General features: G+C 71.4%; 47 protein-coding genes, 1 tRNA gene and 1 pseudogene (1 of these 49 only partly in view). 25 read left to right on the forward strand and 24 right to left on the reverse strand.

The features are described from left to right. Positions 1–156: 156 nt before the first annotated feature. Together pfkB and ABD355_RS22175 are read right to left on the reverse strand one after the other, a co-directional pair. On the reverse strand, positions 157–1,104 hold the full coding sequence (pfkB, locus tag ABD355_RS22170; RefSeq protein ID WP_344402267.1) for a 1-phosphofructokinase: 948 nt from the start codon (positions 1,102–1,104) through the stop codon (positions 157–159). A gap of 39 nt (positions 1,105–1,143) precedes the next feature. Next, positions 1,144–1,905 (reverse strand): DeoR/GlpR family DNA-binding transcription regulator, encoded by a 762-nt coding sequence (locus tag ABD355_RS22175; RefSeq protein ID WP_344402269.1) that lies wholly within the window; start codon positions 1,903–1,905, stop codon positions 1,144–1,146. Positions 1,906–2,154: 249 nt separating this feature from the next. Between ABD355_RS22175 and ABD355_RS22180 the strand changes: the two genes are divergently transcribed. The 4 genes from ABD355_RS22180 to fxsT all read left to right on the forward strand — a co-directional run bounded on the left by ABD355_RS22180 (position 2,155) and on the right by fxsT (position 9,512). Then, a complete protein-coding gene (locus ABD355_RS22180) occupies positions 2,155–3,000 on the forward strand; it encodes a toll/interleukin-1 receptor domain-containing protein (RefSeq protein WP_344402270.1) in 846 nt (281 codons plus the stop codon). Next, on the forward strand, positions 2,997–4,544 hold the full coding sequence (locus ABD355_RS22185; protein ID WP_344402271.1) for a VMAP-C domain-containing protein: 1,548 nt from the start codon (positions 2,997–2,999) through the stop codon (positions 4,542–4,544). Before ABD355_RS22180 ends, ABD355_RS22185 begins: the two co-directional genes overlap by 4 nt. 50 nt (positions 4,545–4,594) lie before the next feature. After that, complete coding sequence (locus ABD355_RS22190) at positions 4,595–5,506, forward strand: MoxR family ATPase (RefSeq protein WP_344402272.1); 912 nt, start codon at positions 4,595–4,597, stop codon at positions 5,504–5,506. Positions 5,507–5,666: 160 nt separating this feature from the next. Next, on the forward strand, positions 5,667–9,512 hold the full coding sequence (fxsT, locus tag ABD355_RS22195) for an FxSxx-COOH system tetratricopeptide repeat protein (RefSeq protein WP_344402273.1): 3,846 nt from the start codon (positions 5,667–5,669) through the stop codon (positions 9,510–9,512). A gap of 88 nt (positions 9,513–9,600) precedes the next feature. Here fxsT and ABD355_RS22200 read toward each other — a convergent pair whose 3' ends face one another. Both ABD355_RS22200 and ABD355_RS22205 read right to left on the reverse strand, forming a co-directional pair. Then, positions 9,601–11,415, reverse strand: a complete 1,815-nt coding sequence (locus ABD355_RS22200; protein WP_344402274.1) for an HEXXH motif domain-containing protein — start codon at positions 11,413–11,415, stop codon at positions 9,601–9,603. Positions 11,416–11,831: 416 nt separating this feature from the next. Beyond that, positions 11,832–13,376 (reverse strand): MFS transporter, encoded by a 1,545-nt coding sequence (locus tag ABD355_RS22205; RefSeq protein ID WP_344402276.1) that lies wholly within the window; start codon positions 13,374–13,376, stop codon positions 11,832–11,834. Between the two features lie 61 nt (positions 13,377–13,437). Between ABD355_RS22205 and ABD355_RS22210 the strand changes: the two genes are divergently transcribed. Continuing rightward, positions 13,438–14,415 carry a helix-turn-helix transcriptional regulator gene (locus tag ABD355_RS22210; protein WP_344402277.1) on the forward strand — a complete coding sequence of 326 codons (978 nt, stop codon included), beginning with the start codon at positions 13,438–13,440 and terminating at the stop codon, positions 14,413–14,415. A gap of 465 nt (positions 14,416–14,880) precedes the next feature. Here the strand turns inward: ABD355_RS22210 and ABD355_RS22215 are convergent, their stop codons facing one another. Beyond that, a complete protein-coding gene (locus ABD355_RS22215; protein ID WP_344402279.1) occupies positions 14,881–15,879 on the reverse strand; it encodes a sigma-70 family RNA polymerase sigma factor in 999 nt (332 codons plus the stop codon). Between the two features lie 198 nt (positions 15,880–16,077). On the opposite strand from ABD355_RS22215, the gene ABD355_RS22220 reads away from it, so the two are divergent. Beyond that, positions 16,078–16,593: a GNAT family N-acetyltransferase gene (locus ABD355_RS22220; RefSeq protein WP_344402280.1), complete on the forward strand. Its 516-nt coding sequence runs from the start codon at positions 16,078–16,080 to the stop codon at positions 16,591–16,593. A 21-nt stretch (positions 16,594–16,614) separates the two neighbouring features. Here the strand turns inward: ABD355_RS22220 and ABD355_RS22225 are convergent, their stop codons facing one another. After that, the gene (locus ABD355_RS22225; RefSeq protein ID WP_344402282.1) at positions 16,615–17,406 is read right to left on the reverse strand and encodes a dioxygenase family protein; all 792 of its coding nucleotides are present in this window, start codon (positions 17,404–17,406) and stop codon (positions 16,615–16,617) included. Positions 17,407–17,503: 97 nt separating this feature from the next. On the opposite strand from ABD355_RS22225, the gene ABD355_RS22230 reads away from it, so the two are divergent. Continuing rightward, on the forward strand, positions 17,504–18,043 hold the full coding sequence (locus ABD355_RS22230) for a MarR family winged helix-turn-helix transcriptional regulator (RefSeq protein ID WP_344402283.1): 540 nt from the start codon (positions 17,504–17,506) through the stop codon (positions 18,041–18,043). A gap of 121 nt (positions 18,044–18,164) precedes the next feature. Here the strand turns inward: ABD355_RS22230 and ABD355_RS22235 are convergent, their stop codons facing one another. Together ABD355_RS22235 and ABD355_RS22240 are read right to left on the reverse strand one after the other, a co-directional pair. After that, complete coding sequence (locus ABD355_RS22235; protein ID WP_344402285.1) at positions 18,165–19,706, reverse strand: MFS transporter; 1,542 nt, start codon at positions 19,704–19,706, stop codon at positions 18,165–18,167. 121 nt (positions 19,707–19,827) lie between these two features. Next, complete coding sequence (locus ABD355_RS22240) at positions 19,828–20,490, reverse strand: TetR/AcrR family transcriptional regulator (RefSeq protein WP_344402287.1); 663 nt, start codon at positions 20,488–20,490, stop codon at positions 19,828–19,830. Positions 20,491–20,802: 312 nt separating this feature from the next. Between ABD355_RS22240 and ABD355_RS22245 the strand changes: the two genes are divergently transcribed. The 7 genes from ABD355_RS22245 (at position 20,803) to ABD355_RS22275 (ending at position 27,067) form a co-directional block, all read left to right on the forward strand. Then, positions 20,803–22,089: a M6 family metalloprotease domain-containing protein gene (locus tag ABD355_RS22245; protein WP_344402288.1), complete on the forward strand. Its 1,287-nt coding sequence runs from the start codon at positions 20,803–20,805 to the stop codon at positions 22,087–22,089. 69 nt (positions 22,090–22,158) lie between these two features. Next, a complete protein-coding gene (locus ABD355_RS22250; protein WP_344402289.1) occupies positions 22,159–23,874 on the forward strand; it encodes an IclR family transcriptional regulator domain-containing protein in 1,716 nt (571 codons plus the stop codon). A gap of 63 nt (positions 23,875–23,937) precedes the next feature. After that, positions 23,938–24,010 (forward strand) — tRNA-Arg (locus ABD355_RS22255). Between the two features lie 87 nt (positions 24,011–24,097). Then, positions 24,098–24,445 (forward strand): hypothetical protein, encoded by a 348-nt coding sequence (locus tag ABD355_RS22260; RefSeq protein ID WP_344402290.1) that lies wholly within the window; start codon positions 24,098–24,100, stop codon positions 24,443–24,445. A gap of 105 nt (positions 24,446–24,550) precedes the next feature. Next, complete coding sequence (locus ABD355_RS22265; RefSeq protein ID WP_344402291.1) at positions 24,551–24,829, forward strand: polyprenyl synthetase; 279 nt, start codon at positions 24,551–24,553, stop codon at positions 24,827–24,829. Continuing rightward, positions 24,819–25,874 (forward strand): polyprenyl synthetase family protein, encoded by a 1,056-nt coding sequence (locus tag ABD355_RS22270; RefSeq protein WP_344402292.1) that lies wholly within the window; start codon positions 24,819–24,821, stop codon positions 25,872–25,874. Before ABD355_RS22265 ends, ABD355_RS22270 begins: the two co-directional genes overlap by 11 nt. A 32-nt stretch (positions 25,875–25,906) precedes the next feature. Continuing rightward, a complete protein-coding gene (locus ABD355_RS22275) occupies positions 25,907–27,067 on the forward strand; it encodes an oxygenase MpaB family protein (protein WP_344402342.1) in 1,161 nt (386 codons plus the stop codon). 229 nt (positions 27,068–27,296) lie between these two features. Here the strand turns inward: ABD355_RS22275 and ABD355_RS22280 are convergent, their stop codons facing one another. The 7 genes from ABD355_RS22280 to ABD355_RS22310 form a co-directional block, all read right to left on the reverse strand. Next, entirely contained in the window at positions 27,297–27,542 is a 246-nt protein-coding gene (locus ABD355_RS22280; RefSeq protein ID WP_344402293.1) for a ferredoxin, read from the reverse strand. Between the two features lie 5 nt (positions 27,543–27,547). After that, positions 27,548–28,903: an NADH-ubiquinone oxidoreductase-F iron-sulfur binding region domain-containing protein gene (locus ABD355_RS22285; RefSeq protein WP_344402294.1), complete on the reverse strand. Its 1,356-nt coding sequence runs from the start codon at positions 28,901–28,903 to the stop codon at positions 27,548–27,550. Continuing rightward, on the reverse strand, positions 28,900–29,640 hold the full coding sequence (locus ABD355_RS22290; RefSeq protein ID WP_344402295.1) for a ferric reductase-like transmembrane domain-containing protein: 741 nt from the start codon (positions 29,638–29,640) through the stop codon (positions 28,900–28,902). The genes ABD355_RS22285 and ABD355_RS22290 overlap by 4 nt, the downstream gene beginning before the upstream one ends. After that, on the reverse strand, positions 29,637–30,584 hold the full coding sequence (locus ABD355_RS22295) for an FAD:protein FMN transferase (protein ID WP_344402296.1): 948 nt from the start codon (positions 30,582–30,584) through the stop codon (positions 29,637–29,639). Before ABD355_RS22295 ends, ABD355_RS22290 begins: the two co-directional genes overlap by 4 nt. After that, the gene (locus ABD355_RS22300; protein WP_344402297.1) at positions 30,581–31,003 is read right to left on the reverse strand and encodes a hypothetical protein; all 423 of its coding nucleotides are present in this window, start codon (positions 31,001–31,003) and stop codon (positions 30,581–30,583) included. Before ABD355_RS22300 ends, ABD355_RS22295 begins: the two co-directional genes overlap by 4 nt. A 192-nt stretch (positions 31,004–31,195) precedes the next feature. Beyond that, complete coding sequence (locus ABD355_RS22305) at positions 31,196–32,593, reverse strand: sensor histidine kinase (RefSeq protein ID WP_344402298.1); 1,398 nt, start codon at positions 32,591–32,593, stop codon at positions 31,196–31,198. Between the two features lie 6 nt (positions 32,594–32,599). Further along, positions 32,600–33,295 (reverse strand): response regulator transcription factor, encoded by a 696-nt coding sequence (locus ABD355_RS22310; protein WP_344402299.1) that lies wholly within the window; start codon positions 33,293–33,295, stop codon positions 32,600–32,602. Between the two features lie 210 nt (positions 33,296–33,505). Between ABD355_RS22310 and ABD355_RS22315 the strand changes: the two genes are divergently transcribed. Then, positions 33,506–33,769, forward strand: coding sequence for a hypothetical protein (locus ABD355_RS22315; protein WP_344402300.1), 264 nt, complete (start codon positions 33,506–33,508; stop codon positions 33,767–33,769). Between the two features lie 233 nt (positions 33,770–34,002). On the opposite strand, the gene ABD355_RS22320 is transcribed toward ABD355_RS22315, so the two are convergent. After that, positions 34,003–34,539 (reverse strand): hypothetical protein, encoded by a 537-nt coding sequence (locus ABD355_RS22320; protein ID WP_344402302.1) that lies wholly within the window; start codon positions 34,537–34,539, stop codon positions 34,003–34,005. Positions 34,540–34,780: 241 nt separating this feature from the next. Here ABD355_RS22320 and ABD355_RS22325 point away from each other — a divergent pair, with 241 nt between their 5' ends. Next, entirely contained in the window at positions 34,781–35,305 is a 525-nt protein-coding gene (locus tag ABD355_RS22325) for an EF-hand domain-containing protein (RefSeq protein ID WP_344402304.1), read from the forward strand. Positions 35,306–35,367: 62 nt separating this feature from the next. Here ABD355_RS22325 and ABD355_RS22330 read toward each other — a convergent pair whose 3' ends face one another. The 3 genes from ABD355_RS22330 to ABD355_RS22340 all read right to left on the reverse strand — a co-directional run bounded on the left by ABD355_RS22330 (position 35,368) and on the right by ABD355_RS22340 (position 38,054). Next, the gene (locus ABD355_RS22330) at positions 35,368–36,231 is read right to left on the reverse strand and encodes a polysaccharide deacetylase family protein (protein ID WP_344402306.1); all 864 of its coding nucleotides are present in this window, start codon (positions 36,229–36,231) and stop codon (positions 35,368–35,370) included. A gap of 150 nt (positions 36,232–36,381) precedes the next feature. After that, positions 36,382–37,167: a hypothetical protein gene (locus ABD355_RS22335; RefSeq protein WP_344402307.1), complete on the reverse strand. Its 786-nt coding sequence runs from the start codon at positions 37,165–37,167 to the stop codon at positions 36,382–36,384. Between the two features lie 62 nt (positions 37,168–37,229). Continuing rightward, positions 37,230–38,054 carry a hypothetical protein gene (locus tag ABD355_RS22340; RefSeq protein WP_344402308.1) on the reverse strand — a complete coding sequence of 275 codons (825 nt, stop codon included), beginning with the start codon at positions 38,052–38,054 and terminating at the stop codon, positions 37,230–37,232. Between the two features lie 179 nt (positions 38,055–38,233). Between ABD355_RS22340 and ABD355_RS22345 the strand changes: the two genes are divergently transcribed. Beyond that, positions 38,234–39,640 carry an FtsW/RodA/SpoVE family cell cycle protein gene (locus ABD355_RS22345; RefSeq protein WP_344402309.1) on the forward strand — a complete coding sequence of 469 codons (1,407 nt, stop codon included), beginning with the start codon at positions 38,234–38,236 and terminating at the stop codon, positions 39,638–39,640. Between the two features lie 272 nt (positions 39,641–39,912). Here the strand turns inward: ABD355_RS22345 and ABD355_RS22350 are convergent, their stop codons facing one another. Then, positions 39,913–41,427: a ricin-type beta-trefoil lectin domain protein gene (locus tag ABD355_RS22350; protein WP_344402310.1), complete on the reverse strand. Its 1,515-nt coding sequence runs from the start codon at positions 41,425–41,427 to the stop codon at positions 39,913–39,915. 805 nt (positions 41,428–42,232) lie between these two features. On the opposite strand from ABD355_RS22350, the gene ABD355_RS22355 reads away from it, so the two are divergent. Further along, the gene (locus ABD355_RS22355; RefSeq protein WP_344402311.1) at positions 42,233–42,454 is read left to right on the forward strand and encodes a hypothetical protein; all 222 of its coding nucleotides are present in this window, start codon (positions 42,233–42,235) and stop codon (positions 42,452–42,454) included. A 340-nt stretch (positions 42,455–42,794) separates the two neighbouring features. Here ABD355_RS22355 and ABD355_RS22360 read toward each other — a convergent pair whose 3' ends face one another. Then, on the reverse strand, positions 42,795–43,106 hold the full coding sequence (locus ABD355_RS22360) for a hypothetical protein (protein WP_344402312.1): 312 nt from the start codon (positions 43,104–43,106) through the stop codon (positions 42,795–42,797). Positions 43,107–43,423: 317 nt separating this feature from the next. On the opposite strand from ABD355_RS22360, the pseudogene ABD355_RS22365 reads away from it, so the two are divergent. Both ABD355_RS22365 and ABD355_RS22370 read left to right on the forward strand, forming a co-directional pair. Next, positions 43,424–44,265, forward strand: a pseudogene (locus tag ABD355_RS22365) (LysR family transcriptional regulator). Between the two features lie 135 nt (positions 44,266–44,400). Then, positions 44,401–47,352 (forward strand): SpoIIE family protein phosphatase, encoded by a 2,952-nt coding sequence (locus ABD355_RS22370; protein ID WP_344402313.1) that lies wholly within the window; start codon positions 44,401–44,403, stop codon positions 47,350–47,352. 27 nt (positions 47,353–47,379) lie between these two features. Here ABD355_RS22370 and ABD355_RS22375 read toward each other — a convergent pair whose 3' ends face one another. Then, complete coding sequence (locus ABD355_RS22375; RefSeq protein ID WP_344402314.1) at positions 47,380–47,673, reverse strand: putative quinol monooxygenase; 294 nt, start codon at positions 47,671–47,673, stop codon at positions 47,380–47,382. A gap of 44 nt (positions 47,674–47,717) precedes the next feature. Then, positions 47,718–48,662, reverse strand: a complete 945-nt coding sequence (locus ABD355_RS22380) for a carbohydrate kinase family protein (RefSeq protein ID WP_344402315.1) — start codon at positions 48,660–48,662, stop codon at positions 47,718–47,720. A gap of 194 nt (positions 48,663–48,856) precedes the next feature. On the opposite strand from ABD355_RS22380, the gene ABD355_RS22385 reads away from it, so the two are divergent. From ABD355_RS22385 to ABD355_RS22400, 4 genes are all read left to right on the forward strand, one after another. Next, the gene (locus tag ABD355_RS22385) at positions 48,857–49,873 is read left to right on the forward strand and encodes a sugar ABC transporter substrate-binding protein (RefSeq protein ID WP_344402316.1); all 1,017 of its coding nucleotides are present in this window, start codon (positions 48,857–48,859) and stop codon (positions 49,871–49,873) included. 155 nt (positions 49,874–50,028) lie between these two features. After that, entirely contained in the window at positions 50,029–51,042 is a 1,014-nt protein-coding gene (locus ABD355_RS22390; RefSeq protein ID WP_344402317.1) for an ABC transporter permease, read from the forward strand. After that, positions 51,039–51,875, forward strand: coding sequence for an ATP-binding cassette domain-containing protein (locus tag ABD355_RS22395; protein WP_344402318.1), 837 nt, complete (start codon positions 51,039–51,041; stop codon positions 51,873–51,875). Before ABD355_RS22390 ends, ABD355_RS22395 begins: the two co-directional genes overlap by 4 nt. 75 nt (positions 51,876–51,950) lie before the next feature. Beyond that, positions 51,951–52,982: a LacI family DNA-binding transcriptional regulator gene (locus ABD355_RS22400; protein ID WP_344402319.1), complete on the forward strand. Its 1,032-nt coding sequence runs from the start codon at positions 51,951–51,953 to the stop codon at positions 52,980–52,982. Between the two features lie 112 nt (positions 52,983–53,094). On the opposite strand, the gene ABD355_RS22405 is transcribed toward ABD355_RS22400, so the two are convergent. Next, on the reverse strand, positions 53,095–56,283 hold the full coding sequence (locus ABD355_RS22405) for an amidohydrolase family protein (RefSeq protein ID WP_344402320.1): 3,189 nt from the start codon (positions 56,281–56,283) through the stop codon (positions 53,095–53,097). A 345-nt stretch (positions 56,284–56,628) separates the two neighbouring features. Between ABD355_RS22405 and ABD355_RS22410 the strand changes: the two genes are divergently transcribed. Then, on the forward strand, positions 56,629–57,211 hold the start of the coding sequence (locus tag ABD355_RS22410; RefSeq protein WP_344402321.1) for a TROVE domain-containing protein. It continues 1,097 nt past the right edge of the window; the window shows 583 of its 1,680 coding nt (coding positions 1–583); the start codon lies at positions 56,629–56,631; its stop codon lies beyond the right edge, outside the window.

The raw sequence follows: 57,211 nt of genomic DNA on the forward strand, positions 1-57,211 counted from the left end.
GGGTGGGGTCAGCGGGGGTGGAGGCGGGGCCGGGGATACCCCGCCTCCGGTCGGCCGCGAGGAGTAACGGGGAGCCTCGCCGCCCTTGCGCTCCACCGGCTGTGCCCGGGTGCGGCTCCGCCGCGGGGTCGCGATGCGCCGTCTTTCGCCTGTACGTCATGACACCGGCTCCTCAAGTACACGATCCACCGGCACGTCGGCCGTCACCGTCACCGCCGCCGGATCCAGGTCCCGCGGGGTCGGCATCACGCTGCCCGGCAGCTGGACGGCCGCCGCGCCGTGTGCGACCGCCGAGGCGAGGGCCTCCGGGCCGCTGCCGCCGGCGATCAGGAATCCGGCCAGCGAGGAATCACCGGCACCCACATTGCTGCGTACGACGTCCACGCGCGCGCTGCCGTACCAGACGCCCGAGGCGTCCACGAGCAGCTGTCCGTCGGCGCCCAGGCTCGCGAGGACGGCGCGCGCGCCCATCTCGCGCAGCTCCTCGGCCGCCTTCACCGCGTCGCCCACGGTGAACAGCGGGCGTCCGACGGCCTCCGCGAGCTCCTCGGCGTTGGGCTTCACCACATCGGGCCGCTCGCGCAGCGCCTCGAGCAGGGCGGGCCCGGAGGTGTCCAGGGCGATCCGCGCGCCCCCGGCGTGCACCCGGGCGACGACATCGGCGTACCAGGCCGGCCCGAGCCCCCGCGGCAGGCTCCCGCAGCAGGCGATCCAGTCCGCGTCGGGCGACTGCCGGTGCACGGTGTTCAGGAGCAGCTCCTGCTCCTGGGCGGACAGCTCGGGACCGGGAGCGTTGATCTTCGTGAGCACCCCGTCCGCCTCCGCGAGCGCGATGTTCGAGCGGGTGGCCCCGGCGACCGGGACCGGCGCGACCTCGATGCCCTGCGCGTCGAGCAGCTCGGCGACGAGTGCGCCGGGCGCGCCGCCCAGGGGCAGCACCGCGACCGTGCGCTGCCCGGCGGCCGCGACCGCACGCGAGACGTTCACACCCTTGCCACCCGGGTCCATGCGTTCACCGGTGGCGCGGATGACCTCGCCACGGTCGAGCGAGGGGACCTCGTACGTACGGTCCAGGGACGGGTTCGGGGTGACGGTGAGGATCATGCGCACTCGTTTCTCGACACACAGCACTTCCGTGCCGCTCTACACACACAGCACTTCTGTGCCGCCGCGCTCGATGGCGTTGGCGTCTTCCGGGCTCAGACCGCTGTCGGTGATCAGCAGGTCGACGTCGCTCAGGTCGCCGAAGCGGGCGAAGTGCTCCTGGCCGTGCTTGGACGAGTCGGCGAGCAGCACCACCCGGCGGGCCGCGGCGACCGCCGCGCGCTTGACCGCGGCCTCGGCGAGGTCGGGGGTGGTCAGGCCGTGGTCGGCGGAGAAGCCGTTGGCCGCCACGAACAGCACGTCCGCCCGGATCTCGCTGTAGGCACGCAGCGCCCAGGCGTCCACGGCGGCGCGCGTGCGGTGACGTACGCGCCCCCCGACGAGGTGGAGCTGGATGCCGGGGTGGTCCGCGAGGCGGGCCGCGATCGGCAGGCTGTGCGTGACGACGGTGAGGGACGCCTCCAGGGGCAGCGCGGCGGCGAGCCTCGCCACCGTCGTACCGGCGTCCAGGATCACCGTGCCCTCGCCCGGCAGCTCCGAGAGGGCGGCCTTGGCGATGCGGTCCTTCTCGTCGGTGGAGGTGCCCTCGCGCTCGGCGAGATCGGGCTCGAAGTCGAGCCGCCCGGCCGGTATGGCACCGCCGTGCACCCGCCGGACGAGCCCCGCGCGATCGAGGGCCTTCAGGTCCCGGCGGATCGTCTCCGCCGTCACCTGGAACTCCTCGGCCAGCGACACCACGTCCACCCGGCCGCCGTCACGGGCGAGCCGGAGGATCTCCTGCTGCCGCTCCGGTGCGTACATGTCCGTTCACCTCCGACCTCATGCCCGAACTTGTGGTTTCACTCGGAGGCTACGCCCGGATTTCCGGAAAGTAAACAGGTTCGGGCGCCACTCGGACACAAACGGGCATCCATGGCAGCTACCCGAGATCTACGTCGAGATCCGCGCCGAGTCCGTGCCGAGAAGTGAGCAGCCGACTGCGGAAGCCCTGACGGGCTGTCACCCCGTCCGTATCCTGGACGGTGGGACGCAACTTCTTCGGGGGGTGTTGTGGACACGGAGGACCCCAACCCGCTTGCCCGGGCGGACGGCGGTCGCAACTGGCCCATCAATGTGGTCCAGGCGCTGCTCGCCTCGCCCAAGCTCGCGGACGGTCTGACCCGGGCGCTGTTGTTCGAGCTGGTCGGGGCGGAGCTGGAGCAGCCGCTGGAGGCGGCGGACCGGCCGAGCCTGATGCGCGAGTTCCTGGAGCTGGTGCGGTACTGCGAGGAGCAGCAGGGTGGTCTGATGGCGTTGGCGCACGCGGTGGAGCAGATCGAGGGCCCGGGCTGGACCTCCCATGTGGTGGGCGAGCTGGTGCGGCAGCGGCTGGCCCGGGCGCCGTCGGCCGGGGTGAACGGGGCCGCCGTACCGGCGCACCGGCCGATCGACGACCGCCGGGACTTCTTCGTCTCGTACACCGCCGCGGACCGCAGATGGGCCGTGTGGATCTCGTGGCAGCTGGAGAAGGCGGGCTACAGCGTCCTGGTGCAGGAGTGGGACTTCGTCCCGGGCACCAACTGGCTGTTCGGCATGGACGGGGGCGTGACACAGTGCGAGCGCACCATCGCGGTCCTCTCCCCGGCGTATCTGGACTCCGTCTACGGCCGGCTGGAGTGGCAGGCGGTCCAGAACGGCGACCCGGCCGGTCTGCTGCGCAATCTCGTGCCGGTGATGGTCGACCGGTGTGCTCCGCGGGGCCTGCTGGCCTCGGTCGTGTACATCGATCTGTCCTCGCCGGAGCTGGGCGTCGAGTCGGCCCAGGAGCTGCTGCTGGCGGGCGTCGGCGGTGCGCGCACCGGCCGCTCCAAACCCACCGTGGCACCCCCGTTCCCCCGCTCGGAGGGGCCGCGTTGACGGAGGCGGGCGGCGAGGACCGCACCGCCTCCCGGATACGCCACCGGATCGGCGCGAAGACGGTGCGCACGCTGATCGACATGCGTGCGCTGGGCACTGCCGAGGGGCGCGCCGAGCTGGTCGCCGCGGTGGGCCGGGAGACCGGGCGTCCGCTCGTGACGCGGGACGAGGACACCGTGGCCGAGCAGTTCCTGGACGTGTTCCGGCGCTGCTCCGCGGCCCCGGACGGGCTGTCGGTGCTGGCGGGCGTGCTGCACGGCATGGATCCGTACTGTCCGCAGGTGTTCGCCGTACAGCGGCTCGCCGACGAGTGGACCGCGGTGGGCTCACTGGAGGGGCTGGCGGTCCTCGGGTCCTGGCGGTATCTCGCCGAGGCGCTGACCCCGCTGCAGCCGCTGCCGTACCCGTACAAGATGCGGTCCGCCCTGGTCTGGCTCGCCACCGGTAAGCGGCTGAGCGAGCCGCCGCCGCACGCCGAGAACCCGTGGCACGACTTCCTCTACCTCGCCGGGCAGAACACCGCGCCCGGTGAGCTGCCCCCGTGGATGCTCCACCTGGACGTGTGCGCCCCGTACATGAGCCGGGAGCTCAGCGAGGAGGTGATGGCCCGCAACCGGCACTGGTCGCTGGGCCTTGGCCTGTCCGAGCTGCTGGACGAGGAGCGCAACCGGGCGCGCGGGGCGTCGGTGTCCGGGGTGGCCCGGCAGCTGAGGCGGTATCTGGCCATCCGTATCGAGACGGACCCGCTGAACAACACCCAGTACAACGTGTTCCCCTCGCACATGTCGGACGGGCCGGGCCGCGGCTGGGTGCAGGGGCAGCCGCGGCACCAGGTGCCGGTGGAACAGCTGGAGGACGTGGTCGGCTCGATCGTCCGGCAGACCGAGCGGCACCGGCGGGCGGGGCCCGCCGGTGCGGCCGAACCGGCGCCGCTCTTCCTGGAGTTCGTGCTGCCGTTCGAACTGCTGAACCTGCCGGTGGAGTGGTGGCCGCACGACTGGGACTGGGCCTCGCAGATGACGTCGGCGAGCGAGTTCTCGGTGGTCATCCGCAGCCTGGACCGCCTGCAGACCCGGGAGTGGCACGAGTTCTGGAACACCCGCTGGCAGCAGCTCGGCGCGGACGAGCCGCCCTCACGCTCGGTCTGCTACGCGGCCGACACCCGGGCCCGGTCCCATGCGCCGCACGCCCTGGAGCAGCGTCTGGGCGAGGACGAGCACCTGGTCGCCCTGGTGCTGAGCGAACCGCCGCTGACCGGCACCGGGCACGGCAGCGAGGAGCTGCACACCGCCCTGCGCATGGGGCTGCCGGTGGTGATCTGGAACCGGGCCGACCGGGCCACGTCGGGGCTGCGGGAGGTCCTGGACGAGTTGCTCCGCGGCGGCCTGAAGCGGTTCCCGGCCAGAGTCGACGCCTATCGCCGCGAGGCCGCGGGCCACGACGGCGAGGCCGCCGCCACCGGCCGCAACGGCCACATCGGCCGCCATCTGACGGTCCTGTGGGACGACGCCGAACGCAACCCGATGGATCCGGACCCGGCCTGATCGCGGGCGGGGGCACGTGCACAGCCGTACGACCGGAGAGGACACCGCTGATGTCGCCGACCGCCGAGCCCTGGGGCGTCTACCGAGGAACCGGCCTGCCCGGCTCCTCGGCCACAGGCCCCTGGCCGGAGCCGCCACCCTGGCGCCGGTTCCACAACGGCCCCTGCCTGCCCGCGCCGCCCGAGGACCCGTACGCCTCGTCCGTGCTCGGCGACGGAACGAAGCCGCTGCCGGCCGCCCCGGGTGAGGCCGAGCGGGTCAACGCGGCGCTGGCGCTGTGCCGTCCCCTGCTGGTGACCGGCGAGCCCGGCACCGGCAGGTCGGCACTCGCGTACCGGATCAGCCGGGAACTGGATCTCGGCCGCGTGCTGCGCTGGCGCATCACCAGCGTGTCCACGCTCCGGGAGGGCCTCTACGACGGGGCCGGCCGGCTCGGCCCGCTGGGCACCGCCTTCCTGCCGTACCGCAGACCACGGGTGCTGCTCCTCGACCGGCTGGACCGGGCGGAGATCGCGCTGCCGGAGGACCTGTGCACGGTGCTCGACGCGGGCGGGTTCACGGTGCCCGGGGCTCCCGCGCACGTGGCGACCGACGACGACGCTCAGGCCGCGGTGGCGCTGCGCGGCGGCGCCGTACAGTGTCACGCCTTCCCCCTCGTGGTGATCACCACCGGCGGCGACCGCGACGTATCGCCTGCGCTGGCCGAACAGTGCGTGCCGTTGACGCTGGCGCGGCCGGACCGGGCGGCACTGCAGGCCATCGCGGCCGCGCGCTTCCCGCAGGGCCTCGCCGAGGACGTCCTGACCGCCTTCCTGGACCGGGCCGAGGCGGCCCGGGGGGCGGTGGTGGGGCGGCTTCTCGATGCGCTGCATCTGGCTTCGCAGGGTGCGGTGGCCGCCCTCGCGGAGGGCCGCAGTTGGCAGGAGGCGCTGGACGCGGTGTGGGCTTGGACGGAAGCATGAGCGAGCCGCTAGTTGCGCCGGTTTGCGGCTCCGCCGCGGGGGCTCGGTATGCCGTCTGTCTGCGGCGCCGTCGTGGCTTGTCGCGCCCCGCGGCGGAGCCGCTGATCGACACAGCCCCGCGCCCCTTTGGGGCGCTGCCGGCAACGGAGGTCTGCGAACCATGACCCCACCCCCCACCTGGCCCCCGCTGCCCCCCGAGCTGCCCGACGCACTCCTCCGCACCGGCACAGCTCTACCGCGGCCTGCCGGGCGCCCGGCAGGAGCCCGCTGGGAGGTGGCCGTGATAGCCGACTCCGGGCCCACCATGGGGATCTGGGAGCCGACGGTGCGGGAGTTCATCCGTGCGCTGCACCGTACCGGGTGCTTCGGGCGGATCACCGTGCACCGGCTCCCGTACGGGGGTGGAAGGGCTCCGGCCTCGCTGCCGCAGCAGGGTGCGGCGGGGCGGTTGACTCTGCTGCTCACCGATGGTGCGGGAGCGCACTGGCGTGACCACGGGGTGGAGCCCCTGCTGCGGCGCTGGGCGCAGGCCGGGCCGGTCTGTCTGATCCATCTCCTGCCGCATCCGGTGTGGCCGGTGACGGGTCTGCGGGGCTGGCAGGTGCAGCTGCGCTCCCCCGCCCCGGGAGCGCCCAACAACCGGCTGCGCTGGCGGGCCCGCGGTCTGGGCCCCGACCCGTACGACCTGCCGCAGGCGCCGGGGCGGCCCGACGTACCGGTCCCCGTCCTCGAGCTGTCCGCCCGCTGGCTGGACGCCTGGTCGAGCCTGCTGGGCGGGGCACCGCCGCGCTGGCTGCCGCTCACCGTGACCTTCCCCCGCGCGCATGTGCCCGCCCCTCCCGAGCCGGACCCGCTGCAGCAGGACGCCCCGGCGCTGGTGGCCCGGCTGCGGTCGGCCGCGCCCCAGCAGGTGTTCACGCTGGCCACCATGCTCGCCGCGATCCCCCTCACCGACCCGCTGGTCCGGCAGGTGCAGGACGCGCTGCTGCCCGGCAGCTCGCTCACGGACTTCGCGCTGCTGCTCGCGCAGGGGATCGTCCGCCCGGCCGACCGCGCGTTCCCGGCCTACGAGTTCGCGCCCGGCGTACGCGAGGAGCTGCTGGCCGCCGGACGCCGTACCGACCTGGTCCGGGTTGCCGAACTGGTGGGGGATCGCCGGGGACCGGGCGGGGAACACTTGTGGCGACTGCCCCGGCTGCTGCGCGGCGAGTCCGTGTCCCAAGTCCCTTCCGTGGACGCGGAGTCCGGTCCGTGGCTGCTGGCGGAAAGCGCCGTGCTCCACGCCCTGTCCGGGCCGTTCCTGAAACCGGCCGGAGAGGTGGACGAGGCGGTCGCGGGCCTCCGGGAGGAGCCTGCGCCGCACTCGTCCCGCACCAGCACCACCGCACCGTTCACACCCAGCGACCCCGTCGCCCGCACCCCGGGCGACGCCGACCACCCGACGCATCAGGGGAACAGGAGGCCGGTGATGCCAGAGCAGGCCCCGGCGCACACGGCGGGTACCGAGCGCACCCGGAACACCCCCACGGTCTGGGGGAACATCCCGCCGCGCAACCCGAACTTCACCGGCCGCAAGGACCTCCTGGAGGCCCTCCACCAGCGGCTGCTGCAGGAGAAGACCACGGCCGTCCTGCCGCACGCCCTGCACGGCATGGGAGGCGTCGGCAAGAGTCTGCTGGCGGTGGAGTACCTGTATCGCCGGATGTCCGAGTACGACGTGGTGTGGTGGATCTCCGCCGAGCGCACCGCGCAGATCTCCCTGTCCCTGGTCGAACTCGCCCCGCGCCTCGGCATCACCGCAGGCAGCGACGCCTCCTCGACGGTCGCGGCCGTCCTGGAGGCGCTGCGCATCGGACGCCCGTACGCCAACTGGCTGTTGGTGTTCGACAACGCCGAAAGCCCGGAGGCGGTACGGGCGTTCTTCCCGGCGGGCGGCCCCGGCAACATCCTCATCACCTCCCGCAACCCCCAATGGGCCTCCATCGCCCGCCCGTTGGAGGTCGACGTCTTCCTCCGCGAGGAGAGCAAGCAGCTGCTGCGGCTGCGCGGTCCGGAGATCAGCGACGAGGACGCCGACCGGCTGGCCCAGGCGCTGGGCGACCTGCCGCTGGCCATCGAGCAGGCGGCCGCCTGGCATGCGGAGACCGGCATGCTGGTCGACGAATACCTGCGCCTGCTGACCGAGAAACGCGTGGACCTGCTACGCGGCACCGCCCCGCTGGACAACCAGCATCCGGTCATCGCGGCCTGGAACATCTCCCTGGACCAGCTGGAGACCAAGAACCCGGCCGCCTACCAGCTCCTCCAGGTCTGCTCCTTCTACGCCCCCGAGCCCATCGCCCGCTCCCTCTTCGCTCGTATGCCACGCGGTTCGATCGCACCGGAACTGGACCTCGCCCTGGAGGACCCGATCCGGCTCGGCCAGGTCATACGGGAGATAGGACGCTACTCACTGGCCCGCTTCAACCACCGCAACAACTCCCTCCAGATGCACCGCCTGGTCCAGGCCGCGCTGCTGTACCGGATGACGGAGGAGGACCGGTCGACGATGCGGCGGGGGGCGCATCTGCTGCTGGCGGCGAGCGATCCCAACGACCCGGACAACGTGCTGCGCTGGGACCGGTACGGCGCGCTCTACCCGCATGTCCTCGTCTCCGACGCCGCCCAGTCCGACGAGGGCTGGGTGCGCAACCTCGTCGTCAACGAGGTCATCTACCTCCTGCGGTTCGGTGACTACCAGCCCTGCCTGGAACTCGCCCGCACCGCGCACGAGACCTGGTCCGCAAAACTCGGCCAGGACCACCCCCAGACCCTCCAGGTGGCCCGCTGGCTGGGCTTCCTGCTCTTCAGTCTGGGCCGCTACCGGGAGGCCGGCGAGCTGAACTCGGCCACCCTGGAGGCCTACCGGCGCACCATCGGCCCCGACGCCCAGGACACCGCCGACGCCCTCGGCAACGTCGCCATCGACCACCGCGTACGCGGCGCCTTCAGCGAGGCCCTCAGCCTCTCGGAATCCGTCCACCAGCAATACTTACGGCTGCTGGGCCCCGACGACCCCGAAACCCTGCGGGCCGCCCACAACCTCGGCGTCAGCCTGCGTCTCGTCGGCGACTTCGGCCGCGCCCGCGACCTCGACCAGCAGACCTGGAACGGGTACACCGAGATCTACGGCCAGGACCATGTGCTCTCGCTGCTCAGCTGGCTCGGCTTCATCCTCGACACCCGGGAACTGGGCGAGTACGCCGTCGCGCTGACGTACCACCGAGAGCTCGTCGACCGGTGCAACTCGCTGCTGGGCAGCACCAACCCGCTCAGTCTCTCCTGCTACCGCCATCTCGCGGTGGCCCTGCGCAAGGCCGGCGAGCACCGGGAGGCGAGGGAGACGGCCGAGCAGGCCCGCACCGACCTCATCCACCGGTACGGCACCGACAACCCCGAGTCCATGGCCGCCACCCTGGAGTTGTCGGTGCATCTGCGGCACAGCGGCGACCTCCCGGAGGCGCTGCGGCTGGGCACCGAGATCTGCGAGCAGTACGAGAAGACGTACGGCAAACACCATGCGCACGCCCTGTCGGCCGCGCTGAACCTGGCGATCACCTACCGGCTGCTGGGCAACGCGGCGGCCTCCCAGTACATCAACTCACTGGTGCTGGAGGAGTTCACGGCGACGCTGGGCGAGATGCATCCGTCGACCCTGGTGTGCCGCACCAACCTCGCCAGCGACCACTACGCCCTCGGTGACCCGGCCACCGCCCACGAACTGGACACCGAGACCCTGCGCCGCTCCCGTGACGTCTTCGACGACGATCACCCCTCGACCCTCGCCTGTGCCGCCAATCTCGCCATGGATCTGCGCGCCCTCGGCCGCACCGAGGAGGCGGCCACGCTCCATACCGACACCCAGGAACGTCTCAGCCGCAAGCTGGGCAGCAGCCACCCTGCGGTGCGGCTGGCCGCCGACTGGGAACACCGGGCCGACTGCGACATCGACCCCATGCCGTTGTGACCGGGGCTTGGTCGTCGGCTGTCCGCGGCTGCATTGGGGCTGGTCGCGCCCACGCGGCGGAGCCGCACATCGATGCAGCCCCGCGCCCCTAAAGGGGCGCCAGCCAGTGCGCCAGTGCCACGGGATCCGGAGGTTCCGGCAACAAGCGGCTGACGGCTACGGCCACTTCGGGGCGGCTGGTCAGGGCGGCTCCGGCGGCCTTCTCACCCGTCCGGGTCAGTGCCAGGCCCAGGCCTGCCCAGGCTGCGGGTCTGGCGCCGGGGAGTGCCAGTTCTTCGGCGTAGAGCTTGACGGCGGTTTGTGCGTCGCCTGCCACCAGGGCCAGGTCGGCCGCGGCGGCGCCGGGGATCTGGGCGGCGGGGTCGGCGTCGGCGAGCAGCCTTGCGTACTCCGAGGGGTCGACGAGGCTGAGGCGGGACAGCAGTGCCAGGGTGTCGAGCCGGCAGGCGCCGGGGTCCGTGCGCAGTTCGGGCTCCGGCACCGGCCCGAGAGGGGCGCCCGAATCGTCGACGGCCTCCCGGTGGCCGTGCTGCCAGGCCTGCGCCAGGGCCTGTGCGTAGGGCTTGGGGGTGTGCAGGTGGTGGGCGCGCCAGGTCGCGTGGTGGTGGGCGGACGCCAGCCGGGCGAGGTTCTGCTCGTGCCGCCCCACGGGCTCCGCGCTCCAGGGTGCCGTCTGCTCCGTGAGCGCCTCGCAGAGCCGGTGCCCGAGCGGGGTCAGCAGCGGGTGGTCCCGAAGGGTGGTGAGCACCTGGTCCAGGGCGTCCCGCAACAGTGCGAACTCGAAGCCCGCGAGGCCCTCCTCGCCTCGCGCCCGCCAGTACCGCGCGACCCCCGAGAAGGCGTACGCCCCGTGCACCAGCCCGCCGAGCGGACGCGGATCGTCCCGCCAGGGGGCGTAGAACAGGTCACCGCAGTCCTCGAAGAGCGGGGCGAGGAAGATGAGGCCGTTGAGCAGCGTGTGCCGGAACTCATGGATGAGGGCCACACCGAGCTGGGCGGGCAGCACCGCTGTGTCCTCGTCGGGTTCCGTCAGCAGTACGCAGCCGAAGGCGTCGCTGGAGGAGGCGGTGCGCCCGCGCAGGCGTTCCCGGTGGGGCAGCGGGACGAGGGACAGCAGCCCGGCGGAGAGCGCGCGGGCGTCGGCCCGGTGGTCGGCCACCAGAAGGGGCCACATGGCCAAGATCCAGCGCTGCCAGTCGGCGAACTGCTCGGGCGCCAGCCGCCGCGAGGCGGCCAGCCCGGACACCGCCGGGTAGGGGCCGAGGTCGTCGATCGCGAGCGTGAGGGTCAGGCCTTCGGCCGTGGCACGCAGCCGGCGCAGCCCCTGCCAGCCGGGCGCCTCGCGTTCGGGGTCCTCCGGCAGCGTCACCGCCGTAGCGTCCCCGACGACCCTCACCACACCGTCCTGCGCCCGCACCTCGGCGGTTCCCCAGCGCTCGGCGGTGTCCAGACGCGCACGCCCCAGGCAGGGCAGGAACACGGCTGAGTCCCGCACCGGGACCCGCACCCGGAAGGGGGCGCCCGCCATGATCGACACGGTGGCCGCGAACTGGGCGAGGAACCCCAGCTCCACCCACAGCGGCACGTCCTGCGCGCGCTCGTCCCGCTCGGCCCGGGACAGCCGCCGGAACAGGGCGGCCGCCCACAGGCCGACCTGTGGATCGAGCAGTACGGCGCGAACGGCCTCGGGGGCCCGCTTCTCGACGCTCTCCAGCAGCCGCCAAGCCTCCTCGACCCCGGCGGTCTCGGCCTCGGGGGTCCCGGCGCACGAGTCCAGGATTCCCCGCATGAGCAGCAGCCGGCGGCTGTACTCCACGTCCAGGAGCACGGCGACCGCCGTGTCGTCCTCGGTGGTGGCCAGCAGGGACCGCAGGACGGACACGGAGAGCTGGTGATGGTGCATCGGCACGACTTCCTCGTTCCCGGCCGGGGGTGACGTGCCGTGAAATTTAACCGCTCGGGCCCTGGACGGAGACTGTGTTGCCAATTCTTTCGGGGACTCCCGCAGGACCGGGCGGCAACTAGCTACCGCTGCTGCCACCGATGGTGGAGAGCGGTTGGTTGACGCAGCGCCTCAGATGCTTGACGGAGGATTCCAGAACCATGCTGTCCAGGCTGCTGAGCTCTCCGAGGGAGAGCCCCGAGAGGTCGGGAAGCCAGCTGGACATGGCCGTTTCCGACGCTGCCGCCTCGGATGGAGTGGCCTGATTCCTCGATGCCATGACGTCCCGTCGCTTCCCGGATGAACACGTGTCGAGGACACCCTGCTACACAACACCCCGCCCCTGCAAAGACTCTAGGGACAGGGTGTCAGGTCCGCTACCGGACAGGAGCCAGATTCTCCTCGCGAGCGGCAGCGTCCCGGGTGCTCCCGGCGTGCAGCTCGGCCGTTCCGGCCTGCTCCACCGGCGCCTGCGCCTCCCCCGCCCGCTTCGGCAGGGCGAACATCAATACGAAGATGGCCCCCATCACCGCGGCGACCCATCCGAGTGCGTGCTGGAAGGCGTTCACGAACGCCGGGCCCACCTCGGACCGGGTCAGCCGGTCACCGATCTCCCCGAAGAACACCACCGAGACCAGCCCGAGCCCCAGCGCGTTCCCCATCTGCTGCACGGTGTTGATGAGCCCCGACGCCGAGCCGGCGTGCTCGCGCGGCACGTCCGACAGCACCGCGTCCGTCAGCGGGGCGACGATCAGGCCCATGCCGACGCCCATCACGATCAGGGGCAGCGCCATCTGCCAGGAGGCGATGGCGAGGCCGTAGCGGCCGGACTCCCAGATGTAGAGCAGGACGCCTACGGCCATGAGCAGCGCGCCCGCCTGGAGCACCTTGCGGCCGAAGCGCGGCACCAGCTTCTGCACGGACAGACCGGCTGCCGTGGAGACGGAGATCGAGAACGGCACCCCGGTCAGCCCCGCCCGCAGCGGGCTCCAGCCCAGACCGGTCTGCATGTACAGCGTCCACACCAGGAAGAACACCCCGAGCGCGATTCCGAAGACGGTCTGCACCGCGATACCGGCCGCGAAGCTCTTCACCCGGAACAGCGAGAGCTCCACCAGCGGAGACCCGTCCCGTACGGCCTTGCGCCTCTCGTACGCCACCAGCACCGCGAAGACGACGAGCGCGCCGGCCATCGAGACATACCCCCACAGCGGCCAGCCCAGCTCACGGCCGCGGGTCAGCGGGTAGAGCAGCATCGTCAGACCGAGGGTGACGAGAGCCACCCCGACCAGGTCCAGCCTCAGCGCCCGCGGTGCCTTCGACTCGGTGATGAAGCGGCTGCCGAGCACCAGGCCCGCGATACCGACCGGAAGGTTGATGAGGAAGATCGGCCGCCACTCCAAGCCCCACAGGTTCCACTCCGTCAGCAGCGCGCCGAGCAGCGGGCCCGAGACGGCCCCGAGCCCCACGATCGCGCCGAACAGGCCGAACACCTTGCCCCGCTCGTGGGCCGGGAAGGTGGCGTGCACGATCGACAGCACCTGCGGCACCATCATCGCCGCCATGCCGCCCTGCAGGATCCGGGAGGCGACCAGCATCTGAGGGTTGGCGGCGAAGCCGCACAGCGCGGAGGCGAGGGTGAAGCCACCGATGCCGACGAGGAACAGCCGCTTGCGGCCATGGATGTCGCCGAGCCGCCCGCCGGTGATCAGCCCCGCGGCGAAGGCGAGCGCGTAGCCGGCGGTGATCCACTGGATCTGGCTGACGGAGGCGCCGGCGTCCCGCTGGATCGACGGGATCGCGATGTTGACGATCGTGACGTCGACGAGGTCCATGAAGGCCGCGGTCATCACGATGGCGAGGGCGAACCAGCGCCTGCGGTCGCCGGAGGCGGGAACGGATGGGGTCTCGGTGGAGGTCATACCCCGAAGCTAGACCCCTAGTAGGTCAGATCGTGTCCTACTTCTGCGGCATGCTCTCACCATGACGACGGACACCCCGGCCCGACTCCTCCAACTCCTCTCGCTCCTCCAGACTCCCCGCGAATGGCCCGGCGGCGAGCTCGCCGAGCGGCTGGGCGTGTCGCGGCGCACGGTGCGGCGGGACATCGACCGGCTGCGCGAACTCGGCTATCCGGTGCAGGCGACCCTGGGCGCCGAGGGCGGCTACCGCCTGGTCGCGGGCAAGGCGATGCCGCCGCTGGTGCTCGACGACGAGGAGGCCGTGGCGATCGCGGTCGGACTGCGGGCGGGTGCCGGGCACGCCCTGGAGGGCGTGGACGAGGCCTCCGTACGGGCCCTGGCCAAGCTGGAACAGGTGCTGCCCTCCCGCCTGCGCCACCGCGTCTCCACGCTCCAGGCCGCGACCACGCCGCTGACCAGCGGGGACGGGGCGAGCATCGCACCCGAGACGCTGACCGTCATGGCGTCCACGGTGGCCGGGCACGAGCGCCTGCGCTTCGCCTACCGCGCCGGTGACGGCACCGAGTCCCGACGCCTGACGGAGCCGTACCGCCTCGTCTCGACCGGCCGCCGCTGGTACCTCGTCGCCTACGACCTCGACCGCGCCGACTGGCGCACCTTCCGCGTCGACCGCGTGAGCGACCCCTTCGCGACCGGCGCCCGGTTCGCCCCGCGGGAGCTGCCGACCGGAAACGCGGCGGAGTTTCTGCGCCGCTCGATGCAACGGCACCAGGAGTCGTACGACTTCGAGGTCACCTTCGCCGCCCCCGCGGAAACCGTCGCGACCCGCATCCCGTCCTGGCTGGGCACCCCGGAACCGCTCGACGACCGCACCTGCCGCCTGCGCGCCCGCACGAGCGACGCGGCGGACTGGCTGGCGGTCCGGCTGGCCCTGCTGGGCCACGAGTTCACGGTACGGGAACCACCCGAACTGGTGGAGAGCGTACGGGAGTTGGGCGGACGGCTGGTGCGGGCGGGGGCGGCTGACACCGCACCCTGAAGGGTCCTCGGCACCCGCCTCACCTCGGGGGGTTACCGAAACGTGACGACCATATGGCAGAGTGTGACGCCGCGGGACACAGATGACGGCGGGCCACCCCAGTGTTCAGGTCTGGGGTGGCCCGCCGTCATGTGTGTCCCGGCGAGATCTCAGCGCGCCCCCGAAAAAGAACCGGGCCCCGGCGCCCGGGGGGAGGGGCGCCGAAGCCCGGCTCAGGAAAGTCCCGCCGCCGGGGGGGATGTGCGTCGGGACTTGGTCCGGTGGTTGCAGTGGTCCGGTCGTTCAGGGGGCGGGATGCTGCCGCCGAACTCCTGTGCCCTGAAGTCTTGTTCCCTGCGTTCTGACGGTTGAAGCGGCATTGGACCGCCATGTTTGCGCGGTCTTTCGCCACCCGGCGTGCGCGGCCTCAGGCGCGTACACCACCCGGCTCTCACCGTGTGCCGTACGCGCCCCCGTGACCGCTCGTCAAGCCGCCGCCTCGAAGCCCGTGTCGCGGGCCAGCTTCTTCAGCTCCAGCAGGGCGTGCTTCTCGATCTGCCGGATCCGCTCCCGGGTCAGACCGTGCTCCTTGCCGACCTCCGTGAGGGTGCGCTCGCGGCCGTCCTCGATGCCGTATCGCATCTTGATGATGGACGCCGTGCGCGGGTCGAGCCGCCCGATGAGGTGGTCGAGTTCCTCGCTGCGGAGCAGGGTGAGGACGGACTGCTCGGGGGAGACCGCCGAGGTGTCCTCGAGCAGGTCGCCGAACTGGGTCTCGCCCTCGTCGTCCACCGACATGTTCAGCGAGACCGGGTCGCGCGCCCAGTCCAGGACGTCGATCACACGCTCCGGGTTCGAGCCGAGCTCTGCGGCGATCTCCGCGGGCTCCGGGTCGCGGCCGTGCTCGCGGTTGAACTCCCGCTGCACACGGCGGATCCGGCCCAGCTCCTCCACCAGGTGGACGGGCAGGCGGATGGTGCGCGACTGGTCCGCGATCGAGCGGGTGATCGCCTGACGGATCCACCAGGTCGCGTATGTCGAGAACTTGAAGCCCTTGCGGTAGTCGAACTTCTCGACCGCCCGCACCAGACCGGCGTTGCCCTCCTGGATCAGGTCGAGCAGGGGCAGACCGCTACGGGGGTAACGGCGCGCCACGGCCACGACCAGGCGGAGGTTGGAGCGGATGAAGACGTCCTTGGCGCGCTCGGCGTCGGCCACGAGGGCCTCGAGCTCCTCGCGGGTGGCCTCGGCCTTGGACTCCTCGTACCCGTCGAGAACCTGTCGCGCGAACACACCCGCCTCGATGATCTGGGACAGCTCGACCTCCTTGGCGGCGTCGAGCAGCGGTGTGCGCGCGATCTCGTCGAGGTACATGCCGACCAGGTCACGGTCGGCGATCTCGCCGGCGTGGGCGCGAACACTGCTTGCCGCGTCGGCCGTCTCGCCGGTGGCGGACTTACGACGGGCGACGGCACGGGTTGCCATGCGTGCTCCCTTGCGATGGTGGGCTGGCGGGTGGTCTCTCAGACGCCGGGCACTCGCCTTCGAGTGCCGCTGAGCACTTTGGTCGGGTGCCCTGCATCCGATGGAAACAACGACTGGAATCCGGACAGAATTCCCAACCCGCCCCCCAATTTTTCTGATCATGCAGTACCCTGTCCGGCCACAGAGGGAGGCCGGAGGGTGTCGGAGCGTACAGAGGTGCAGGTCAGACCGGGAGTCGAGGAGGACCTCGACGCTCTCACCGACATCTACAACCACTACGTACGTGAGACGCCCATCACATTCGATACCGCCGTCTTCACTCCGGAAGAGCGCCGTCCTTGGCTGCTCTCCCACCCTGTAGACGGGCCGCACCGGCTGATGGTTGCCACGGATGCGGACACACAGGAAATTCTGGGCTACGCCACATCCAGCCCTTATCGCGTGAAGCCGGCCTACGGGACGTCGGTCGAGGTCACGGTGTACGTGGCCCCGCACGCTGGCCGGCGCGGCGTCGGCACACTGCTGTACGAGGCGCTCTTCGAGGCCCTGGCGGACGAGGACCTGCACCGCGCCTACGCGGGCATCGCCCAGCCCAACGAAGCGTCCACGCGGCTGCATGAACGCTTCGGGTTCCGCCATGTCGGCACCTACCGGGAAGTGGGCCGGAAGTTCGGCAGGTACTGGGACGTCGCCTGGTACGAGAAGGAGCTGTAGGCCCGCGGGGGCCGCGAGCTCTCAGCCGAACTGCACCGACCGCTTGGCCATGCCCATCCAGAAGCCGTCGATCACGGACTTCTGCGCGTCCAGCTCGCCGGTGACGTCCGCCGCGCCCATGGTCACGAACAGCGGGGCGAAGTGCTCGGTGCGCGGATGGGCGTAGCGGCTGGCCGGGGCCTTGTGCAGGAAGTCCAGCAGGCCGTCCCAGTCCCGGGCCTCCAGCGCCCTGCGACCCCAGTCGTCGAACTCGGAGGACCAGCTCGGCACTCCCCCGCCCGTGTGCCGCAGCGCGGCCAGGTTGTGGGTGAAGAAGCCGGAGCCGACGATCAGCACGCCCTCGTCGCGCAGCGGCGCGAGCTTGCGGCCGATCTCCATCAGCTTCACCGGGTCGAGGGTCGGCATCGAGATCTGCAGGACCGGGATGTCGGCGGCGGGGAACATCTCGACGAGCGGGACATAGGCGCCGTGGTCGAGGCCGCGGTCCGGGATGTCCTGCACGGGTATGCCGGGGGCGCGCAGCAACTTCCGTACGGACTCGGCGAGTTCGGGTGCGCCGGGGGCCTCGTACCTCACCTGGTAGTAGTGCTCGGGGAAACCCCAGAAGTCGTAGACGAGCGGGATGGTCTCCACCGCGCCCAGCGCGAGGGGGGCCTCCTCCCAGTGGGCGGAGACCATGAGGATCGCCTTGGGGCGCGGCAGGTCGGCGGACCAGGCGGCGAGTTCGCCGGGCCAGATCGGGTCGTCCGCGAGCGGCGGCGCACCGTGGCTGAGATAGAGGGCGGGCATGCGCTCCTGAGTGGCGGCGGACATGGCAGTGACTCCCAATACTTGAACTCTCAAACTCCCTGCTTCAGAGCATACGCCCCGTTTGTTTAATATTCAAGGAGCCCTCTCGTACGATGGATACATGAATACGGCACCCACATCCGCTGAAGAAGCAGACGCAGCGGCGAAACCCGCCGGGCAGACCCGCTGGCTCACCGACGACGAGCAGCGCATCTGGCGCTCCTACCTGCACGCCTCCATGCTTCTCGAGGACCATCTCGACCGCCAGCTGCAGCGGGACGCGGGCATGCCGCACATCTACTACGGGCTGCTGGTCGGCCTCGCCGAGGCCCCGGGCCGACGGCTGCGGATGACCGAGCTGGCCATGAAGTCGAAGATCACCCGGTCCCGTCTCTCGCACGCGATCGCGCGGCTGGAGAAGAACGGCTGGGTGCGGCGCGAGGACTGCCCCTCCGACAAGCGGGGGCAGTTCGCGGTGCTGACGGACGCGGGCGCCGAGGTGCTCGGGCGGACCGCGCCGGGCCATGTGACGGCCGTACGGCAGGCGGTGTTCGAGCGGCTCACCCCGCAGCAGCAGGAGGCCCTCGGCGAGATCATGGAGATCGTCGCCGAGGGCCTCCAGCCCAGCGATGCGGGCGCGGACCTGCCCTGGCTCCGCTGAGCCGCTCACTCAGCGAAACCAGGGCAGGCAGGCCCTGCCGGGCCTGGGGGTCGTACGCGGGAGGCGTCCCCTTCCTCTCACGTACGGATGGTTCCGAAGGGGTACCGCCGGGCGGTCGCCGTCAGTGGGCGACCACCGGGACGGCCAGCTCGTCCTCGACGCCCTCCGTCGAGCCCGACACGGTGGTCGAGCCGGGGCTGCCGGCGTTGACGAGGGTGACGACGATCGCGGAGGCCAGCACCAGCATGCCGACGGCGAACCAGATCGCGTTGGTGTAGCCGTGCACCGCGCCCTGCATCTCGACCAGCTGCGCCTGCGACTTGGAGGTCGCGGTCGCGATGTGGTCCTTGATGTACGCCGTCGTCGCGGACGCGGCGATCGTGTTCAGCAGAGCCGTACCGATCGCTCCGCCCACCTGCTGCGAGGTGTTGACCATCGCGGAGGCCACACCGGCGTCACGGGGCTCGACGCCCAGGGTGGCCAGGGACATGGCGGGCATGAACGCCGTACCCATGCCGAGGCCGAGCAGCAGCATCGCCGGCAGGACCAGCGAGGCGTACGACGAGCCGATCTCCAGCTGGGTCAGGAAGAGCATGCCGCCGGCCGCGACCAGGAAGCCGGGGCCCATCAGCGCCCGAGCCGGGACCCGGGTCATCAGCCGGGCGCCGATCTGGGTGGAGCCGACCATCATGCCCGCGATCATCGGCAGGAAGGCGAAACCGGTCTTGATCGGCGAGAAGCCCTTGATGACCTGCAGGTAGTAGGTCAGGAAGAGGAACGTGCCGAACATCGCGATGATCGCGATACCGAGCGAGAGGTAGATGCCGCCCCGGTTGCGGTCGGTCACCACACGCAGCGGCAGCAGCGGCGCCTTGACCTTCGCCTCGGTGACCACGAAGGCGATCAGCAGGACGGCCGACGCGACGAACAGGGAGACGGTGGTGGTGTCGCCCCAGCCGTCGGACTCGGCGCGAGTGAAGCCGTAGACGAGCGAGACCAGGCCGAGGGTGGACAGCAGCACACCCGGGATGTCGAGCGGGTTGCGGTTGCGGCCGCCCTCCGGCTCACGGATGACGAAGTACGCGCCGAGCGCGGCGATCACGGCGAACGGGATGTTCACGAAGAACGTCCAGCGCCAGTCCAGGTACTCGGTGAGCACGCCGCCGAGGATGAAGCCGACGGCGCCACCGCCACCGGCGATCGCACCGTAGATGCCGAACGCCTTGGCGCGCTCCTTGGCGTCGGTGAACATCACCGCGAGCAGGGAGAGCGCGGCGGGCGCGAGCAGCGCGCCGAAGACGCCCTGCAGGGCACGGGCGCCGAACATCATGGCTCCGGTGGTGGCGGCTCCGCCCAGCGCGGAGGCGGCGGCGAAGCCGACGAGGCCGACGACGAAGGCGCGCTTGCGGCCCCACAGGTCGGCGATCCGGCCGCCGAACAGGAGCAGACCGCCGAAGGCGAGGGCGTAGGCCGTGACGACCCACTGCCGGTTGCCGTCCGAGATGCCCAGGTCGGTCTGGGCGGACGGCAGGGCGATGTTCACGATGGTCGCGTCCAGCACGACCATCAGCTGGGCGAGCGCTATGAAGACGAGCGCTTTCCAGCGGTTGGCGTCGCCGGTGTTCTCGACGGCGCCTGGAGCCTTTGAGGCTGTTGCAGACATGGAGGTACCCACTTCGGGACTTCGTGACGGAAAAAGGTGTCGTAACGGGGACGGCTCGCCTACCTGGACGGCCGGTGAGTTTCGAGAGTGTCGACTCTCCTGACTCTCTTGGAGTCCTGAACTAATCGGTGCAGGGCCGGCGCAGATCCTCCACGGTCACGGGCGTGCCCGGCAGGACCGAGCGGGCCGGGGCCCGCAGTCCGTCCAGGAACAGCTGCAGATGGCGGTGTACGAAGCGGTCGTTGACGAGGCAGTCGGTGCCGGCCGGGGGCCGGCTGAGCTGCGCCACGACGATCATGAGGTCCCCGACGGCGACGTCGGGGCGGAGCTGGCCGGCCTCCTTGGCGCGATCCATCAGCTCGTTCACGGTCTGCTCGACCCGCTCACGGGCCGCTTCGAGATCGGGATGGTTCTTGTCGAAGGTGCTCTGGACCATCGGGCACAGGGCGCTGATCCGCTCGTCTGCGGCGGTGTGCACAAAGCGCTCGAGCGCCTCGAAGGCGTCCCCGGTCTCGGCGAGCGCGAGCTCGGCCGCCTCCGACGTCCGGTCCATGACGGAGCAGACGACCTCGCGGACGAGTGCGTCGCGGTCGGGGAAGTTGCGGTACACCGTGGCGTTGCCCACGCCGGCCCTGCGGGCGATCTCGTCGAGCGGCACCTCGGGGCCGAACTCGGTGAACATCTCCCGGGCGGCGGCGACGATCCGCTCCCGGTTGCGCAGGGCGTCGGCGCGCGGCCGGGCCACCTTGCGCTGCGGGGCCTTCGCGGTCGTCGTGGCGGTCACGGTGTGCTCCTCGGTGAGAGTTGCTGCGAGTAGTCGATGGTGCTGCGAACAGTCAGTGGCGCTGCGAATGATCGCTGGTGCTGCGATCCGGGGAAGCACTCCCCGTTTCGCTCGGACACCTGACTAAACGGGGAGACGCTCCCCGGTTATTTCAGGTTGACGAAGAGATTTGATGTGACCTGACTCACATCCACCTCTCCTCGAAACCCCACGTTCGGGCTCCTCCAGCGCGCGCCCGCGCAGCCCCCGAATCAGGGTGATCGAAAGGGCGCAGTCCGATGCCGCCGGCTGCCATGGACGAAGGACGCGTGCATGCAGCTCTGCCGTGGGATACGTCCACGCCGCGCGGCCGCCCTCGCGTCCGTGACCGCCCTGACCTTCGCGGTCAGCACCTCGGCCGGCACCGGACATCTGACGGCGCCCTCCACGGCCGCCGGAGCGGGCCCGATCGCCCCGGCCCGCAGCGCCGTACTCAACCCTTGCATGATTAGAGGCGGCCACGCCGTCCAGCTGTCGGAGGGCGTCCCGACCGGCGCCGGCTACTCCCGCTCCACGGGCACCGTCCACGCCCTGACCCTGATGGTCGACTTCTCCGACGCACCCGGCCCCGGCAACGCCCTCGACCGCTTCCACGAGTTCTTCCCGAAGACCCGCCAGTGGTTCCGCACCGCCTCCTACGGCCGCCTGGACTACCGCCCCGAGACCCCCATCCGGCACTGGCTGCGCATGCCGAAGCCGTTCAAGGCGTACGGCATAGAACGCGGCGCCCCCTTCGACTCCGGCTACCGCGAGCTCGTCCAGGACATCGTGAGCGCCGCCGACCCCAAGGTGAACTTCCAGGACTACGACTTCCTGAACGTGCTGGTGACCCCGAACGCCGGCCCGTCCGCCCTGGACACGGTCCTGTCGGTGACCTTCGCCGGCAACACGGAGGCACCGGTCGCCGACGGCGTGCCCGTCGCCAACGTCTCCTTCGTCTACTCCCGCCAGGACGACGGCTCCGGCTCCTACGGCCGGACCGGCTACCGGGTGCTGCCGCACGAGAACGGCCATGTCTTCGGCCTGCCCGACCTGTACACCCAGGCCGGCGGCGGCGCGGTCGGGCACTGGGACATCATGAGCGAGGACTGGGGGGCCGACAACGACCTGCTCGGCTGGCACAAGTGGAAGCTCGGCTGGCTGGACCCGTCCCAGGTCAGCTGCGCCTCACGGCACGGCACCACCGAGCACACGCTCACCCCGCTGGAGCGCGCGGGCGGCCCGAAGCTGGTCTTCGTACCGCTCAGCAGCCGTGCCGGGTACGCCGTGGAGGTACGCACCCGCGCCGGCAACGACGAGGCCGTGTGCCGCCCGGGCGTACTGATCTACAAGGTAGACGCGGCCGTCGACACCGGCATGGGACCGGTGAAGGTCTACGACTCCCGGCGCGACAGCGGCGGCTGCACCCGCAGCCCCAACGTGCACGCGGAACTCTCGGACGCCCCCTTCACCCCCGGCGAGGTCTTCAAGGACCCGAAGCGCGGGATCCGCATCACGGTGGCGGGGACGGAGGGCTCCGGAAGCTCGCGCAGCTACCGGGTGCTGGTGACCCGGCGGTGAGCGGCCCGCGATGCAGCGGGGTCCTCCGCATTACGGTAGGCATGCCCCGACCGCCGTACCGGAGACCCGATGCCCGCCAAGCCCACGATGGACGCCGACGCCGCTGCTCCCGACGTACGGGCCACGTCGTCCGCCGTACCGGCCGACGGCTCCTTCGACGTACCGGCCGAGGCGGTCGCGCCGCTCATCCGCGGGGTCGCCGTGCTGCGCCGGCTGACGGAGGCGGGCGGGACACTGAGCCCGAGCGCCCTGGAGCGGGCCACGGGCCTCGCCCGCTCCACGGTCGACCGGATCACCGCCACCCTCGCCCGCATGGGATACGTCCGCCTCGACGGCCGGGACGTGATCCTGACGCCCCGCCTGATGGAACTGGGCAACGCCTACCTGTCCGCCCTGCGGCTGCCCGCCCTGCTGGACGCTCGCGCCGACGCCCTCGCCGACGAACTGGACGAATCCGTGTCCCTGGCGGTCGCCGACCGCGACGGCATCCGCTTCATCCACCAGGCCACCCGCCGCCGCGCGATGTCCCTGAGCTTCCGCATCGGCGACCTGCTGCCGGCCGAACGCACCGCGCCGGGTGCCCTGTTCGCAACGGAGTGGACGCAGAACGACTGGCGGGCCTGGCGGCAGCGCAGGTCAGCGGACCGGGAGGGGACACTCTTCCCGGCCGTACCACCACCCCAGCACCCTTCCCGCGAAGAGGACTTCGAGCGACGGGCAGCCCAATCGGCCGCGGACGGCTGGGCCTTGGACGACCAGCTGATCGAACCGGGCCTGGTCGCGGTGTCCGTCCCCGTACGGGACCCGCGCACCGGCCGTATCGCCTGCGCGGCGAACGTGGTGAGCCACACCAGCCGGCACACCGCCGCGGACCTGCGCGACACCCTGCTGCCCCGGCTGCGGGCGGCGGTACGGGTGATGGAGGACGACCTGCGCGAGGTGCCGCCGCCCCAGCCGTCCGCCGCGCCCTTGGGCCTCGCGACCTGGACCGGCGCGTCGAAGCAGGAACTGGGCCGGGAGTTCGTCGAGTCCCTGGCCCGCGGTCTGACGGTCCTGACGGCCTTCGGCGAGGGCCGCGCCGCCCTGACCCTGACGGAGGTGGCGAAGGCGACGGGCCTGGCCCGCGCGACGGCCCGCCGAGCCCTGATCACCTACGAACACCTCGGCCTGGTCCACGCACAGGACCGCACGTTCACGCTGACCCCCCGCGTCCTGTCCCTCGGCTTCCCGCCCCTCTCCCGCACGTCCCTGCCCGAGATCGCGGCCCCGCACATGGCCGAACTCGCCCAGAGGGTCCACGAGTCGACGTCCCTGGCGGTGCTGTCGGGCCACGACATCCAGTACACGGCCCGCGTCGCCACGAGCCGCATCATGAGCGTGAACATCACGGTGGGCACCCGGCTGCCGGCCTACGCGACATCCATGGGCCGCGTACTGCTGTCGGACCTCCCCCCGTCCGACCGCCCCCTCCCCTGCCCGCTCCTCCCCCTCACCCCCCACACCCTGACCGACCCGGAGGCCCTGACCCGCCTCCTCACCGAGATCCGGTCCCAGGGCCACGCCCTGGTCGACGAGGAACTCGAGGAGGGCCTCCGCTCGATCGCAGTCCCGGTCCGCGACCGCACGGGCCGAGCGGTCGCCGCCCTGAACGTGGCCATGCACGCGGCCCGCCACACGCCCGAGGAATGCGAACGGGACATCCTGCCCCACCTGCGCGCCACGGCGACCCGCATCGAGCAGGACCTCCACGTGGCAGGCCGCTTCACCCGAGTACCGACGACCTGACCCCACCCCTCGCCCGAACAGATCCGGTACGCTGACGCCTGTGGCCTCCACGGCCACGACCCCGCCTTCGTAGCTCAGGGGATAGAGCACCGCTCTCCTAAAGCGGGTGTCGCAGGTTCGAATCCTGCCGGGGGCACAGTGTCTGACCAGCGCGTTTACCTCTCCGGGGTAGGCGCGCTGTTCGTCGTAGCCATGGCATTGACCATGAATAGGTTCCAGAGCCATGGCGAACACCAAGAGCAAGCGACGTCAGCGCGGCAGCATCCGACCCAACGGGGCCGGCTTCCAGGTCCGGGTCTACGCCGGGCGCGACCCGCTCACGAAGAAGGACATCTACCTCCACGAGCAGGCCGCGACGGAGGTCAAGGCCGAGAAAGTCCGCACGAAGCTCCTCCACCAGATCGACGAGAACCGCCACCCCAAGACGCAGGTGACCATTTCGTTCCTGCTCGACCAGTGGCTGGGTGTCGCCGAGCTCGACGAGACGCATCGCGCACGCGCTGTCGAGCCGACTGCTGAGCAGCGCATTGCGGGGCCGCGCAGCGGCGATCCGTACGATCGATCGATGTGATCACCCGATCGTGAATTCTTCCGGACTCCCACCCGACATGACGCGATGCTCAAAGGGACGGCGCGTGACCGGCGCCGCCCGGACGGGCTGTGGGTGGGGAAGAGCATGACGCGAGAAACGGGACGGCGCGAAAGCCTGGACGAGCAGGCGTTGCTGCTGGTCGCCGGGCTGGCCGAGCTGGCCGTGAGCACGCTGGGTACGGCCGTCGGCGCCGTGCGGGGGCTGTTGCGCCGATCGGACGCCGCGGAACTCGCCGCGCAGGCCGAACACGATCTCGCAGCGCGTGGCCGCCTGGTGCTGGACCGGTACGCGACCGTGCCCCCGGCTCACCTGGAGATCCTCGCCCGGCACGTGTCGGCTCGGAAGAGCGCCGATGACGACTGACCGGTGGGAGCCGGTCGCGTTCAAGGCCCGCATCGACGAGGTGCTGCACCGGCTCGTCGCCCAGGAAGCCGATCAGTTCGCCGCGATCGATCCGCTCCTGGGCCCGGTGGCCGAGCAGTTGGCGGCCGCGGTCGCGGAGGGCAAACGGCTGCGCGCGGCGTTCTGCTACTGGGGCTGGCGCGCGGTGGGCCAGCCGGACAGCGACGCGCTGGTGCGGGCGGCGGCGTCCATGGAGCTGGTGCACGCTGCCGCGGTCGTTCACGACGACCTCATCGACGACAGTCCGCTGCGGCACGGGCGCCCCACGGCCCATGTCGCCCTGCGGGATGCCGTACGGCGTCGTCCGCGCGGCGCGGCGGCGGCGAGGTCGCTGGCGATGCTGGTGGGAGACCTGCTGATGGCGTTGGCGGGGCAGTTGTTCGCCACCAGCGGCCTGCCCGCCGCGTACCTCGCCCGTGCCCGCCCCCTGTGGTCGGTGATGGCCCGGGAACTGATCGCGGGCGAGTGCCTGGAGATCCTGCGTACCGGGGCCGGTCCGGACACCGAGGCGTCGCTGAAGGTGATCCGCTACAAGACCGCCAAGTACACCGTCGAGCAGCCCCTGCTGATCGGCGGCGCACTGGCCGGGGCCGGCACACGGCTGCGCGAGGGTTACTCCGCGTACGGGCTGCCCCTGGGCGAGGCGTTCCAGCTGCGGGACGACCTGCTCGGTCTGTTCGGAGACCCGGAGCGCACCGGCAAGGCCAACGCCGACGACGTGGAGGGCCACCGGCCCACGGCCCTGCTGGCAGAGACCTGGCGCCTGGCCGGGGAGGACGACCGTGCGCGGTTGCGCGCCGTTCTGGGCCGACGCCGCCTGGACTCGGATGCCCTGGACACGGTCCGCGAGGTGATGCGCGTACTGAGGGCACCCGACCGCATCGAGGACATGATCGGTCTCCGGGTGGAGGAGGCGCTCGGTGCTCTCGACGAGCTGGACGTTCCGGCCCCTGCCCACACCGCTCTGACCTCGCTGGCCCGCTCCGCGGCGGACCGCCAGTTCTGAGAACTCAGCCACAACGGAGGCCTGCCATGACGATGACGTACACCGACGCGTCGATGGACGCCCTGCGGCAGGCCGGTGACGAACTCGCCGACGCCACCGTCGCCACGCTCTTCGAACGCGGCCAGGTGGGCACGTTCAACAGCCTTATGCGCTACGTCTCCACCGCCGGTGCTCCCCTGCCGGACGGGCTGCCCGAGGTCGCGCGGGAGTACCTCGAGGCCACCCGTGTCCCGCCGGCCTGGGTGGACTGGTCGGAGATGGAGAAGGCACGGCTGTTCTTCATCGACAACAACGTGCACATCTCCACCGCGCTGTCCTTCGCCTCCATGCCCGCCTGCTACGTCGTACCGCATGTGGCGAAGCTGCTGTCGGCCACCCACGGGCTGAAGTACCCCTCCAAACGGATGGCGGAGACAGGCCAGTTCACCGTCTATCTGATGCAGCCGGACGCCTTCGAAGCCGGCGGCCGCTTCATCCCCGCCGCCCAGAAGGTCCGCCTTCTGCACGCCTCCATCCGCCACCACCTCACTCGCGAGAACCGGTGGGAGACAGCGACGCTGGGCACGCCGATCTGCCAGGAGGACATGATCGGCGGGCAGATGTTCTTCTCCCTGCTCGTGCTGGACAGCCTGCACCGCCTCGGCATCCACATGTCACAGGAAGGCGCGGAGGCCTACTACTACGCGTGGCGGGTGGTCGGAGCCATGCTCGGCGTCGACCAGGACGCGGTCCCCCGGACCCTCGACGAGGCCCGCCACTTCCTCGACCTGTACATGATCCGGCACATGGGGCCTTCCGAAGAGGGCGCGCAGCTGACCCGGCAGCTCATCGACCTCTACGAGGAGATCGTGCCCGGCACCTTCTTCGACCCGATCGTCTCCGCTCTGATCCGCCACCTCATCGGTGACACCTGCGCCGGCTGGCTCGCCGTACCGCACACCCCGTGGGACACCGTCGTCAAAGCCGTGCCCCACCTCCTCGGCGTCCTGGAGACCATCGAGGACCGCTCCCCCCTCGGCGCCTGGGCCCTGGACCGCCTGGGCCACCTCACCACCGTCTTCGAACTGTCCTCCCTCACCCGCGGGCGCGTCATGCACTACGCCATCCCCGAACAGCTCAAGAAGGACTACGGCATCTCCGCTGCGGTACCCCGCAGCCGCCGATGGGATCCACCGGCGGCCACAGTCTGTTGATCACGCACATACCCGGACGGCTCCCGGCGCAAGAGGCGATGTGCACGGAAGCGGAGGATGTGTTTTCGGCCAGGCCTGCCGACGTCGCCCGGGCCGAGGCGCGAGGCTGGAGCTTGCGAGCGACGGCACGGCGAGGCCCCGCCCGGCCCGGATGGCAGTGCGTCCCGCCTGCTCCGCGCCGTGCGCCGGAGCGGGCAGAAGTATGTCCGAGGTGGGGCCAGGAACTCGTTCACGGCCGTTGGGCCGGTTTCCGGTCCGGTGCGCGCTCCGGTGCCCGGTCCAGGCGCAGTGCCAGCGCCGGGCACGCGGCCACCGCGCGCCGTGCGTGCCCCAGTGCTTCACCCGTAAGAGGAGCCGATCCCACGACCGGGTAGCCCCACTCGTCCAACTCGATCAATTCCGGGAGCAGTTCGGCGCACAGGCCGTAGCCGTCGCATGCGATGCGGTCGATTCCGACGGTGTGTGTACGGGCCATGCCGTTCACCTCCATTCCCGGTCTGCGGGTACCGGTGTGTCCGGGACCGGCAGCAGGGGCTCGTGCCCGGCCGCGGCACACGGGCCGGCGCTCAGGTGGTGGCGTACGTCGTCGGCGAAGACGCGAAGGGCGGTCGCCGCGAAGCGTGAGGCGCCGTCGGGGTGCCGGCAGGCGCCGCGTCCGGCGAGCAGGCCCGTACGGCCTTCCAGACGCCGCATCAGCTCCGGGGTGGGGTCCCCCCAGGCGAGGTCCGCGAAGTCCGCGGCGACGGCCGGCAGGCCGAGCCGGCACGGCCCGCACTGTTGTGCGCTCTGCGCCGCGAGGTAGCCGAGAATCCTGGCCGCCTCGGCCAGACCGCAGGCGCGGGCGGGAAGCGCCACGATCACTCCGGCACCGGGTCCCGCGCCGAGCGACGCCAGGTCCTGCTTGGCGAACGGGACGTGCAGCGCCTGCCCCACCGGCAGCCAACTCCCGAAGAAGCCGCCCAACAGGACGGCTGCGAGCGGTTCCGCGGCTCCGCCGGCGACGTCAAGTACCTCACCGAGCGGTCGGCCCATCGGCACTTCGTAGACACCCGGTGTACGCAGCGCACCGGAGAGGGTCACCAGTGTGGTGCCCGCGGCGTCGGGGCGCCCGGCACCGCGGAACCAGCCGGGACCGTAGCGCGCGATCAGTGCGAGGTGGGCGAGGGTCTCGACGTTGTCGATCAGGGTCGGGCGCCTGCCGACCCCCTTCTCGAAGGGGCGCGGCGGGGTGGCCAGCGGGCGGGCGTCGCCGCCGTTCAGCCATCGCACCAGCGACGTCTCCTCGCTGGAGACGTAGTGATGGGGCAGTTCATGCACCTGGACCGGGAACGGGTCGGTGCCGACCCGCCGGCGTTCCCCGACGGCTTCGCGGAGGGCGTCCGCCTGGTCCTGCCTGGTGCGCGGCAGGCACAGATGCGCCACATCGGCGCCCACCGCGGCGGCGGCCAGTGCGGCGCCGTCCAGGACCAGGTGCGGGGCGAGGTCCAGCAGGGTCTCGTCCTTGCGGCTGGCCGGTTCGCTCTCCATGCCGTTGGCGACCACCACCGCGGTGCCCCGGCCGGCGGCGACGGTGCGCAGCTTGCGTCCGGTGGGGAAGGCGGCGCCGCCCCTGCCGGTCAGTCCGGCGTCCTCCACCGCGCGTATCAGTCGTTCGGCCGCGTCCGCGGTGCGAGGAAGGGGGGGCGGACCGTATCGGCCGAGGTGCTCGTCCAGGTCGGCCGGGCCGCCGGTGGCGTACCAGCCGTGCAGCAGCCGGGAGCCGTACGGGCCGAGCAGGCCCGCCCGCCCGTCACCGGCCGCCAGGGTTGTCCGTCCGTCGGTCATCGCCTCGGTCATTCGGACCCTCCCTCGTGGTCATCGGTCGGTGCGGGCGTCGAGTGGACAGTGCCCGTGCCGGTGCTCGTGCTCGCTCCCGCGCGCTGCGCCCAACCGGGTTGCAGCGGCCCGGAGTTCATGAACGCGGCCAGCACCACGGGCATCGCTGCCGCGGTGACTCCCGCCCAGAGCCGCATCGCGACCCGGCCCGGACCCGCCCGGTACAACCGCCACCAGACGGCCGCCACGACGAGCGCGGCGCATGCGGCGTACAAGGCGAGTTGCAGCGTGAGCCGGGTGTCCGTGCCGGTCCCCGCGGCGTGGAAGAGCGCGACGGGCCAGGCCGCATAGGCCAGCCAGTGCACGGTCTTCCACCACCGCTGCCCCATGCGCAGCCGTACCGTGCTGGTGGCCGCGACCGCGAGCAGCAGGTCGAACGCGACCGTGCCCAGTCCCAGCCAGAGCGGCCGGTACGAGGCGGCGAACGGCACCACCGCCACCCACCACCCCAGGTGGACGAAGGTGTCGAGGATCGCGGTGACGATGTGCAGGGCCAGGAAGACCAGGGTCAGCACCGACAGGTTGCGGTGCAGTGCGCTCACCTCGAAGCGGGCGAGCCGCCGCGGTATGTGGCGGCCGCCCACGGCGACACCGAGCGCCACGGTCGCGGTGAGCAGCACCAGGGCGACGGTGCCGCCGGCCCGGGTCGCGTACCACAGCGGGCTGGGGCCGGCGGCGAGGGGGACGAGTCCGGTCATCGGGCGTCTCCAGGGTTGTCCTCGGGCCAGCCGCAGACCCGCTCGACGGCTCCGTCCACGCGGACCAGCCTCGCGGGCAGCCCTGCCCGGCGCAGTCGGCCGAGGGCGCGTTCGCCGACGACGACGGCCTCGGTGGCGGCGGTGTTGGCAGCCACGCAGCTGATGGCGGCGACACTCACGGTCCGCCAGACCGGGGCGGGGATGTCGCCGGTGGCGGGGTCGACGATGTGGTGCAGTCGCCGTCCCCCGCGGCGCCAGGTCCGCACCGTGGTGCCGGAGGTGGCCATTCCGCCCCCGGTGATGCTCACCGTGGGCCGGGCCGCGGTGTCGGGCGCCGCGTGGTCGTCGGCGATGGCGATCCGCCAGCCTCCCGGCGGCGCCTGGCCCGCGGCGGAGAGATCCCCGCCGAGGTTGACCAGGACACCGCAGCCCGTCACCTCGGCGGCGCGGTGGGCGGCCCGGTCGGCGGCGAGAGCCTTGGCGGTCGCGCCGAGGTCGAGCGCGGTGCCCGGGGGCAGCCGCAGCCGCCGGGCGGCCCGCTCCCACTCCACCGCGCGCCAGCCCGCGGACGGCCCCGCAAGGCGTACGGGCCCCAGGTCCTGCGGTCGTAGCGCGGCGAACGTGACGTCGTAGCCGAGCGCGGCCACCGCCGTGCCGACGGTGGGGTCGACAACGCCGCCGGTCTCCTCCGCCGCGTGCAACGCCACGTCCATGGCCTCGGCGAACAGGGCACTCACATGGAACGCGGCTCCCGCAGCGGCGTTGGCACGCGACAGCTCCGAGTCGGGCCGGAAGCGGCTGCACGCCGCGTCGACAGCGGCGAGTTCGGCGTCGAGGACCTGCCGTGCCGCGCCCAGTGCGCCCGCGTCGGCGACCAGCAGCGAGGCGGTGGTGCCCAGTGCGGGAAAGGAGACCGACGCCGGATGCGTGCCGGCGGCGGTCATGAGGCACCCGAGGTGGTGTGCGAGGGCTGTGGAGTCGGTGCCGGAGGCTTCGTGGCGGTGGGCGCGGAGGTGGACGGCTGTGCGGTACGCGGCGCGACGGAGGCCGTCCGTTGCTTCCGCACGGTCGGGTGCGGGGACGGGGCCGCCGACCGCGACGGAGTCCTCGGGGCCGCGGAGGCGCTCGACCTGGGTGCGGGCGTGGGAGACGTGGAAGTCGGCGCGGGAGCCGAAGGCCGGGAGGTGTCCCTGGGCGTGGCCGAGGACTTCCCGGGCAGGGCGTGGGCGTATCCGGTGGCGAGCACGACGGAGCCGGCCGCGGCCGCGGCGGCCACCCAGCGGGTGGTGCTTCCGACCCGGCGCAGACCGCGGTCACGGCGCCGAGCGGCGCCGGCCGACGTGGAGTGGTCGGGGTGGGACATGGTTCCTCCTCGGCCGTCGGTGTGCCGCCGAAGCGCTCGACACTGCGCGGCCGCACGTGTGGGTATCCGTCGACCAGCCTGCGCAGGCGACTGTCTGTATCCGGTTCAGGAATCCTTCAGAACCCGCAAAGATCAGCGAATGTGCTGGTCAGGAGGGCGAAAGCGATCACCGGCGCGGGCCCTTGGAGGGATTCAGGTGTCGCTCGGCCGGGGGCCGCCGGAGTCGGACTTTCCACCGCGGTCGCGCACCCGCCGGGACGCGGGCAGCGACAGCGTCACGCTCAGGCCACCACCGGGCGTGTCCAGCAGGTCCGCGGTGCCGCCGTTGGCGGTGACCAGTCGGTGGACGATGGCCAGGCCCAGCCCGCTGCCGCTCGCCTCGGGGTTGCCGAACCTGCGGAACGCGCTCTCCCGCGCCGCCTGGGTCATCCCGGGGCCGTTGTCCACGACCCGCAACTGAACCGTCTCGTGGGTCTGCCTACCGGTGATCAGCACCCGGCCGCCCTCCTGGACCGCGTCGAGGGCGTTGGCGATCAGGTTGTCGAGCACCTGCTCAAGGTCGCCCTCGCCGAGGAAGGCGGTCAGCCGGGGGCGGCAGTCGACGGCGAGCCGGACCCGGCCCGCGTCGGCGACGGGCTCCCAGGCGGCGACGCGTTCGGCCACGACGCGGTCCACCCGGACCGGCACCGGTCGCGGCACCGCGTGCTCGGCACGGGCCACCGCCAGCATGCCGTCGACCAGCCGGGACAGGCGGGCGATCTCGCCCTGGGCGTCGGCCAGTTCGGCCGCGGTGTCCCCTTCGGCGTCGACGGCGAGCAGGTCGAGCCGCAGCCGGAGCGCGGCCAGCGGGGTACGCAGCTGGTGGGACACATCGGCGACGACGGCACGGTGACCGTGCACCAGGGCCTCGGTGCGGGCGGCCATGGTGTTGAACGTCGCCGCGAGACGGCGCACCTCCTGCGGCCCTGCCTCGGCCGGCGCCCGCTCGTCCAGTGCCCCCTCGCCCAGCCGCTGTGCGGCCCGGTCCAGCACCCGCAGCGGACGGCCGACCCAGCGGGCCAGCAGCACCGACATCAGCACGGCGGCGGCGAGTCCGCCGACGCCGATCAGCACGAGCCAGCCCCACAAGACCAGGATCCGGTCGTGCAGCGGATCGGCCGACCGGCTCAGGACGGCGACCCCGACCGGGTCCGAGGAGTCGCCGACCGGTACCGCGGTGGTCAGCCACTGCTCGTCCTGGCGCACCCGGGTTTCCGGGTGGGCGAGTACGGAGGAGACCAGCCGTGCGGGATCGCCCCCGGCCACGTCGGAGCACACGGTCGACAGCGCCACGCGGCGTGCTCTGTCGTAGACGGTCGCGCAGTCGCCTCTGCCGTGGGCCTGAGCGACAAGGTTCCGCGCCGCCGCGTCCGGCTTGTGGTCGGACAGGTGCTCCTCGACCGCGGAGGCGATCGACCTCGTTTTCGCAGCCGCATCGTCCCGGAAGGAGGTCTGCTCGCGCTGCGTCATGATCAGCCCGAGCGGCACCACCGCCAGCACCAGTACCGCGGTGATCAGGGCGAGAACGCTGAGCGCGATGCGTCGGGTCACGGCGCGTCAGCCGACTTCACCGAGGCGGAAGCCGCGCCCGTAGACCGTCTCGACCAGTCCGGGAACACCCAGTTTGCGGCGCAACGCTGCCATGTGGACGTCCAGCACCTTCGTGGGCCCGTACCAGTGGGCGTCCCAGGCTCGTTCCAGGATCTCCTGGCGCGTCACGACCCGGCCCGGATCGGCGACGAGGCACTGGAGGATGTCGAACTCCTTGGGGGTGAGCGCGATGTCCTCTCCGCCGACGGTCACCTTGCGGGTACGCGGGTCGACCACGAGCAGGCCGTGCGTCAGCAGCTCGGGCCCCGCGGGGCGGACGCGACGCAGAACGGCCCTGATCCGCGCCAGCAGCTCAGCCAGCCCGAAGGGCTTGACCAGGTAGTCGTCGGCGCCCTCGTCGAGGGCGGCGACCCTGTCGCCCTCCTCGCCGCGGGCGGTCACCACGATGATCACCATGTCCGACCTGCGGCGCAGTGTGCGGCAGACCTCGATGCCGTCCATGTCGGGCAGGCCGAGGTCGAGCAGGACCACGTCGGGTGCCGGAGCGTGGGTGAGCGCCCCGCGCGCGGTGCCGACACTGGCCGCCCGGTACCCGGCTCGGTCGAGGCCGCGCACCAGCGACCCGGCGAGGCCGGGGTCGTCCTCGACGACCAGCACCGCGAGCGCGTCCGGATCCGCCCGGGAGCCGGTTTCCTGTCCCACGGCACCAAGACTAGGACGACGCGGACGGTTCCCCCGACCGGCCGCAGGACAGCGCACGCAGGGGAGCCGCTGCCGCAGTCACTCGGCTTTGCCACATCTGAAGCTTTCCCGAACGGCTTCCAGACGCGGCGCGACGCACGCTGATGACATGGCGTCCGCGAGCCGGACGATCGCCTTGCGGCACCGCCTTCGTCCGAAGGAGGCCGACCGATGCCCGACCCCACGCACGACTCCGACCCGGTGCGCCGACGCGAACGCGGACTCCGGCGAGTGAGCACCACGACCCGCCGGACGGCCACCGCCGCGACAGCCGCCGCCCTGCTGCTCGGCGCCGGCTACGCCCACGTACTGCCGAGCGTCTCCCAACTGGCGTCCGGCGTTGTCGAGCACTCCTCCGGCCGCCACCCTCAGTCCCCGGCCAACGCCCCGGCCCCCACCACGCAGCCGGCGCAGACGACGACCGGAGCGTCCTGACCCCTGATCTCACCGTCAGTGCCGGGCATCGCGGCTGGCCCCGGACGGCGCGACGAGGTCCGACGGCGGGCTGCTCGTCTCGCCCTGTTTCAGGTCCAGTTCGGCAAGCAGAGGTAGACCCGACCGGCTCAGCATCTACCCTCGCGGGGGCGTGAAGCGGGCGGCGGATCGGCCACCGCCGCTGCCGACTGGCCGCCCACGCACCGTTCGCACGCTGCCCTGAGGTCCGAGCCTTACGGCTGGATCTCCAACTCAACCGCGTTGCTGACTCCCCGCAGGCCGGACGTGAGGCATTCCGTGGGCAGTTCCCCGGGCAGCCCGGTGACGGTCCGCTGTGCGGGATGCCCTTGGCCGCGTCCTTCAGTGACCCGGCCCCGCTGGACGACGACGAGGACGCCCGCGACGCGGACGGTGGTGGCACTGTCGTAGACGATCAGCGACCTGCCGCCGTCGGCGTATCGGACGGTTTCCGTCCCCCGTCCGCCGGACACGGCGACGCAGGAAGCTTCCGGTACGTCCGAGTCGAAGGAGGCCGTGGCGGAGACGGTACGGCCGGGGGTGACGGTGCAGGCGTACGTGACGTCCGCGTGGACGTGGGTCGGCCGCGGCAGGAGGGTGAGCGGTGGGTCGTAACGACCTTCGCTGCGGCCCGCGCAGCCGACGCTCCCGCCCTCGCTCGTCATGGCCTGCCCAGCCGGTGCCCACGCCAACGCCGATCCCACCAGCATCAGCGACCCCAGCGTCACCGCGATGCCACGCCTACCGAGCATGTTCCCTCCACCACGTCCTGCACCTCTGGCGGCCCCTGGCCTACCCGGAGGGAACGCCCGTCGCCCCGGCGCCTGGAAGCCCACAGCCCGCGCGCTCCCCGCCCGGCGCGCGGTTACGCGCACCCGTGCTCTCACCGGTCACCGGCCGGTCGGCTCGGGTCGCATGGAACCTGCGAGGCGGCGGGTAGCAAGCGCCGGACGAGTCCTCGTCGAGCAGGGAACGAACCGGAGGAGATCTCCAGTGGGCCGAACCACCGCCGCAGTCGCCGTAGCCGCCACCGCCGCGAGGGGGCGCATCTTCGCCATGATGGACGCGGACGGCGACGGGGTCATCTCGGCGCAGGACTACCTCTCCCGGGTCGACCGAGCCGTCCAGGCCACCGGACGCACGGAGGACGACCCGCTCGTCGTCGCCGCCCGCGGGCAAGCCCACAAGGCGTGGGGGGCCATGGACGCGAACGGCGACGGGCGGTTGGCCTTCGGCGAATACGACGCATGGGTCGGTGCCGATAAGTTCGACAACATCTGCCGGTTCGCCCTCGGCTCGCTGTTCGACCTTGCCGACGCCGACGGGGACGGCGCCCTGGACAAGGCCGAATTCATCATCCTGCGCACTGCGCTGAACAATTCAGCCGGAAACGCGGCCGCCGCGTTCGACGCTCTGGACACCGACGGCGACGGCCGAGTCGGTCGTGACGCCTACCTGGCAGCGATCCGCGCCTATGTGATCGGCGACCCTTCTACGATGGGCGACGCCCTGTACTGAGCTCAGTGGCCTGCTGGTCCCGTCGTACGCGCGGCACACAGATGGCGCATGGCGCCCGATGTTCAGCGGGCCGGTGGCTGGATGTAGTCCTCCAGGCGTGCGACGGCGAAGCCCTGCTTCTGGATGAGCCTGAGCATGCTGGCGAACATCTGCGTCATCGTGCGGCCCTTGAGCTCGGAGGGCCCGCGGAAGTGGGCGAGGATGATGTCGCCGTTGCGCAACTTCTTGTCCGGCGTCTGGTACTGCATGCTGCGGATCTGCATCGACTCCCGCCACCACACGATCGCGCGGGGCCCGCACTCCCCGACCGCGGTCCTGGTGTTGGTGTTGTACGCGCCGTAGGGCGGCCGGAACAGCAGCGGAGCGGTGCCGTACTCCTTGGTGAGGATCTTCTGGTCTCCGCACACCTCTTCCCGTTGACGGGCCAGCGGGACGGAGCTCATGACGGGATGGTGCAGGGTGTGGTTCTGGATGTGATTGCCCAGCGCCTGCAGCGGTTTGAAGTACGCGTAGTCCGACTTGATCGCGTCGTTCATCAGGAACATCGTGATCGGGACCTTCAGGTCCCGCATCATCTTGATGAACTGGGGATCCTTCTCCTGGCCGTCGTCCACCGTGATGAAGACGACCCTCTGCGAGGTCGGTATGTGGGTGAAGACCGGAACGGTTCCGGTGGCCGAGAGCTTCACTGGCTTGTCAGCCGGCGGCTGCGGAGCGGTCCGCAGCGGTGTCAGACCCCACCTGTGCCAGGCCGCGAGTTCGGCGGCGCGAGCAGTGCCGGCCGCGTTGCCGTTGGGTGCGGCGCCCTGCGCCGAGGGGGCGGAGTGACCGGTTCTGCTGCTGCCGCCGCCCGCACCGCAGCCGCTGATGGCGACGGCCACCGCGATCGCCCCGGCCACCGACGTGTACAACCTGCCCCGGCTCATCCGCTGCACCGTTCCTCGCTTTCGTCTGGAGTACGACGTTTTGCCTGAATGAAAATAGCTTGATAATCAAGAGCCACGATCACCCTGTTTGATGACGGATGCGGGCGCAGGGTTCCCGTCGGCCATGGGGCCGGGGCAAGCGGTCGCGGGTCACTTCAGGACGTTGACCGCGCGCGCGATGATCAGCGCCAGGGTCAGCAGGGAGATCGCGGACTGCACGGACATCAGCAGCTTCGCCCACCGGGACAGCGGCATGGTGTCGGTGGGGCTGAAGGCCGTGGCGTTGGTGAGGGCGACATAGAGGTAGTCCATGTACTGCGGCTCCCAGTCATCGGGCGCGATGCCCTCCTGCTGCATCTGGGGGAAGAGGAAGTCCGGGTTCTGGTGCGTGCCGAGGGCGCGGGCCACCGGACCGCCTCGGTCCCACTCCCAGTACCAGAGGCTGAAGGCGATGACGTTGGTCAGCCAGATGCCGCCGCCCGTCGTCAGCAGGGCCACGGCGTTGGAGCCTTCGGTGCCGTGCAGCAGGTCACGTACCAGGATGACGGCCGACCAGCCGTTCGCGAGGCTGACCGCGGCGGCCAGCAGCAGGCCCAGCGCGCGCAGCAGACGGGAGCGGTGCTCGATCCGCCGGTGCGGATGGGCCACCCACAGCGCCGCCATCATGACCAGCTCCAGTACCGGCAGGAGCCAGTGCGGGTGGATGGTGAACCGTTCGGGCAGCGCCCACTGCACCCAGACGGCAACCAGCAGCGCCGCCATCACGGCCCAGCGCTGCTCACCCCGGGTGCGCCGCTGCCAAGCGGGACGCTCGGACTCGGACGCCTGCTCCGCCGGAGCAAGCAGGCCCTCTATCCGTTCCAGGCGGGCTTGCAGCAGCTCGGTCCAGTGCTCGGGGCCGGGGTGCTGCGGAGGCGGGGTGTCATGGGTGGTCACAGGGCTATCTTCGCCAGATGCTTGCCTCGTTGCGCAAGTCTGCAATCAACAGGAATCGTTCGTCATGCTGGGGCAGAGGCGAGCCCGGCCAGGACTTCGCCGGTGGCCCCGGCAGGAGAGGTTCGGCTGGTCCAGCCCTTGTCCGAGGTGGAGCTGTTCCATTCACGGCCGTCGAAATCCACCGTAGTGATGTGCAGGGTGGTGGCATGGCAGACCAGCCACAGGGCCAGGGCCCAGCCCGCCTTGGTGTCGGTTGCCCTGTAAGCGACGTGGTTCGGCGCGGGGGCGGGCGGGTCGGCGGCGGGGTCGCTGCCGAACTCGCGCCGGACCTCCGCCGTGACGGCCGTACCGCCGGTCCGGGCGGACCCCGGTGTGCCCACGCTCCGCACCTCGCAGCTGAGCGAGGCCCCCTCGCGGCCGGACAGAGCGGCGGCCAGAATGGCGGCATCCTGCTCGTGCTGCGCGTACGCCTCGGGGTAGCCACTGTGCTGGACCTTCTGTGCGGCGACGGTCACCGGCAGCTTCGAGTAGCCGGGCACCTTGACGAGAGCGTCGTAGAACATCCCTGCGGAGTGGACGGGGTCGAGCACCTGGGCGGGGGTGCCCCAGCCCTGTGAGGGCCGCTGCTGGAAGAGCCCCATCGAGTCCCGGTCGCCGTAGCCGATGTTCCGGAGCTTGGATTCCTGCATCGCGGTGGCCAGAGCCACGGTGACGGCGCGTTCCGGCAGTCTGCGGGCGTCGGCCACGGCCGCGATGGTCGCGGCGTTGGCGGCCTGGTCCAGGTCGAGGGTGACGGCCGGCCCCTCGGCGCTCTGCGCGGTGCACTGCTCCACCAGCACCGAAGGGATGTGGCGCGCGACGAGATAGCCGATGAGCGCCAGAACCATCCCGAGCCCCACGAGCACCGGCCACACCCGGCGCCGTCGCCTCCTTGCCGGCCCGCTCAGTCCCACCGCCCCCTCGAGCTTACAGTTGCGCTGTTGCGCAACTGTATATCCTTCCAGTCGGAGCCCGTGCGCAGAGCCACCTCGGGCCGGCCTGTTCACTGTCATTCAGGGGGAGCCGCATGCGCGGTCGACGAGAGCCAGTCGTGCACTACGGCCGGTTCACCAGCCGTGATGTGGAACTGGTGCTGTTGCTGGGCGCCGTACTGATCTGCGGGTACGGCTACGCCGAGACCACGCTCTCCACCGGGGGGAGCCTGTCGGCCGCCCTGCTGGGCCGGGTCGCGGTCCTGGGGATCCTGCCGCTGCTGTGCCATGGGGCCGTACGCCGCTTCGCCCGCCACGCCGACCCCTTGATCCTGCCGGTGGCCACACTGCTCAGCGGGCTGGGCATCGTCCTCATCCACCGCCTCGACATCGCCTACAAGGCCCGCTACGGCGCCGCGGCAGCGACGTCGGGACAGCTCATGTGGTGCGCCATCGCGGCGGTGGGCCTGTCCGCGGTGGTGATCGCGCTGAAGGACCATCGCAGGCTCCAGCGCTACCCCTACCTCGCCATCACCCTCGGCCTGGTGCTGCTGATGGCACCCGCCTTCTACCCCGGTGACGTCTACGGCGCCAAACGCTGGATCTTCATCGGGCCGCTGTCCTTCCAGCCCGGCGAGTTCGTGAAGATCGTCATCGTGGTCTTCTTCGCCGGCTACCTCACCATGCGCCGCGACGCGCTGGCGCTGGCGGGGCGCCGGTTCATGGGGCTCTACCTCCCGCGCGGACGGCAGCTCGGCCCCATCGCGGCCGTGTGGATCCTCAGCCTGCTCGTCCTGATCTTCGAACGTGACCTGGGCACGTCACTGATCTTCTTCGGCATCTTCGTGATCATGTTGTACATCGCCAGCGAACGCACCAGCTGGGTGGTGTTCGGCGTCGCGATGTTCGCCGTCGGCGCGTTCGTCGTCGGCTCCTTCGAACCGCACGTCCACGGCCGCGTGGTCGCCTGGCTGCACCCGATGGACATCTACCTGCCCCCTGCGCAGCGCCCGGCCGGACTCGTCTCCGACCAGGCCGCCCAGGCCCTCTTCAGCTTCGGCTCCGGCGGCATCCTCGGCAGCGGACTGGGCCAGGGCCATCCGGAGCTCATCGGCTTCGCCGGGCGCAGCGACTTCATCCTCACCACCGTCGGCGAGGAACTCGGCCTGGTCGGCGTCACGCTCGTGCTGCTCCTCTACGCGGTCCTCGCCGAGCGGGGCCTGCGCACCGCCATCACCGTGACCGACCCCTTCGGCAAGCTTCTCGCCGCCGGCCTGGCGACCTCGCTCGTGCTGCAGGTCTTCGTCGTCACCGGCGGCGTCACCGGCCTCATCCCCCTCACCGGCAAGGCCCTGCCCTTCCTCGCCCAGGGCGGATCCGCCATGGTCGCCAACTGGCTGCTGGTCGCCCTTCTCATCAAGGTCAGCGACACCGCCCGGCGACCCGCACCCCAGCCCGCCACCGACCTCAGCGCCGCCGAGACACAGATCGTGCGGCCGTGACCGGGCACCACAGAAGGAGCCGCGAGCATGCGAGCAAGCGGGAAACGACGGCGCGACTTCTTCGCCTGGGCGATTCCGCTCGGCGTGGTCGCAGCCGGCGTCACCGTAGTGATCATGATCAGCACCCGGCAGGAATCCGGTGTGGAGGTCACCGGGCGGGTTCACCTGCCCCCGCCCACGGCCCCCGCCCCCGGCGGCACGGTCACCACCGGGGGCCGGGGCATCTCATGGCGCGGGGGCTCCACCGAGCCCCCGGTGCCACTTCTTCCGCGTTACTGCCGGGTCCACTTCTGGTTGGTGCCGCCGTTGCAGGTCCACAGCTCGACGAGGGCGCCGTTCGCAGTGGCGCCTCCGGTGACGTCCAGGCACAGCCCTGACTGGACGCCGGTGACGGTGCCGTCGCTGTTGAGATTCCACTGCTGGTTGGTGCCGCCGGTGCAGTCCCAGATGACGACCTTGGTACCCGGGGAGGTCCCGAAGCCGTTGGCGTCCAGGCACTTGTTCCCGTAGACCCGCAACTCCTTGGCGGAGGTGGCGGTCCACTGCTGGTTGGTGCCGCCGGCGCAGTCCCAGATCTCGGTCTGCACACCGTTGGTGGTGCTCGCGCCGGGCACGTCGAGGCAGCGGTTGGAGCCGGTGCCGCGCAGTACGGCGCCGCTGCCGCTTCCCCCTCCGGGGTTGGTGCCGGTGCCCCAGCCCCACTGGAGCCGGTCGAGGCCGGGCCGGTTGTTGAGGGTCAGGGAGAGGTTGGTGCCGCTGCCGTTCAGGGAGGTGATGGCGCAGGAGGCGTTGTCGCAGGGCCCGGGGCCCTGGGCCTGGGCGGCTTCCTTGACGCCGGTCCACAGGACGGAACCGATGCCGAGGCTCCGTACGGTGTCGGTGATGGCGTAGAAGTAGGAGATGTTGTTGATGCCGTCCTTGGGGCCGTTGTAGTCGACGCCGGTGTTCATCGGGACGCCGAACTCGGTCACCACGGCGCGGTCGGCGTAGCCGCACAGGTTGTTGTTGAACTCCTTGACCCAGTCGGCCTCGGTTGTGTGGGAGATGCCGAACATGCTGTAGATGTGGATGGACAGCAGGGTGCCGGAGAGCCGGGAGTCGGCGCCGAGGCCGCACAGACTGGTGTCGGCCGATATGCCGGGGACGATCACGTGGTCACGAGGGAGATTGGGGTAATGCGCCAGCCAGTCGGCCTCGAAGTTGGCCAGGTCGGTGCCGCTGTACGCCCAGGGCTCGTTCATGATGTCGAAGTAGAAGTTGCTCTTCGAGCCGTACTTGCTGATCATCGTGTCCCACATCGCGTAGAACGACGCGGTGTCACTGACCTTTCCGTTCTGCAGCCACGGCGCGACGATGACCTTCATGCCCAGCGCGGTGGCGGCGTCCAGCGCCGCGGTGTAACTGCCCCACCAGGCTCCCGAGGTGGTCGCCGCGTTGAATCCCATGCGGACGGTGTTGGCCCCCAGGCCCTGGAAGCCCTTGAGGATGGCCGTGGACTTCGCGTACGTGGTGGCGTAGTCGTCCGAGGTCGACAGGCCGACGGGGATGTTCGGGCCGGTGATGAAGTTGTCGTTGGGGTCCGCCCAGTTCACTCCGTGGAACTGGCTGGTGGCCGAAGCGGCCGGGACGGCCTGCGCCTCGGTGGCGGCCTGGGCGGTGCCGCCGCCCAGCAGTCCCAGCAGCGCCAGGGCTGAGGCCGCCGCGCCGGCGATAAGGCGCCGGCCGGTCTGGAGGCGGCTGCGCCCGGCGCTCGGCCGTCTCAGTAAGCGCGTCGTCGCGATGTTCACGAGGTCTCCTCACGAGGCCGTGTTTATTTGTGTTCGATTCCATTCATTGAGCTGCAGCGCCCACCAGCGACAGGCCGCGTCACGGCTCTACACATGGGATGAATACGGCCGGGTGGGTCCGCATAGCCTCTGAGCGTGGCCCTGTATCCGACTTGCCAGGACCGGAGAAGAGCTTGCCTGGGCCCAACAGGGCGGTCAAGACTCAGTGCGCACATTTGCCGGGCAGACATGGGATGAAACGGCGGCCCCTTTGTCGCGTTTGATTGTGCGACAACTTGTGGACTTGCGCCCTCACGTCTGGTCGGACGCACCATCGAGGAAGCATCTGACGGACGAGGATCCAGCCCCGGGGTGCGGCGCCAGCGAAGACCGAGGCGCTGCCCGAGCCTGCGGTCGACGAGCAGACCGGTGACGAGGCGGGCGGTGCCTTCGAAAGCGGCCCACAGGCCGCCGGCGGGCAGGATCGCGCCGGCATGGTCCAGGGCCGCTGCGGTCGTCCGAGGAGCCCCCGGTGGCCGAGCCGTCTGCCGGGCGGCTGGTCGGCGGTGACGTCGGTGACGCCGAGGGGGGGCGAGGACATGCCGGTGCGGGCGTTCCTCGTACGAGGTGCGGGTGGCGGCGACCAGGGCGGCGCCGAGCAGGGACGGGTTCCAGGGGGAGCCGTCGCAACTGCCGAGTACGCAGGTGGGAACTCGGATCGCGGGCGGGGGTTTGTCCGGCGATGGACGAGCGTGGCGCGGCGGCCCCGTGTGGATCTGTGCCGACGGCCACAGCGTTCGGGAGGGAGGTGGGGTCATACTGAGCCATGACCAAGCCCGCGGCACCGAAGCGTCATCTGCCCACCAGCCCCTTCAAGGCCCCGGTCGCACCGGCCCCCAAGCACTTCGCCATGGGCGACCAAGTGACACACGACGTGTACGGCCTCGGCCGCGTGATCGGCATCGAGGACGGGATCGCGGCGCTCGTCGATTTCGGCTCGACGCAGATGCGGATCTTGAGCCCGTACGCCAAGATGACCAAGCTGTAGCGCCGTCGTGCCCGGCCGCGGCACGCCAGGACCCATCAGGGACCTGTAACGAAAGGCAGACCTGTCATCGACTCGACGTCGCTGTTCTCCGCCCCGCCGGAAGGGCAACCCCGCCGTTCCACGGCACCGTCGCCGCCTCCGACGACGACCCCCTTCCAGGCTCCGGACTTCGGAGAGGACGAGATCTTCCGGCCCGAGGACGCGCAGGAGCCCGTCCCGGACACCCGTGCGGCGCGATCCGCGGCTGCCTGAGGAAAGCCCGGTCAAGGGCTGTATGAGCATGAGGAAGGCCCTCCGTGGAGATCACGGAGGGCCTTCCTCATGTGTGCCCGTTTGTGGGCTACTTGCCGAAGCTGACGGTGTTGTTGCAGCCCAGGCTCGAACCGACGTTGGTGTTCTGCGTGTCGGGTTTGCCGTCCGGGCCGAACGCGGCGGTCTCGCCCTGTACGTCACTGTTGTCTTCGGTCACCGTGCAGGTGGTGCTCTGGTTGACAAGGATCTTCTGGCTTTCGTGGCCGTGGTGCTCGCGCGAGTGACCCTGTCCGTGTTTGCTCCCGTGCCCGTCCCCGTGGGCGTAAGCGGTGCCGGCGCCGAGGAAGCCGACGGTGCCGAGGAGGACGGCCACGACAACGGTCTTGCGAGGCTTGCGCATTTCTTCTCCGGGTGTTGAAACGGACGCGAGCGAGATCCGCCACGTCTTAAGGTGACTGGAGGTTAATGCGCAAATTTCCTATATCTGCTCGTCGGCACGCCGGATCGTCCGATCAACGAGCGCAGGCGACGGGCCGTCTCCCGGCCCAAATCCCCTGTGCGGACAAGGCATAGCGAAGACGAAGCGGGCGTAGGCGCTCCGCGCGGAAACCACCCGTGCGGCGGTGCCGCGAGCGTGAGGCGGCTTGCGCCGTTCGGCTCGTTACGGCGACGGGTGTCCGCCGTGGTGGACGACCGTGATGAGGGGGTGATGGCCGGGTGGATCTCCAACAGATGCGCCATGTCGTCGCCGTCGCCGAAACCCGCAACTTCACGCGCGCCGCGAAGCGCTGTTTCGTGGTGCAGTCGTCGCTGAGTCACCGGATCGCCGGGCTGGAACGGGAGCTCGGCGTCAAGCTGTTCGCCCGGTCCAGCGGCCGGGTGGAACTGACGCCCGCGGGGGCGGCGTTCGTCGCCGGCGCACGCGAGTGCCTGGCCGCCGCCGACCGGGCGGCCGCAGATGCCGCCGCCGCGACCGGTGTGGTGCGCGGCCGGCTCGCCGTCGGCGTGATCGTGACGACGGCTGCCGTCGACGTACCCGAACTGCTGCAGCGCTACCGCGCCCGGCACCCGGACGTCCGCGTCGCTCTGCGCTCGGGGCGCAGCGACGAACTGGCGGCGGCGGTCCGCGACGGGTGGAGGCGGTCGTTCTCGGTCACGACGAGCATGTGCTGGTGGTGGCGGCCGCTCACCGGCTGGCGGGCGCTGCCCGGGTCACGCTGCGGGAGATCGCCGAGGAGACGTTCGTGGACTTCGTGGGCGGGACGCCCGCCCGGGCCCAATCCGATCAGGCGTTCGCGGCCGCGGGCCTGGTGCGCGATGTCGCGTACGAGGCCGGTGTCGTGGAGCTGATCACCCGGCTGATCGCGCGCGGGCTCGGCATCGCGCTGCTGCCGTCGGCGCTCGTCCGGCCGCGGGCCGCCGACGATCCCGGGCCGGCGCTGGTCCCGGTGGCCGACGGACCGCGTCGGACCGAGTATCTGGTGGGGAACCGGTTCAACCCCAGTCCCGCGACCCGGGCGATGCTGGGCATCCTCGGGGTGCCGTCGACGGCGTCCTGACCCCCGGTGTACAGGATGGCTACGGCCGGTGAGGTTCGGCGATCGGTCGCCAAAACCTCCCCAAGGTCGATGAAATCGCCTAAATTGCTCGGATCAGGTGGATCCCCGAGCGGTGAGCGGAGGCGACAGTCGGGCGTGGTGAATGCCAGAGGCACCGTGCGGCTCTTGGAGCGGCAGCAGATGCGGCTGCGGCTGCTCGGCGCCGTGGACGAGGACCGGCGCGATGTCGAGGTGCTGCTGACCGCGCTGCAGCAGGCGGTGGCCGAGGTGCACGGCCTGGGCGGCATGGTGCATCTGCCGGGCGGCGGAATGAGCGGCGTTCTCTATCTGGTCGCCGACAGCGGGCTGCCGGAGTCGATGACCCGGCCCTGGCTGATCATCCCGGCCCGGGGCAAGGCGCCGCCCAGCAGGGCCGCCCGCAGTGACACCGTCGCCTGGCAGCCCGATCTGGCCCCGCCCGACCCGGTGCCCGGCCGGGACCCCGCCGCGCTGTGGCCTTCCGGGCTTCCCGTGGGCATCGGGCACCTGGCCGTTCCCGTTCCGGGCGGCGGCGGCAGGCGCGGTGCGCTCTCCGTGCTCTTCGCTCCGGGCACCGAGCCCGGCCCGGCGGAGCACGCGTTTCTGCACGACGTGGCGGCCTGGATGTCCGGGAGGCTCAGGTCGTCCGGGATCCTCAATCCGCCCTGCACCCTGCTACGGGCCCTGCAGCACGGGCCGGGGCCGCGGGACGCTCCGGCGCAGGAGGTGGAAGGGGCGCCGGCCCTCACGTACACCTGGGATCTGCGCACCGGCGAGCTGACCGCGGGCGGGCCCGTCGACGAGGTGCTGCCCGGCATCGATCCGCAGATCATGACCGGCGGTATCGAGGCGTGGGCGGCGCTGATCCACCCGGACGACCTGCCGGCGGCGGTGGCCGGCTTCGACACGGGTATCCAGGAGCGCGGCGGCTTCCAGCACGAGTACCGGATCCGGCGCCAGGACGGCACGTACGTCTGGATCGAGGCCCGGGCCCGGACGATCACGGACGAGGCGGGGGCGCCGGTGAAGGTGACCGGCACCATCCGGGACAGCAGCGAGACGCACACGGCCGCCGAGTCGGTGGGGCGGGCGCTGCGGCACATGAGCGACGGCTTCGTCTCCCTGGACACGGACTGGCGCGTCGAGTTCCTGAACCAGGCCGCCGAGCGGCTCTTCGGACCTGCGGGAGAGGTGGCCGGGGCGCTGCTCCGGGACGTTCCCGCGGTGCGTGCCGTGCCGGGGCTCGAGCAGCGGTGCCGGGCGATCGCGGCCGAGGGCCGGCCGGCCGGTTTCGACGTGCCGTGGCCGGACGGGACGTCCTGGTACCACCTGCGGCTGGTGCCGGTGCCGGAAGGCCTCACCCTCTACATCACCGACACCACCGAGCGGCATCTGCGGGAGGTCGAGCGGGCCGCCGCGGAACGGGCGGCGGCGGAGCGGGCGGCCCTGGTGCAGCGGGTCACCCGGGAGCTGGCCGAGGCCGTCACCGCCCAGGATGTGATGGCGGCGGTGGCCGACGGTGTGATGTCCCCCCTCGGCGCCACCGGGCTGATCATGCTCGGCGTGGTCGACGACCGGCTGACCGTGGTCGGCTCCCGGGGATACCCGCAGCACTTCACCCGGGCGCTGGAAGGACAGTGGACGGTACGGGACACCACCAACCCGGTGGGTGACGCCCTGCGCACCCGCACCCCCCTGCACATCGCCTCCCCGGAGGAGTTCCGAAAACGCTATCCGGGAGCCGAGGTCCTGGTCCGGGAGGGCGGCTCGCAGGCGTGGGCCTTTCTGCCGCTTGCGGTGTCGGGGCGCGGGATCGGCGCCGCGGTGATCTGCTTCGACCGGCCGCGGGCGCTGGACGACGACGAACGGACCCTGCTGACCGCCCTCAGCGGACTGATCGCGCAGGCCCTGGAGCGGGCGGGGCTCTACGACGAGGCGACGACCCGGGCCCGTACCCTCCAGCGCAGCCTGCTGCCGCAGGCACTGCCCGAACTGCCCGAGGTGACGGTGGCCGCGCGCTACCAGCCGGCCAAGCAGGGTGCCGACGTCGGCGGCGACTGGTACGACGTGATCCCGCTCTCCGCGGCCCGGGTGGCGCTCGTGATCGGCGACGTCATGGGCCACGGAATGGCCGAGGCCGCCACCATGGGCGGGCTGCGCACAGCCGTCCGCACCCTCTCGGAGCTGGAGCTGCCGCCCGACGAAATCCTCGGCCACCTCAACGACATCATCGGTGAACCGGGCACCGACGCCTTCGCCACCTGTCTGTACGGCATCTACGACCCGGTCACCCGGCAGCTGTCGTACGCCAGCGCCGGTCAGCCGCCCCCGGCGGTGGCCCGGCCCGACGGCACCGTGACCTTCCTGCCCATGACCCCGGATCCGCCGCTGGGTGTGGCCACTCCCCCGTTCGAGACCCTCGAGACCGAGCTGCCCGCCGAGAGCCTGCTCGCCCTCTACAGCGACGGCCTGGTGGAGAGCAAGGACCGGGATGTCACCACCGGCATGAACCGCCTCGCCGAGCTGCTCTTCGAGTCCGTGAACGCCGGGCCGGGCGCACCCGGGGACGGGTTGGACGGCCTGTGCGCCGCCATCACCTCCGCTCTGCTGCCCGCCCACCGCGCGCTGACCGACGACGCGGCCCTGCTGCTGGCCCGCACCCACCCGCTGGCCGCGGAGAACGTCGCCGAGTGGCCGTTGCCGGAGGACCCGGTGGCGGCGGGCCAGGCCCGCGAGCTGGTCCGCGCCCAGCTCGCCGACTGGGACCTGGCAGACGAGGACCTGGTCATGACCACCGAGCTGCTGGTCAGCGAGCTGGTCGGGAACGTGATCCGGCACGCCTGCGGCCCCATCCGGCTGCGCATGCTCCGCAGCCGCGCACTGATCTGCGAGGTCTCCGACGCCAGCCTGACCACACCGCACATCCGGCACACCTCCGCCACCGACGAGGACGGCCGCGGCCTGCAGCTCATCTCCGCCCTCTGCCGGCGCTGGGGCACCCGCCACACCCGCACCGGCAAGTCCATCTGGACCGAACAGGCCCTGCCCGCCGGTGCAGTCGACGTCTGACCTCGCGGACGGGTCCTCGCGAACGGGTCAGGTCAGCGGGTCGAGGAACGTCAGTACGGAGGCGTCCTCCTCGATCAACGGGGCGAGGGCGGCGTTGAAGGGGGCGCCGTAGGGCTGCTTCAGATGCGCCTGGAAGGCGTCCTCGTCGCGGTACACCTCGAAGATCCAGAAGGCTCGCGGGGCGGCGGCCTTGGTGTAGGCGTCGAAGGCGAGGTTGCCTTCCTCCTCGCGGACCTTCTCGGCGTACTCCCGCAGCAGACGGGCGACTTCGTCCTCCGTTCCCTCGCGGGCGGTGAACTCGGCGAACAGGGTCTTGGTCACAGCGGTCCCTCTCGTTGCGTTGTCGGCGGATGTCCGGCGGGTGTTCAGGGTTGCGTCAGCTCGCTCTGCCAGGGCGGGTTGGGTCCGGGGACCGCGCAGGTCAGGGCCGCGACCCGGGTGGCGAACACACAGGCTTCGGCGACCGCGGCGAGGTCCAGCCCCTTGAGCCGGCCGCCGAGGAATCCGCGGGTGCCGAGGTGGTGCAGCAGGCCGGCCGTGAAAGAGTCCCCCGCCCCGACCGTGTCGACCACCCGGGTGGCGACCGCGGGGACCTGGATCCGTTCACCGTCGAGGGAGGCCAGGGCCCCTTCGGCGCCGCGTGTGATCACGACGAGCCGCGCTCCGGCGGCGTGCCAGCTGTCGCAGGCCTTCTCGGGAGGCGTGTCCGGCAGCAGGAGTGCCAGGTCGTCCTCGCTCAGCCGCAGTACGTCGGCGAGGGCGCACCAGTGCGCCAGCCGGGCGCGGTAGATGTCGGGGTCGACCAGCAGCGGCCGGACGTTGGGGTCGATGCTGATGGTCGTGTGCGGGGCGGCCGCCGCCAGGAAGTCCTCCACCACTGCTGCGCCGGGCTGCTGGACCAGAGCCAGGGAACCGGTGTGCACACAGGCGGTTTCGGACAGGTCCACGCGCGCCAACTCCTCGGCCGTCCACTGCCAGTCGGCCGTGTTCTGCGCATGGAAGGAGAACGCGGCCTGCCCCCGCTCGTCCAGTTCCGCGACCGCGAGGGTGCTGGGTTCGGCGGCCGCGACCGCGTACGACAGGTCCACGCCGGACGCCTCGAGACGGGTCCGGAACAGGCGCCCGAACACATCGCCGGACAGCCGGGCCAGGAAGCGCGCCGGGGTACCCAGCCTGGCCAGGGAGACCGCCGTATTCGCAGGTCCGCCGCCCGGCAGCACGCGCAGTGCGAGTTCGTTCGCAGTGTCCGCCGGTTCGGTGAAGGCGTCCGCGACGCACTCTCCGAGGACGGTGATCCGACGCGGGCTCATGGGCGCCCTTCTTTCCGAAGGCAGGGGGGACGTTGCCGATTTGTGACGAGTACAAGGCATTGACGTTGCCGCGAACGGGAGTCCATCATCCTCGCCAGGCGGTGTCAACGATGACATAAGTCAACGATGACACCGCGGGCAGCCCGACCCGATCCGACCGCCGCTCGCCGTCCCGCATCCCGCAGGAGTCGTTCATGTCTCGCACCACTCGCCTGTCCCCCTCCCTCCTCAGGGCCGCCGCGGTCACGGGCGTCGCGGCCCTCGCTCTCACCGCCTGCGGATCCGGCTCCGGATCGAGCTCCACCAGCGCCGGCTCGGGCAGCGTCAAGGTCGGTCTGATCACCAAGACCGACACCAACCCGTTCTTCGTGAAGATGAAGGAGGGCGCGGAGAAGGCCGCCAAGCAGGACGGCGTCCAGCTGATGACCGCCGCGGGCAAGTTCGACGGGGACAACGCCGGACAGGTCACCGCCATCGAGAACATGGTCGCCGCCGGCGTGAAGGGCATCCTGATCACCCCGAGCGACTCCAAGGCGATCGTGCCCGCGGTCCAGAAGGCCCGCGCCAAGGGGGTCCTGGTCATCGCGCTGGACACCCCGACCGAGCCGCAGAGCGCGGTCGACGCCCTCTTCGCCACCAACAACCTCAACGCCGGCAAGCTCATCGGCCAGTACGCGAAGGCCGCCATGAAGGGCAAGACGGCGAAGATAGCCACCCTCGACCTCGCGCCGGGCGTCTCCGTCGGCGTCCTGCGTCACAACGGTTTCCTGCAGGGCTTCGGCGCCACCGACAAGGACGTCGCCTGCGCCCAGGACACCGGCGGTGACCAGGCCAAGGGCCAGACCGCGATGGAGAACTGCCTGCAGAAGGACCCGGGCATCAACCTCGTCTACACCATCAACGAGCCCGCTGCGCTGGGCGCGTACACCGCGCTGAAGGCCAAGGGCCGCGAGAAGGACGTCCTGATCGTCTCCGTCGACGGTGGCTGCACCGGCACCCAGGCGGTCAAGGACGGCAAGATCGCCGCGACCTCGCAGCAGTACCCGCTGAAGATGGCCGCGGAGGGCGTCAAGGCCGTCGTCTCCTACGCCAAGACCGGCAAGAAGGCGTCCGGTTACACCGACACCGGCGTCAACCTGATCACCGACAAGGCGCAGGCGGGCGTCACGTCCAAGGACACGGCGTTCGGCCTGCAGAACTGCTGGGGCTGAGCCGCCCCCTAGGCCCGCGACAACTTCCCCTCCCCCCTCAGCGGGGCGGCCGGCTCCTCCTCCCCGCCCGGGACGGCCGCCCCCTCGTCCTCCAGTCCTCCTGCCAGGAACGTGCCGGGCGGACAAGGACTTCTGTCTTCCGACAAGGACTTCGCATGACTGCCACGACAACGCCTTCGGGCACGTCCTCGCCGTATGCCGATCTCAAAGCGCCGACCACGCTGCGCAGGCTGCTCACGGCACCGACCACCGGCCCTCTGGTCGCCCTCCTCCTGGCCTGTGCCTACTTCTCGATCTCGACCGACCAGTTCCTCACCGGCGGGAACTTCTCGCTGATCGTGCAGCAGGTCATGGTCGTGGGCACCCTCGCCATCGGCCAGACCCTGATCATCCTCACCGCGGGCATCGACCTGTCGTGCGGTGCCGTGATGGCGTTCGGCAGCATCGTCATCGCCAAGATGGCCGCGGGCGGCACCCTGCCCCCGCTCGTCGCCATCGCCCTGGGCATCGCCGTATGCGCCGGATTCGGCCTGCTCAACGGGCTGTTGGTGCAGAAGATCCCGCTGCCGCCGTTCATCGTCACGCTCGGCATGCTCAACGTGGCGTTCGCGCTGACCCACATCTACTCCAACGAGCAGACCATCACCAGCCTGCCCGGCCCGCTGACGGCTCTCGGGCAGACCTTCCCGCTCGGCCACACCGACATCACCTACGGCTCGCTGGTCACCATCGCCCTGTTCCTGCTGCTCGCCTACGCGCTGAGCAACACCAGTTGGGGCCGGCACGTCTACGCCCTGGGCAACAGCCAGGAAGCCGCACGCCTGAACGGCATCCGCACCTCCCGCCTGACCATCGGCATCTACACGGTCGCGGGTCTGCTCTACGGCATCGCGGCCCTGCTGCTCATCTCGCGCACCGGAGTCGGCGACCCGCAGGCCGGGCAGACCGACAACCTCGACAGCATCACCGCGGTGGTGCTCGGCGGCACAAGCCTCTTCGGCGGACGCGGTTCGGTCCTGGGCACCTTCATCGGCGTGCTCATCGTCGGTGTGTTCCGCAACGGCCTGCAGCTGATGGGCGTCGCCTCCATCTACCAGACCCTGATCACCGGTGTGCTGGTGATCCTCGCGGTGACCGTCGACCAGATCTCCCGGAAGAAGGCCCGATGACCGCCACCTCCTCCCCCACGCCCGTGCTGCAGGCCCGCGGTCTGGTCAAGCGCTACGGCCATGTCACCGCCATCGACGGCGCGGACTTCGACCTGCTGCCCGGCGAGGTGCTCGCCGTCATCGGCGACAACGGCGCCGGCAAGACCAGCCTGATCAAGGCGCTCACCGGTGCGCTGGTCCCCGACGCGGGCGAGATACGCCTCAACGGGAAGCCGATCACCTTCTCCGGTCCGCAGAGCGCCCGCGCCCACGGCATCGAGACCGTCTACCAGGACCTCGCCGTGGCCGCCTCCATGGACATCGCCTCGAACATGTTCCTCGGGCGCGAGCTGCGCCGTCCAGGCATCCTCGGCAGCGTCTTCCGCATGCTCGACAAGAAGCGCATGCGCGAGGAGGCCTCCGAGCACATGGCCGACCTGAAGATCGGTCTGCGCTCGCTCACGCAGTCGGTGGAGACCCTCTCCGGCGGACAGCGGCAGGCCGTCGCGGTCGCCCGGTCCGTCGCCTGGGCCGGCAGCGTCGTCGTCATGGACGAACCGACCGCCGCCCTCGGTGTCAAGGAGTCGGGGCAGGTCCTGGACCTGATCCGGCGCGTCCGCGACAAGGGACTGCCGGTGGTTCTGATCAGCCACAACATGCCGCATGTCTTCGAGATCGCCGACCGGATCCACGTCCACCGGCTGGGCAAGCGGGCTGCGGTGATCAAGCCGTCCGACTACTCCATGGCGGAGGTCGTCGCGATCATGACCGGCGCGCTCACCGTCGATGCGGCCGGGGGTACCGTCGTAGCGGATTCCGAGGCCGCGAAGGCGGCCGGAGTTCAGGCCAACTGACCACACGACCCAGCTCCCGCATGTTCCGGCCGAGGCCGCGGCCGGAAACCGGGAGCTGACAGGAGACGTTCCTCCATGGCTGCGAGCCGCCGCCCCACCCTGGCCGACGTCGCCCGGGAAGTAGGTGTCAGTGCCAAGACGGTTTCCCGGGTCCTCAACGAGGACGGCCCCGTGTCGCCCCGGACCAGGGAACAGGTCCTCGCCGCCGTCGCCGAACTCGGTTTCCAGCCCAACCTCATGGCCCGCAACATCCGCGTCGGCGGCCCGGACACCACCATCGGCCTGGTCATCCCCGACCTCGCCAACCCCTTCTTCGGGGCCGTGGCCCGCGCCATCGAGGACACGGTCGGCGAGCGCGGGCTCACGCTGCTCATGGGCTCCTCCGCGGACGACCCCGACCGGGAACGGGCCCTGACGGACAAGTTCCTGGCCCGGCGCGTCAGCATCCTGATGATCGTGCCGTCCGTGGGCGCCGACCACTCCCACCTCAAGAGCCATCGCGCGGCGGGACTGCCCGTGGTCTTCCTCGACCGTCCGGGCGTCGGCCTGTCCACGGACAGCATCGTCAGCTCCAACCGTGCGGGCACCCATGACGGGGTCGCCCATCTGATCGCCCACGGCCACCGCCGCATCGGCTTCATCGGCGACCTGCCCGTGAAGCTGTACACCCGCCGCGAACGGCTGGCCGGATACCGTACGGCGCTGCAGGAGGCCGGTCTCGCGTACGACCGCGCGCTGGTCACCAACGCCCACGACCAGCCGGCGGCCGCGACGGCGACCGCCCAGCTGCTCGCCCTGTCCGATCCGCCCACCGCCCTGTTCGCCGGCAACAACATGGTCGCGCTCGGCATGGTCGCCGAACTCGCCCGCAGCGAGCGGAAGGACGTCGCGGTCGTCGCCTTCGACGACGTACCGCTCGCCGAGGCGCTCGAACCGGCGCTGACCGTCGTGGCCCAGGACCCCGAGGAGATCGGACGGGCGGCCGCGGCGACGGCGCTGGCGCGGCTGGACGGGGACCGGTCGCGGGCGCGGACCATTACCGTGCCCACGCGGCTGATTGTCCGGGGCTCCGGCGAGCGGTATGCACCTGCGGTGCGGGGGGTTTGACCGGGGTCGCCATTGTCCGTCGGTCGTCTGCGGCTTCGTCGTGGCTGGTCGCGCAGTTCCCCGCGCCCCTGAAGGGGCGCTGCCGAACCGTCGCGGCCTTCGCGCACCCCGCTCAGAAACCGTGACCGTCGCAGCAACCGTCCCTGCGCATCAGGCGTCCCATGCCCAACCAGTCCTCCTCCCGCGTAGTTGCATTCTCCGCCGACGGCTCGAAGGCTGCGACCAGTTCCTCAGTGGTGTACGGCACCCCGCCCCTGAGTACCGAGACCGTACGGACAAGGGTCGCGAAGTCCGTGAAGGGGTCGCCGTCGATCACCGTCAGGTCGGCGAGCTTGCCCTTCTCCACCGTGCCGAGGTCGCCGTCGACGCCGAAGAGGCGGGCGGGGAGGACCGTGGCGGTGCGCAGGGCCTGGGCCGGGGTGAGGCCGCCCCGGTGCAGGGCGCGCAGGCCGAGGTGGAGGGAGAGGCCGACCGGGACGAGCGGCTGGTCCGTGCCGAGGGCGACCAGGCCGCCGGCGGCCAGGATGCGCCGGTAGACGTCGGTCTCCGTGCGGAGGGTGGCGAGTTGGGCCGGGGTGGGCGGGACGCCCGCCGACTGGCGGACGGCGGCGGTGTCCCACGGGGGCATCACCACCGTGACCCGCGGGTCGTCCGCCAGGGCGGGGTCCGCGCCGAGGAGGGGTGCGGAGGTGAAGGGGGTGGCGATCATGGAGAAGCGCACCGCGGGGGCGGTGTAGATCTCGGTGACGTCCTGGTAGGCGCGGCCTCGCGCCGTGACGGCGTGCCCGAACTCGGCGCGCTGCGTGGCCTGCAGATGGGTCGTCAGGTCCTGGCCCAGTTGTACGCCGGGTGAGAGCAGGTGGCCTCCGGTGCGTACGCCGAGGCGTTCGTGGGCGAAGCGGGCCGCCTCCTCCATGATCCAGCCGGGCGCCCGGACATACGTCTTGACGAAGTCCCAGTCCAGGTCGGCGCCCCGTTCCAGGGAGCGGCGCAGACCCTCCCGGGTCCGGTGGGCGCGGCCCATGCTGTAGGCGACGCGTGCCCCGTCGAGGAGTTCGCCGGTGGTCAGCAGCCGCGGCCCGGCGAGCTGTCCGGTGGCCACCGCCTCGCGGATGCGGGCCTGCTCGTAGGCGAAGCCGCCGAGGGAGACGGCCGTGGTGATGCCGTAGGTGAGCTGGCCGGCGGTCTGGCGGCCGCCGTAGGTGCTCTGCCAGGGGTGGGTGTGGGTGTCCCACAGGCCGGGGATCACGGTGTGCGCGGAGGCGTCGACGCGGCGGAGGGCGGCCGTACGCCCGGACGACCGGTGGGGTTCCACCGCGGTGATGCGTCCGGCTCGTACGACGATGTCGACGTCGTCGAGGGTCGTCTCGCCCGTGCCGTCCCACAGGCGTCCGGCGTGCACCACCACGTCCGCGGGGGTGGGTCTGGGGGCGTCGAGGGGGACGCGGACGGTGCGGGCGGGGCCGCCGTCGACGCCGACGAGCCGGAGCCGGCCGCCGGACAGGTACAGCAAGGTCGCCGAGTCGCCGGACCAGGACGGATGGTCGGCCGGTTCCGTGGTGAGGGTGCGCAGCTCGCCGGCCGGGGTGCCGTCGGGGTCGACCGGCAGCAGACACAGCGCCGACTCGACGATCACCGCCATCCAGCGGCCGTCGGGCGACCAGACGGGCCCGGAGTCGTACCGGTCGGAGATCGAGGTGTGGGGCGCCACCGTGTGCAGCCGGTCGGTGCCCGTGGTGGTGTCGACGATCCGGACGAGGTTGTAGCCCTCCCGGAAGCGGGAGTTGAGGCGGTTGCGGTCGCAGAGGGCGAGGTGGCGGCCGTCGGGCGACCAGCTGGGGCGGCCGGGCAGACCGCCGCCGCCGAGGGGGGTGGCGAGGACGCGTTCCTCGCCGGAGGCCAGGTCGCGGACGAGAAGCCGGCCGGTCAGGTCGAGGCAGGCGAGCCGCTGCCCGTCCGGGGAGAGCGCCGGGTGGACCCGGCCGCCGGTCGCTAGCGCGGTCTCCTCGCCGGTGGCGAGATCGTGGCGGTACACACCGAGGAGGCCGTCGCGGTCGTCGGCGTAGAGAAGCGACCGGCCGTCGGGAGCCCAGGCGGGGGCGAGCAGATACCGGGTGCGGGGTGCGGTGTGCAGCCGCCGGGGCGGGCGCCCTCCCGAACTGCCCACGAGCCAAAGTGAGTTGAGGGCGGCGAACGCGATCTGCCGCCCGTCGGGCGACAGCGCGGGCAGATGGATGCCACGCACCGGACGGGCCCGGCCCGGCTCCCCGAGGTCGTACGCCTTGGTCCCGTACCGGGCCCGCCGCACGGGCAGTACGCCCTCGAAGGGGATGGTCTGCGGCTGCTCGGGCCGCTCCGGTCGTACGAGGGTGAAGGTGCCGTCGAGCGTCAGCAGCAGCTCTCCCGCCGCCGTCCAGCGCGGGGGCACCGGAGCGATGTCCCCCGCCACCGGGACGGGGTGCCCGTCCACGACCAGCGTGCAGGAGCCGTTCGGGGCGGCCGTGGTGCGCAGATGGGCCAGACGGCCGTCGGCGGCCAGGGCCGGGGTCATGACCTGCGCGGCCTCGGTCTCGGTGTGCCGAACGGTGACCGGTCCGGTGCCGTCGGCGGGGACGGCGGCGATCGTACGGGCCTCCAGGCCGGTGCCCAGGGGTGTGGCGACGGGCTTGGCGCGGACGAAGAGGATGCTGCTGCCGTCGGGTGACCAGGTGGGGTCGAAGTCCTCCCACGGGCCGTCCTGGAGGGGGCCGTCCTGGCCGGTCAGGCCGGTGACCCGGGTGATACGGCCGGTGCGCAGCTCAAGCACGTGGATGCGGTACGGACTGCCGGCGACGGGGTCGCCGTCGCGCTCGGAGGCGAAGGCGAGCCGGGTGCCGTCGGGCGACCAGGCCGGGCCACGGTCGTCCCAGGGCCCGTCGGTGCGCCGCCGCAGATCGGACCCGTCCGGGCGCATGGTCCAGAGGTGGAAGCCGCCGCCCCGGTAGGCGCAGAAGGCGACGAGCGTGCCGTCCGGGGAGTGGGTGGGCCGGTTGGGTTCGAGGTCGACCGGGGTCAGGGGACGGGCCTTGCCGCCCGCGCGGGGCAGCGACCAGAGGGTGCCCTGCACCTCGGCGATCAGACGGTCACCGGCGAGGGTGGCCGAACCGTTGGTGGCCTGGGTGAAGGACAGGGAGGGGGTGCCGGTGCGGGCTCGCGCGATCGGCACGGCCGCACCCAGGAGCGGCAACGCGCCTGTCGCGGCGAGGAGTTGACGACGGGTCGGACGAAAGGCGGAGGTCACGGAGGTCCGGTCACAGTCCATGGCAGTACACACTGTCGCACCACCCGCCTCGGGCTCAACGATGTCATCGGCCATCACTCGTGCGGGGGCGGGCCCGGCAACCGGAGCCGGTCCGCAGGAGGGGCCGCACTCACCGCTAATTCGGATGCGTCTGCGAGTCGGGGCGGGTAACGTCCGGGTCCGACGCCTTCCGATGCGCCGTGCCCCGGTTACTTCCTGTCGAAAAAACACCGGTGCCCACCTTTGATCTCGGAAGGCGCCCGACTTCGCGTCCGCGGGATCGCGGCCGCCCATCGCTCACGCGTTCCCCACGACGCACGCTTCCGACCTCCCATCACCAGGGCCGACCGCCAGGGGGACTTCTGCATGACCCGGTTCAACCGTCAGCGGGCCAGAACCGAGGCCAGGACCGAGATCCGGGCCGAGCTTCCGGGCCTGACCGCAGGCGGAGCGACGTCCTCGCTCTCCACCCATGGCCGGTGGCTGGTACCGGCGTCGAAGGCCGTCAGCCGGACGGTTCTCTCCTTGCCGCAGGGCGTCAACCACCAGGGCGGCGCCGGGTACGTCCGGGAACCGAAGACCGAGCTCTTCCTGCTGGCGGTGGCCAACATGGTCGGGCAGCGCAGCTTCTACGAGAGCGCGCAGTCCCGGGACGAGCGCTACGCGCGGCTGATGCGTGAGCTTGCGGTCAGCGACCCCGCGTGGACGCTCGGGCTGCTGCGCTGGCTGCGTACCGAGGCCCATATGCGGACGGCGTCCGTGGTGGGGGCGGCCGAGTTCGTCCGGGGCCGGCGCGACGCCGGGCTGGTCGGGTTCTCGCGTCAGGCCGTGGACGCCGTACTCCAACGCGCCGACGAGCCCGGCGAGTTGCTGGCGTACTGGACGGGCCGGTACGGGCGGGTCCTGCCGCAGCCCGTCAAGCGTGGCGTCGCAGACGCGGTGCGGCGCC

Origin of the sequence: Streptomyces longisporus (assembly GCF_039532765.1) — a bacterium.
Lineage (GTDB): Bacteria > Actinomycetota > Actinomycetes > Streptomycetales > Streptomycetaceae > Streptomyces > Streptomyces longisporus.

Excerpts from the sequence above, each read along its gene's own strand:
- ABD355_RS22270 (WP_344402292.1), top strand. The coding sequence starts at position 24,819 with ATGACGACTGACCGGTGGGAGCCGGTCGCGTTCAAGGCCCGCATCGAC.
- ABD355_RS22250 (WP_344402289.1), top strand. The coding sequence starts at position 22,159 with ATGCCCGCCAAGCCCACGATGGACGCCGACGCCGCTGCTCCCGACGTA.
- ABD355_RS22330 (WP_344402306.1), bottom strand. The coding sequence starts at position 36,231 with ATGAGCCGGGGCAGGTTGTACACGTCGGTGGCCGGGGCGATCGCGGTG.
- ABD355_RS22315 (WP_344402300.1), top strand. The coding sequence starts at position 33,506 with ATGCCCGACCCCACGCACGACTCCGACCCGGTGCGCCGACGCGAACGC.
- ABD355_RS22345 (WP_344402309.1), top strand. The coding sequence starts at position 38,234 with ATGCGCGGTCGACGAGAGCCAGTCGTGCACTACGGCCGGTTCACCAGC.
- ABD355_RS22175 (WP_344402269.1), bottom strand. The coding sequence starts at position 1,905 with ATGTACGCACCGGAGCGGCAGCAGGAGATCCTCCGGCTCGCCCGTGAC.
- ABD355_RS22360 (WP_344402312.1), bottom strand. The coding sequence starts at position 43,106 with ATGCGCAAGCCTCGCAAGACCGTTGTCGTGGCCGTCCTCCTCGGCACC.
- ABD355_RS22290 (WP_344402295.1), bottom strand. The coding sequence starts at position 29,640 with ATGACCGGACTCGTCCCCCTCGCCGCCGGCCCCAGCCCGCTGTGGTAC.
- ABD355_RS22380 (WP_344402315.1), bottom strand. The coding sequence starts at position 48,662 with ATGAGCCCGCGTCGGATCACCGTCCTCGGAGAGTGCGTCGCGGACGCC.
- pfkB (WP_344402267.1), bottom strand. The coding sequence starts at position 1,104 with ATGATCCTCACCGTCACCCCGAACCCGTCCCTGGACCGTACGTACGAG.
- ABD355_RS22235 (WP_344402285.1), bottom strand. The coding sequence starts at position 19,706 with ATGTCTGCAACAGCCTCAAAGGCTCCAGGCGCCGTCGAGAACACCGGC.
- ABD355_RS22260 (WP_344402290.1), top strand. The coding sequence starts at position 24,098 with ATGGCGAACACCAAGAGCAAGCGACGTCAGCGCGGCAGCATCCGACCC.
- ABD355_RS22265 (WP_344402291.1), top strand. The coding sequence starts at position 24,551 with ATGACGCGAGAAACGGGACGGCGCGAAAGCCTGGACGAGCAGGCGTTG.
- ABD355_RS22320 (WP_344402302.1), bottom strand. The coding sequence starts at position 34,539 with ATGCTCGGTAGGCGTGGCATCGCGGTGACGCTGGGGTCGCTGATGCTG.
- ABD355_RS22405 (WP_344402320.1), bottom strand. The coding sequence starts at position 56,283 with ATGGACTGTGACCGGACCTCCGTGACCTCCGCCTTTCGTCCGACCCGT.
- ABD355_RS22230 (WP_344402283.1), top strand. The coding sequence starts at position 17,504 with ATGAATACGGCACCCACATCCGCTGAAGAAGCAGACGCAGCGGCGAAA.
- ABD355_RS22300 (WP_344402297.1), bottom strand. The coding sequence starts at position 31,003 with ATGTCCCACCCCGACCACTCCACGTCGGCCGGCGCCGCTCGGCGCCGT.
- ABD355_RS22355 (WP_344402311.1), top strand. The coding sequence starts at position 42,233 with ATGACCAAGCCCGCGGCACCGAAGCGTCATCTGCCCACCAGCCCCTTC.
- ABD355_RS22245 (WP_344402288.1), top strand. The coding sequence starts at position 20,803 with ATGCAGCTCTGCCGTGGGATACGTCCACGCCGCGCGGCCGCCCTCGCG.
- ABD355_RS22200 (WP_344402274.1), bottom strand. The coding sequence starts at position 11,415 with ATGCACCATCACCAGCTCTCCGTGTCCGTCCTGCGGTCCCTGCTGGCC.
- ABD355_RS22215 (WP_344402279.1), bottom strand. The coding sequence starts at position 15,879 with ATGGCAACCCGTGCCGTCGCCCGTCGTAAGTCCGCCACCGGCGAGACG.
- ABD355_RS22395 (WP_344402318.1), top strand. The coding sequence starts at position 51,039 with ATGACCGCCACCTCCTCCCCCACGCCCGTGCTGCAGGCCCGCGGTCTG.
- ABD355_RS22400 (WP_344402319.1), top strand. The coding sequence starts at position 51,951 with ATGGCTGCGAGCCGCCGCCCCACCCTGGCCGACGTCGCCCGGGAAGTA.
- ABD355_RS22285 (WP_344402294.1), bottom strand. The coding sequence starts at position 28,903 with ATGACCGAGGCGATGACCGACGGACGGACAACCCTGGCGGCCGGTGAC.
- ABD355_RS22190 (WP_344402272.1), top strand. The coding sequence starts at position 4,595 with ATGTCGCCGACCGCCGAGCCCTGGGGCGTCTACCGAGGAACCGGCCTG.
- ABD355_RS22275 (WP_344402342.1), top strand. The coding sequence starts at position 25,907 with ATGACGTACACCGACGCGTCGATGGACGCCCTGCGGCAGGCCGGTGAC.
- ABD355_RS22205 (WP_344402276.1), bottom strand. The coding sequence starts at position 13,376 with ATGACCTCCACCGAGACCCCATCCGTTCCCGCCTCCGGCGACCGCAGG.
- ABD355_RS22225 (WP_344402282.1), bottom strand. The coding sequence starts at position 17,406 with ATGTCCGCCGCCACTCAGGAGCGCATGCCCGCCCTCTATCTCAGCCAC.
- ABD355_RS22390 (WP_344402317.1), top strand. The coding sequence starts at position 50,029 with ATGACTGCCACGACAACGCCTTCGGGCACGTCCTCGCCGTATGCCGAT.
- ABD355_RS22295 (WP_344402296.1), bottom strand. The coding sequence starts at position 30,584 with ATGACCGCCGCCGGCACGCATCCGGCGTCGGTCTCCTTTCCCGCACTG.
- fxsT (WP_344402273.1), top strand. The coding sequence starts at position 5,667 with ATGACCCCACCCCCCACCTGGCCCCCGCTGCCCCCCGAGCTGCCCGAC.
- ABD355_RS22210 (WP_344402277.1), top strand. The coding sequence starts at position 13,438 with ATGACGACGGACACCCCGGCCCGACTCCTCCAACTCCTCTCGCTCCTC.
- ABD355_RS22280 (WP_344402293.1), bottom strand. The coding sequence starts at position 27,542 with ATGGCCCGTACACACACCGTCGGAATCGACCGCATCGCATGCGACGGC.
- ABD355_RS22385 (WP_344402316.1), top strand. The coding sequence starts at position 48,857 with ATGTCTCGCACCACTCGCCTGTCCCCCTCCCTCCTCAGGGCCGCCGCG.
- ABD355_RS22340 (WP_344402308.1), bottom strand. The coding sequence starts at position 38,054 with ATGGTTCTGGCGCTCATCGGCTATCTCGTCGCGCGCCACATCCCTTCG.